The 56,628-nt window shown below is 70.7% G+C and carries 54 protein-coding genes (2 of these 54 running past the window's edge); 21 read left to right on the top strand and 33 right to left on the bottom strand.

The window, feature by feature from the left end:
* The 4 genes from NQ152_RS13900 to NQ152_RS13885 all read right to left on the bottom strand — a co-directional run.
* Window positions 1–1,129, bottom strand: the 5' portion of a protein-coding gene (locus NQ152_RS13900; RefSeq protein WP_257503492.1) for an FAD-dependent oxidoreductase. It extends 245 nt beyond the left edge of the window; 1,129 of the gene's 1,374 nt are visible here — the first part of the coding sequence; it begins with the start codon at window positions 1,127–1,129; the stop codon falls past the left edge of the window.
* Between the two features lie 59 nt (window positions 1,130–1,188).
* Window positions 1,189–2,244 carry a polyprenyl synthetase family protein gene (locus tag NQ152_RS13895; protein ID WP_257503493.1) on the bottom strand — a complete coding sequence of 352 codons (1,056 nt, stop codon included), beginning with the start codon at window positions 2,242–2,244 and terminating at the stop codon, window positions 1,189–1,191.
* A 9-nt stretch (window positions 2,245–2,253) separates the two neighbouring features.
* Window positions 2,254–2,967 carry a class I SAM-dependent methyltransferase gene (locus NQ152_RS13890; RefSeq protein WP_374113596.1) on the bottom strand — a complete coding sequence of 238 codons (714 nt, stop codon included), beginning with the start codon at window positions 2,965–2,967 and terminating at the stop codon, window positions 2,254–2,256.
* Between the two features lie 126 nt (window positions 2,968–3,093).
* The gene (locus NQ152_RS13885) at window positions 3,094–3,678 is read right to left on the bottom strand and encodes a hypothetical protein (protein ID WP_257524430.1); all 585 of its coding nucleotides are present in this window, start codon (window positions 3,676–3,678) and stop codon (window positions 3,094–3,096) included.
* A 105-nt stretch (window positions 3,679–3,783) separates the two neighbouring features.
* Here NQ152_RS13885 and NQ152_RS13880 point away from each other — a divergent pair, with 105 nt between their 5' ends.
* The 4 genes from NQ152_RS13880 to NQ152_RS13865 are packed head-to-tail and all read left to right on the top strand — an operon-like array spanning window position 3,784 to window position 7,647.
* A complete protein-coding gene (locus NQ152_RS13880) occupies window positions 3,784–5,070 on the top strand; it encodes an isochorismate synthase (protein ID WP_257524429.1) in 1,287 nt (428 codons plus the stop codon).
* The gene (locus tag NQ152_RS13875; protein WP_257524428.1) at window positions 5,067–6,302 is read left to right on the top strand and encodes an amidohydrolase family protein; all 1,236 of its coding nucleotides are present in this window, start codon (window positions 5,067–5,069) and stop codon (window positions 6,300–6,302) included. The genes NQ152_RS13880 and NQ152_RS13875 overlap by 4 nt, the downstream gene beginning before the upstream one ends.
* A complete protein-coding gene (locus tag NQ152_RS13870) occupies window positions 6,299–6,640 on the top strand; it encodes a TIGR04076 family protein (RefSeq protein ID WP_257524427.1) in 342 nt (113 codons plus the stop codon). The genes NQ152_RS13875 and NQ152_RS13870 overlap by 4 nt, the downstream gene beginning before the upstream one ends.
* Complete coding sequence (locus NQ152_RS13865; protein WP_257524426.1) at window positions 6,637–7,647, top strand: LLM class flavin-dependent oxidoreductase; 1,011 nt, start codon at window positions 6,637–6,639, stop codon at window positions 7,645–7,647. The genes NQ152_RS13870 and NQ152_RS13865 overlap by 4 nt, the downstream gene beginning before the upstream one ends.
* A gap of 33 nt (window positions 7,648–7,680) precedes the next feature.
* Here the strand turns inward: NQ152_RS13865 and NQ152_RS13860 are convergent, their stop codons facing one another.
* The 3 genes from NQ152_RS13860 to NQ152_RS13850 form a co-directional block, all read right to left on the bottom strand.
* Entirely contained in the window at window positions 7,681–9,354 is a 1,674-nt protein-coding gene (locus NQ152_RS13860; protein WP_257524425.1) for a DUF885 domain-containing protein, read from the bottom strand.
* A gap of 113 nt (window positions 9,355–9,467) precedes the next feature.
* Window positions 9,468–11,246, bottom strand: coding sequence for a 2-succinyl-5-enolpyruvyl-6-hydroxy-3-cyclohexene-1-carboxylic-acid synthase (menD, locus tag NQ152_RS13855; RefSeq protein ID WP_257524443.1), 1,779 nt, complete (start codon window positions 11,244–11,246; stop codon window positions 9,468–9,470).
* Between the two features lie 101 nt (window positions 11,247–11,347).
* Window positions 11,348–11,851: a PLDc N-terminal domain-containing protein gene (locus NQ152_RS13850; RefSeq protein ID WP_257524424.1), complete on the bottom strand. Its 504-nt coding sequence runs from the start codon at window positions 11,849–11,851 to the stop codon at window positions 11,348–11,350.
* Between the two features lie 103 nt (window positions 11,852–11,954).
* Between NQ152_RS13850 and NQ152_RS13845 the strand changes: the two genes are divergently transcribed.
* Window positions 11,955–12,275 carry a DUF4229 domain-containing protein gene (locus NQ152_RS13845; protein WP_257503502.1) on the top strand — a complete coding sequence of 107 codons (321 nt, stop codon included), beginning with the start codon at window positions 11,955–11,957 and terminating at the stop codon, window positions 12,273–12,275.
* On the opposite strand, the gene NQ152_RS13840 is transcribed toward NQ152_RS13845, so the two are convergent.
* The 7 genes from NQ152_RS13840 to NQ152_RS13810 all read right to left on the bottom strand — a co-directional run bounded on the left by NQ152_RS13840 (window position 12,231) and on the right by NQ152_RS13810 (window position 18,532).
* Window positions 12,231–13,211 carry a 1,4-dihydroxy-2-naphthoate polyprenyltransferase gene (locus NQ152_RS13840; RefSeq protein ID WP_257503503.1) on the bottom strand — a complete coding sequence of 327 codons (981 nt, stop codon included), beginning with the start codon at window positions 13,209–13,211 and terminating at the stop codon, window positions 12,231–12,233. The genes NQ152_RS13845 and NQ152_RS13840 overlap by 45 nt on opposite strands.
* A gap of 11 nt (window positions 13,212–13,222) precedes the next feature.
* Window positions 13,223–14,383: an AMP-binding protein gene (locus NQ152_RS13835; RefSeq protein ID WP_257524423.1), complete on the bottom strand. Its 1,161-nt coding sequence runs from the start codon at window positions 14,381–14,383 to the stop codon at window positions 13,223–13,225.
* Window positions 14,384–14,479: 96 nt separating this feature from the next.
* A complete protein-coding gene (locus tag NQ152_RS13830) occupies window positions 14,480–15,379 on the bottom strand; it encodes a 1,4-dihydroxy-2-naphthoyl-CoA synthase (RefSeq protein WP_257524422.1) in 900 nt (299 codons plus the stop codon).
* Window positions 15,376–16,182 (bottom strand): LLM class F420-dependent oxidoreductase, encoded by an 807-nt coding sequence (locus tag NQ152_RS13825; RefSeq protein ID WP_257524421.1) that lies wholly within the window; start codon window positions 16,180–16,182, stop codon window positions 15,376–15,378. The genes NQ152_RS13830 and NQ152_RS13825 overlap by 4 nt, the downstream gene beginning before the upstream one ends.
* A 68-nt stretch (window positions 16,183–16,250) precedes the next feature.
* On the bottom strand, window positions 16,251–17,198 hold the full coding sequence (locus NQ152_RS13820; protein WP_257503507.1) for a permease prefix domain 1-containing protein: 948 nt from the start codon (window positions 17,196–17,198) through the stop codon (window positions 16,251–16,253).
* A gap of 30 nt (window positions 17,199–17,228) precedes the next feature.
* Window positions 17,229–18,197, bottom strand: a complete 969-nt coding sequence (locus NQ152_RS13815; RefSeq protein WP_257524420.1) for a permease prefix domain 1-containing protein — start codon at window positions 18,195–18,197, stop codon at window positions 17,229–17,231.
* The gene (locus tag NQ152_RS13810; RefSeq protein WP_257524419.1) at window positions 18,194–18,532 is read right to left on the bottom strand and encodes a PadR family transcriptional regulator; all 339 of its coding nucleotides are present in this window, start codon (window positions 18,530–18,532) and stop codon (window positions 18,194–18,196) included. Before NQ152_RS13810 ends, NQ152_RS13815 begins: the two co-directional genes overlap by 4 nt.
* A gap of 164 nt (window positions 18,533–18,696) precedes the next feature.
* On the opposite strand from NQ152_RS13810, the gene NQ152_RS13805 reads away from it, so the two are divergent.
* Window positions 18,697–19,719 (top strand): o-succinylbenzoate synthase, encoded by a 1,023-nt coding sequence (locus NQ152_RS13805; RefSeq protein WP_257524418.1) that lies wholly within the window; start codon window positions 18,697–18,699, stop codon window positions 19,717–19,719.
* 13 nt (window positions 19,720–19,732) lie between these two features.
* On the opposite strand, the gene NQ152_RS13800 is transcribed toward NQ152_RS13805, so the two are convergent.
* A complete protein-coding gene (locus tag NQ152_RS13800; RefSeq protein WP_257503511.1) occupies window positions 19,733–20,377 on the bottom strand; it encodes a TetR/AcrR family transcriptional regulator in 645 nt (214 codons plus the stop codon).
* A gap of 145 nt (window positions 20,378–20,522) precedes the next feature.
* Between NQ152_RS13800 and NQ152_RS13795 the strand changes: the two genes are divergently transcribed.
* Both NQ152_RS13795 and NQ152_RS13790 read left to right on the top strand, forming a co-directional pair.
* Window positions 20,523–23,333: an efflux RND transporter permease subunit gene (locus tag NQ152_RS13795; RefSeq protein WP_257524417.1), complete on the top strand. Its 2,811-nt coding sequence runs from the start codon at window positions 20,523–20,525 to the stop codon at window positions 23,331–23,333.
* Window positions 23,330–25,324: a YhgE/Pip domain-containing protein gene (locus NQ152_RS13790; protein WP_257524416.1), complete on the top strand. Its 1,995-nt coding sequence runs from the start codon at window positions 23,330–23,332 to the stop codon at window positions 25,322–25,324. The genes NQ152_RS13795 and NQ152_RS13790 overlap by 4 nt, the downstream gene beginning before the upstream one ends.
* A 299-nt stretch (window positions 25,325–25,623) precedes the next feature.
* Here the strand turns inward: NQ152_RS13790 and ccsB are convergent, their stop codons facing one another.
* The 6 genes from ccsB to NQ152_RS13760 all read right to left on the bottom strand — a co-directional run bounded on the left by ccsB (window position 25,624) and on the right by NQ152_RS13760 (window position 31,218).
* Window positions 25,624–26,697: a c-type cytochrome biogenesis protein CcsB gene (gene ccsB, locus NQ152_RS13785; RefSeq protein WP_257524415.1), complete on the bottom strand. Its 1,074-nt coding sequence runs from the start codon at window positions 26,695–26,697 to the stop codon at window positions 25,624–25,626.
* 5 nt (window positions 26,698–26,702) lie between these two features.
* Window positions 26,703–28,541 (bottom strand): cytochrome c biogenesis protein ResB, encoded by a 1,839-nt coding sequence (locus NQ152_RS13780; protein WP_257524414.1) that lies wholly within the window; start codon window positions 28,539–28,541, stop codon window positions 26,703–26,705.
* The gene (locus NQ152_RS13775) at window positions 28,522–29,334 is read right to left on the bottom strand and encodes a cytochrome c biogenesis CcdA family protein (protein ID WP_285178225.1); all 813 of its coding nucleotides are present in this window, start codon (window positions 29,332–29,334) and stop codon (window positions 28,522–28,524) included. The genes NQ152_RS13780 and NQ152_RS13775 overlap by 20 nt, the downstream gene beginning before the upstream one ends.
* Window positions 29,331–29,945, bottom strand: coding sequence for a TlpA disulfide reductase family protein (locus tag NQ152_RS13770; RefSeq protein ID WP_257524413.1), 615 nt, complete (start codon window positions 29,943–29,945; stop codon window positions 29,331–29,333). Before NQ152_RS13770 ends, NQ152_RS13775 begins: the two co-directional genes overlap by 4 nt.
* Window positions 29,945–30,574 carry a histidine phosphatase family protein gene (locus NQ152_RS13765; RefSeq protein ID WP_257524412.1) on the bottom strand — a complete coding sequence of 210 codons (630 nt, stop codon included), beginning with the start codon at window positions 30,572–30,574 and terminating at the stop codon, window positions 29,945–29,947. Before NQ152_RS13765 ends, NQ152_RS13770 begins: the two co-directional genes overlap by 1 nt.
* Window positions 30,575–30,675: 101 nt before the next feature.
* Window positions 30,676–31,218, bottom strand: coding sequence for a DUF6264 family protein (locus tag NQ152_RS13760; protein WP_257524442.1), 543 nt, complete (start codon window positions 31,216–31,218; stop codon window positions 30,676–30,678).
* A gap of 36 nt (window positions 31,219–31,254) precedes the next feature.
* On the opposite strand from NQ152_RS13760, the gene aspS reads away from it, so the two are divergent.
* Complete coding sequence (aspS, locus tag NQ152_RS13755) at window positions 31,255–32,598, top strand: aspartate--tRNA(Asn) ligase (protein WP_257503518.1); 1,344 nt, start codon at window positions 31,255–31,257, stop codon at window positions 32,596–32,598.
* Window positions 32,599–32,604: 6 nt separating this feature from the next.
* On the opposite strand, the gene NQ152_RS13750 is transcribed toward aspS, so the two are convergent.
* The 5 genes from NQ152_RS13750 to NQ152_RS13730 all read right to left on the bottom strand — a co-directional run bounded on the left by NQ152_RS13750 (window position 32,605) and on the right by NQ152_RS13730 (window position 34,287).
* Complete coding sequence (locus NQ152_RS13750) at window positions 32,605–32,874, bottom strand: glutaredoxin family protein (RefSeq protein WP_257503519.1); 270 nt, start codon at window positions 32,872–32,874, stop codon at window positions 32,605–32,607.
* A gap of 52 nt (window positions 32,875–32,926) precedes the next feature.
* A complete protein-coding gene (locus NQ152_RS13745; protein WP_257524411.1) occupies window positions 32,927–33,220 on the bottom strand; it encodes a rhodanese-like domain-containing protein in 294 nt (97 codons plus the stop codon).
* A gap of 98 nt (window positions 33,221–33,318) precedes the next feature.
* Window positions 33,319–33,417, bottom strand: a complete 99-nt coding sequence (locus NQ152_RS13740; protein WP_003792170.1) for a 30S ribosomal protein bS22 — start codon at window positions 33,415–33,417, stop codon at window positions 33,319–33,321.
* 136 nt (window positions 33,418–33,553) lie between these two features.
* Complete coding sequence (locus NQ152_RS13735) at window positions 33,554–33,745, bottom strand: helix-turn-helix domain-containing protein (protein ID WP_257503521.1); 192 nt, start codon at window positions 33,743–33,745, stop codon at window positions 33,554–33,556.
* Window positions 33,746–33,873: 128 nt separating this feature from the next.
* Window positions 33,874–34,287, bottom strand: a complete 414-nt coding sequence (locus tag NQ152_RS13730) for a helix-turn-helix transcriptional regulator (RefSeq protein ID WP_257503522.1) — start codon at window positions 34,285–34,287, stop codon at window positions 33,874–33,876.
* 77 nt (window positions 34,288–34,364) lie between these two features.
* On the opposite strand from NQ152_RS13730, the gene NQ152_RS13725 reads away from it, so the two are divergent.
* Together NQ152_RS13725 and NQ152_RS13720 are read left to right on the top strand one after the other, a co-directional pair.
* Window positions 34,365–35,840: a TrkH family potassium uptake protein gene (locus NQ152_RS13725; protein ID WP_257503523.1), complete on the top strand. Its 1,476-nt coding sequence runs from the start codon at window positions 34,365–34,367 to the stop codon at window positions 35,838–35,840.
* Complete coding sequence (locus tag NQ152_RS13720; RefSeq protein ID WP_257524410.1) at window positions 35,833–36,504, top strand: TrkA family potassium uptake protein; 672 nt, start codon at window positions 35,833–35,835, stop codon at window positions 36,502–36,504. Before NQ152_RS13725 ends, NQ152_RS13720 begins: the two co-directional genes overlap by 8 nt.
* Window positions 36,505–36,586: 82 nt before the next feature.
* On the opposite strand, the gene proC is transcribed toward NQ152_RS13720, so the two are convergent.
* Window positions 36,587–37,432, bottom strand: a complete 846-nt coding sequence (gene proC, locus NQ152_RS13715) for a pyrroline-5-carboxylate reductase (protein ID WP_257524409.1) — start codon at window positions 37,430–37,432, stop codon at window positions 36,587–36,589.
* Window positions 37,433–37,502: 70 nt separating this feature from the next.
* On the opposite strand from proC, the gene NQ152_RS13710 reads away from it, so the two are divergent.
* The 5 genes from NQ152_RS13710 to NQ152_RS13690 all read left to right on the top strand — a co-directional run bounded on the left by NQ152_RS13710 (window position 37,503) and on the right by NQ152_RS13690 (window position 41,761).
* Complete coding sequence (locus tag NQ152_RS13710; protein ID WP_257503526.1) at window positions 37,503–37,910, top strand: helix-turn-helix transcriptional regulator; 408 nt, start codon at window positions 37,503–37,505, stop codon at window positions 37,908–37,910.
* Between the two features lies 1 nt (window position 37,911).
* Complete coding sequence (locus NQ152_RS13705; RefSeq protein WP_257524408.1) at window positions 37,912–38,583, top strand: SRPBCC domain-containing protein; 672 nt, start codon at window positions 37,912–37,914, stop codon at window positions 38,581–38,583.
* Window positions 38,584–38,705: 122 nt separating this feature from the next.
* Window positions 38,706–39,818, top strand: a complete 1,113-nt coding sequence (locus NQ152_RS13700) for an alpha/beta hydrolase (protein ID WP_257524407.1) — start codon at window positions 38,706–38,708, stop codon at window positions 39,816–39,818.
* Window positions 39,819–39,838: 20 nt separating this feature from the next.
* A complete protein-coding gene (locus NQ152_RS13695) occupies window positions 39,839–40,801 on the top strand; it encodes a cation diffusion facilitator family transporter (RefSeq protein ID WP_257524406.1) in 963 nt (320 codons plus the stop codon).
* A 30-nt stretch (window positions 40,802–40,831) separates the two neighbouring features.
* The gene (locus tag NQ152_RS13690; protein ID WP_257524405.1) at window positions 40,832–41,761 is read left to right on the top strand and encodes an LLM class F420-dependent oxidoreductase; all 930 of its coding nucleotides are present in this window, start codon (window positions 40,832–40,834) and stop codon (window positions 41,759–41,761) included.
* Window positions 41,762–41,776: 15 nt separating this feature from the next.
* On the opposite strand, the gene NQ152_RS13685 is transcribed toward NQ152_RS13690, so the two are convergent.
* Window positions 41,777–42,208, bottom strand: coding sequence for a nucleoside deaminase (locus NQ152_RS13685; protein WP_257524441.1), 432 nt, complete (start codon window positions 42,206–42,208; stop codon window positions 41,777–41,779).
* A gap of 111 nt (window positions 42,209–42,319) precedes the next feature.
* On the opposite strand from NQ152_RS13685, the gene upp reads away from it, so the two are divergent.
* Window positions 42,320–42,952 carry a uracil phosphoribosyltransferase gene (gene upp, locus NQ152_RS13680; RefSeq protein ID WP_257503531.1) on the top strand — a complete coding sequence of 211 codons (633 nt, stop codon included), beginning with the start codon at window positions 42,320–42,322 and terminating at the stop codon, window positions 42,950–42,952.
* Window positions 42,953–43,221: 269 nt separating this feature from the next.
* Here the strand turns inward: upp and NQ152_RS13675 are convergent, their stop codons facing one another.
* Window positions 43,222–43,536 (bottom strand): DUF3467 domain-containing protein, encoded by a 315-nt coding sequence (locus tag NQ152_RS13675; RefSeq protein ID WP_257503532.1) that lies wholly within the window; start codon window positions 43,534–43,536, stop codon window positions 43,222–43,224.
* Window positions 43,537–43,614: 78 nt separating this feature from the next.
* Window positions 43,615–47,148, bottom strand: coding sequence for a bifunctional RecB family nuclease/DEAD/DEAH box helicase (locus NQ152_RS13670; RefSeq protein ID WP_257524404.1), 3,534 nt, complete (start codon window positions 47,146–47,148; stop codon window positions 43,615–43,617).
* Between the two features lie 260 nt (window positions 47,149–47,408).
* On the opposite strand from NQ152_RS13670, the gene NQ152_RS13665 reads away from it, so the two are divergent.
* The 4 genes from NQ152_RS13665 to NQ152_RS13650 all read left to right on the top strand — a co-directional run bounded on the left by NQ152_RS13665 (window position 47,409) and on the right by NQ152_RS13650 (window position 53,252).
* A complete protein-coding gene (locus NQ152_RS13665) occupies window positions 47,409–49,490 on the top strand; it encodes an NAD(+) synthase (protein WP_257524403.1) in 2,082 nt (693 codons plus the stop codon).
* A 71-nt stretch (window positions 49,491–49,561) separates the two neighbouring features.
* Window positions 49,562–51,025 (top strand): NAD(P)/FAD-dependent oxidoreductase, encoded by a 1,464-nt coding sequence (locus NQ152_RS13660; RefSeq protein WP_257524402.1) that lies wholly within the window; start codon window positions 49,562–49,564, stop codon window positions 51,023–51,025.
* Between the two features lie 4 nt (window positions 51,026–51,029).
* Window positions 51,030–52,514: a lipase maturation factor family protein gene (locus NQ152_RS13655; protein ID WP_257524401.1), complete on the top strand. Its 1,485-nt coding sequence runs from the start codon at window positions 51,030–51,032 to the stop codon at window positions 52,512–52,514.
* Window positions 52,515–52,652: 138 nt separating this feature from the next.
* Entirely contained in the window at window positions 52,653–53,252 is a 600-nt protein-coding gene (locus tag NQ152_RS13650; protein ID WP_257524400.1) for a nucleoside phosphorylase, read from the top strand.
* A 21-nt stretch (window positions 53,253–53,273) separates the two neighbouring features.
* On the opposite strand, the gene NQ152_RS13645 is transcribed toward NQ152_RS13650, so the two are convergent.
* The 3 genes in view from NQ152_RS13645 to NQ152_RS13635 are tightly spaced (at most 48 nt apart) and all read right to left on the bottom strand, a layout consistent with a single transcriptional unit that may run on beyond the window.
* Window positions 53,274–53,456: a hypothetical protein gene (locus NQ152_RS13645; protein ID WP_257524399.1), complete on the bottom strand. Its 183-nt coding sequence runs from the start codon at window positions 53,454–53,456 to the stop codon at window positions 53,274–53,276.
* A gap of 48 nt (window positions 53,457–53,504) precedes the next feature.
* Window positions 53,505–56,534, bottom strand: coding sequence for an SMC family ATPase (locus NQ152_RS13640; protein WP_257524398.1), 3,030 nt, complete (start codon window positions 56,532–56,534; stop codon window positions 53,505–53,507).
* On the bottom strand, window positions 56,531–56,628 hold the end of the coding sequence (locus NQ152_RS13635) for an exonuclease SbcCD subunit D (RefSeq protein ID WP_257524397.1). It continues 1,057 nt past the right edge of the window; only the last 98 of its 1,155 coding nucleotides appear in the window; its start codon lies beyond the right edge, outside the window; the stop codon is at window positions 56,531–56,533. The genes NQ152_RS13640 and NQ152_RS13635 overlap by 4 nt, the downstream gene beginning before the upstream one ends.

The raw sequence follows: 56,628 nt of genomic DNA, 5'->3' as shown, positions 1-56,628 counted from the left end.
TGTGGCCGATCAGACCGACCGGTCCGCGCTTGATCCATCCGGTCGCGTAGACACCCGGTACGCGGTCGTTGGAGTCCTCCCGCAGCGCCTGCCCCTCGTGATTGGGGATGACGCCGTGACGCTTGTCGAACGGGACTCCGGGCAGGGGTGAGCCGAAGTACCCGACCGCGCGGTAGATCGCCTGGACGGGCACCTCGCGGATCTCACCGGTGCCGGCGACACCGCCCTGGCCGTCCGGTCGCGTGCGCTCCCAGCGGAAGCGGGACACGCGGCCGAATTCGTCGGTGAGCACCTCGAGCGGCTTGGCGTAGAAGTGCAGGTGAAGACGGCGGGATGCCTCTCCTCCGGCATTGTTCACCGACGGCCGTTTGCGCCAGGACTGGAGCACGCGGTCGATGACCATGACCTGCTTGTTGCTCGCGATCGCAGCCCGGGACGCGTCGTCGTAGTCGAAGTCCTCGTCGTAGACGACCAGGTCCACGTCGCGCAGCTCGCCCAGCTCGCGCAGTTCGAGCGGTGTGAACTTCACCTGCGCGGGGCCGCGGCGCCCGAACACGTGCACATCGGTGACGGCGCTCGCGCGCAGCCCCGCGAAGACGTTGTCGGGCACCTCGGTCGGGAGCAGATCCTCGGCGTGCTTGGCGAGCATGCGGGCGACATCGAGTGCGACGTTTCCGTTGCCGATGACGGCGACCGACTCGGCATCCAGGGGCCACTCCCGCGGCACATCCGGGTGGCCGTCGTACCAGCTCACGAAGTCCGCCGCGCCGTACGAGCCGATCGCGTCCATGCCGGGGACGTCGAGGTTCGCGTCGCGGATGGCCCCGGTGGCGAAGATGACCGCGTTGTAGTGACGCTTCAGGTCATCGAGGGTGATGTCCTCGCCGAAGCGCACGTTGCCGAACAGCCTGATGTCGCCGCGGTCCAGCACCTCGCGCAGCGCGGTGACGATGCCCTTGATCCGCGGATGATCGGGCGCGACGCCGTAGCGGACCAGGCCGTACGGGGCCGGAAGCTGCTCGAAGAGGTCGATGGAGACGTCGAACTTGCGCTCCGCCTTGAGCAGGATGTCTGCGGCGTAGATGCCCGCCGGTCCTGCACCGACGATGGCCAGCCTGAGCTTGGTCATGTGGTCCTTTCTGAGGCCGCGGGCTTGGCGAACTACGACACCTGCCGCGACGGGATATGTCAGCTGGAACGGTCGGCGACAGCCTGGGCGAAACGCGTCAGCGCCTCGCGCACCGCACCTGCGGGAAGGGGTTCGAGCGAGGCGATCGCCTCATTCGACCAGGAATGGGCGAGATCGAGCGTGGCCTTGGTGGCCTCGTGCTCCCGCAGTTCGGAGAGTTCGCGATCCAGGATTGCCGGGTCGCCGCCGTCGGCGATGCGCTCCACCCCGTCGTCGATGCGCGCACGGAGGGCCATCGATGCGGCATCCGTCCGCTGCCCGAGGACCAGGTACGGCATGGTGGGCACGCCGGCCCGGAGGTCCGTGCCGGGCACTTTGCCGGTCTCGTCAGGATCGTCGGAGAGGTCGATCACGTCATCCAGCAGCTGGAAGGCCACCCCGACCTTCTCGCCGAACGAGATCAGCGGCTGCTCTAACTCATCCGGGCCGTTGGCGAAGATGAGCCCGGACTGCGCCGCGGCCGCGATGAGCGAACCGGTCTTGTCGGAGAGCACCTGCAGATAGAACTCGACGCGATCATCGCCGTCCTGCGGCCCGACCGTCTCGTGCATCTGCCCGAGGACGAGCCGCTCGAAGGTGTCCGCCTGCAGCCGGATGGCGCGCTCGCCCTGCCGTGCCATGATCTGGCTGGCGCGCGAGAACAGGAGGTCCCCGGTGAGGATGGCGACGTTGTTGCCCCAGACCGAGTGTGCGCTGGGCACACCGCGACGCTTGTCCGCGGCATCCATCACGTCGTCGTGGTAGAGCGAGCCGAGGTGGGTCATCTCCAGCGCGGTGGCGCCTTCGATGACGCTCTCGATCGCCCCGTCGCCCAGCTGGGCGGTGATCAGCGCGAGCATCGGCCGGATCCGCTTGCCGCCGGCTTCGTAGAGGTAGCGGCTCGCTGCGTCGGCGATGCGGTCGGTGACACGCAGCTCCTGCTCGAGGGCGCGGTCGACACGCACGAGGCCGGCCTTCACAGTGGACGCGAGTTTGCGGGAGCGCGGCCCGGCGAGTGTGCGGTCGGTGAGGCCCAGCTTGCCCGCAACCCGCGAGCCGGAAGCTGAGGGAGTCACACCCTCAGCCTATCGGGGTCTGGAGGGGTCGCTCGTGCCGGGGGCCATGCGCTGACTCGCCGGCCGTTCCGGCTTGGTCGCGCGGTGCAGGGCGACGATCCCCAGGGACAGGTTCCGGTAGGCCACATCGGTCCAGCCCGCGTCCCGGATCCATCCGGACAGTGCCCGTTGGTCGGGCCATTCGCGGATCGACTCGTTCAGGTAGTCGTAGGCGTCCGCGTTGGAGCTGACGGTCTTGGCGACCACCGGGAGGATCCTGGCGTTGTAGAAGCGGTACAGCCCCTGAAACGCGCGTGACGGCGGGTGCGAGAACTCGCAGACCACCAGGCGGCCGCCCGGTTTGGTCACCCGCAGCAACTCGCGCAGCGCGCGCTGCGGGTCGTTCACGTTGCGCAGTCCGAACGACATCGTGACGGTGTCGAACTCGTCCGCACCGAAGGGCAGGGAGGTCGCGTCGGCCTGGATGAAGGTCAGATTCGGGATGCCGCCGTGGCGGCGCTCGCCCTCCGCGATCATGCCGGGCGAGAAGTCGGCCGCCACGACGGAAGCTCCGCTCCTGGCCAGGGCCACCGAGCTGGCGCCGGTGCCGGCGGCCAGATCGAGGATCCGCTGTCCGGGCCGCGGGGCGACCGCCCGGGTCGTCGCGGCCCGCCACATGCGGTCGTTGCCCATGCTCAGCACCGTGTTCGTGCGGTCGTAGTTCTTCGCGACCTGATCGAACATGCCGCTGACGCGGGCCGGATCCTTGTGGAGGTCGGCGCGATTGAGCCGGGCGTCGCCCGGGGGCGGGTCGTGCGGACGAGGAGTCACCGGACGAGTCTATTCGCGCAGCCGGTGCCCTCCGCGGCTCTACTCTGCCCGCGCAGACAGGTGCAGGGCGGCGAGCCGGGCCAGCCAGGCATCCGGGGTCGCGTCATCGAACGGGGCGACTTCGGCCCGCACGTACGCCTCCAGGTCGACGGCGAGCGACTCGAGGCGGTCCACGATGTCGAGCGGATAGCCGTACGCCACGCGGTGCTCCTCCCACTCGTCGCGGTCATCGATCCAGATCCCGCGGCCGTCGACGGACTTGACGACATCCAGATCCATATCGATGCCGGTCGGCTCGAGAACACCCTCGACCTCCTGCCAGCGGATGTCCCAGCCCAGGTCGATGTAGATCCGGTAGGTGGCCGGGGGTACGACGTTCACCGTCATGGCATACAGACCGCTCGGCGGCAGCAGCGTCACGCTCGCAGTGTTGACCAGGAAGTCACGCTCCGGGCGGCTGCTGCGCCATCCCGCGGGCTGTCCGAACCAGTCCCCCCACTGGTCCGAGCCGAGGTAGACGCATTCGTGCACCCAGTGCGGGGAACCGTCCCACTTGCGCCAGCGGAACAGGGTTTGCGTTCCCGGCTCAGGACGGCCGGGCGTCGCGGGGTGCGGGGCGCTCATGACGGCACAGCTTAGCCGCGCCACCGGTGACGCTGCCCAGAGGCGATCTGTGCCGTCGGGACGGACGTGGCCCGCGCCGAGGCGGCTCGACTCTAGTCTGGAACGGTGACCGACCCGATCGAACTGCCGACCCCGCGGCTGCGGGTGGTGACCCGCGAGGTCGCGGCGGTCGATGACGTGCTGGCGTATGCGGAGCTGTCCAATCCCACCTATTGGAGCCGCCGCGGCGATGCGATGGCCGCGTACGGCGAGACGACGGCGTTCACCCGGATCGGCCCGGCGACCGGATTCGACTTCGGCCGGCAGTGGCGGGCGCTGGCGGCCGCGGCGGACGTCGATGACGCGGTGGGCCTGCCGGGCACCGGGTTGGTCGCCTTCGGCGCATTCGCGTTCGACCCGCTCTCCCCGACCCCGAGCAGGCTCAGCGTGCCCGCGGTCGTGGTCGGCCGACGCGGTGACCGCTCCTGGGTGACGCGGATCAGCCATGCCGGCGCGATCGAGTCAGAACCCGGCGTCGCACTGCCGGAGAGCACCGGGTACGGCCCGTACTGGGCGGCGACCCTCGGCCCGGGGGCTCTGGACCCGAGCGGTTACCAGGCTGCTGTGCGCAGGGGACTCGATGCCATCGCGGACGGCGAGGTCAGCAAGGTCGTCCTGGCTCGCGACCTGGCGGGTTCGGTCCCGCCGGGCTCGGACCTGCGCCGGCTCGTCCGAGCACTGGCATCCGGTTACCCGGACTGCTGGGCCTACGCCGTCGACGGCCTCATGGGCGCGAGCCCGGAAACGCTGGTGACCGTGTCGGGCGGGACCGTCACCGCCCGCGTCCTGGCCGGCACCGCTCCCCGCGGGGCCGACGCGGATGCCGACACCGCGGCATCCCTGGCCCTGGCGACGAGCACGAAAGACCAGGACGAGCATCTTTACGCCGTGCAGAGCGTGCTGGCCTCGCTGCGTCCGCATACGAGTGTGCTCGCCGCGAGCGAGCAGCCGTTCGCCCTGAAGCTGCCCAACGTCTTCCACCTGGCCACCGACGTGGAAGGCGAGCTGAGCGGCGGCGCGTCCGCCCTCGACCTCGTCGCCGCGCTGCATCCGACCGCTGCCGTGGCCGGAACGCCGACGGATGCCGCCCTCGAGGTGATCCGCCGACTCGAGCCCTTCGACCGTGGCCGGTACGCCGGACCGGTCGGCTGGGTGGACGCACACGGCGACGGGGAATGGGCGATCGCGCTGCGCTGCGCGCAGTTCGATCTGAGCACCGTTTCGCCCGGCGGCACGGGCGATATCCCGCTGCGTGCGCACGCCGGCGCGGGGATCGTGGCCGGCAGCGACCCCGAGGCCGAACTGCTCGAGACGCGGGTCAAGTTCCGACCGATCGTGGACGCGCTGGCATGAGCGGGCCGGTACCCGCACTGCCGACCCGGGGCGACGCGGTGCTCACGAACCTGAGGCTGGTCGACGGCATCGACCCCGTGCCGCGCCACGGTGTCTGCCTTGTGGTGGAGAACGGCCGCATCGCCGCGATCGTGCCCGAACACGACGCACCGGAACCCACGATCGACCTCGGCGGCTCCTACGTCATGCCGGGCCTGATCAACATGCACACCCACTTCTCGCTGTCGCTGCCCGGCCCGGGTGGCGATGCGGTCAGCGCGCTCTCCGCACACGACCTCGCGCTGCACATGGCCGACGGTGCACGGCGCACACTGCTGTCCGGGGTGACGACGGTCCGCTGCGTCGCCGAGAAGGACGGTGCGGACTTCGCGCTGCGCCGGGCCATCCAGCAGGGGCAGGTGGCCGGTCCGCGCATCTTCACCGCGGGCCGAGGCCTGTGCTGCACCGGCGGCCACGGGCATGACACCGGGGACACCGTGGAGTGCGATGGGCCGGATGCGTTCACGCGCGGCGTCCGCAGTCAGCTCCGATCCGGCGCGGATCTGATAAAAATCATGATCTCCGGCGGCATCGCCGGCGAGCACGAGCAGATCACCACCCCGCAGCTGACCCGGGACGAGATGGCAGCCGCGATCTCGACGGCCCATGCCTGGGGCCGCAAGGTGACCGCGCACGCCGGACCGGCGGCGATCATCGCCGAGGCTGTGCAGCTGGGGCTGGACTGCGTGGAGCACGGCTACGAGCTCACGCCGGAGGTCGCGCGGCTGATGGCCGCACGCGGCGTGGCACTGGTGCCGACGCTCGTGGTCACCCGGGCGGGCGCCTTCTTCGACGACCTCGGCGTGCCGCCGTGGATGCAGGAGCGCTCGCTGAACGCCGGTCCGCGCCACCTGCAGTCCTACCGGTACGCGCTGGAGGCCGGGGTGACGGTGCTCCTGGGCAGCGACATGCCGCCCTTCTGGGACTTCGAGGGGACCAGCGCCGTGGTCCGGGAACTCGAACACATGCAGGCCGGCGGCCTGTCCGCGCCGGATGTGATCCGGGCGGCGACGTCCGCGCCCGCGGAATGGCTGGATGCCCGGGACAGCATCGGAACCCTGACGCCGGGACGCTTCGCCGATCTGATCGCCCTGCCCGAGGACCCGACCGTGACGGCCGGCGCGCTGCGCGGTATCGACTTCGTCATGAAGGGCGGCGTCGTGGTCCGCGACGATGAGGGGCGGTCGCGATGACCGAGCCGCAGGAGCCTGACCAGAGTCCACGCACGCAGCTGTACGACCTGAGCGTGGTGGTCGAACGCATCGAGGGCCGCTCGGTGTGCGGGATGAAGGTGGGCGACCGCATCGACCTCGTCCAGAGCAGCCGCCTGTGCCTGCCGGAGGGCGGACATTTCTGCATGTACGCGCTGCAGGCCGTGATGCCCCTGCTGCCGGCGAAGCAGCGACAGCTGCCGCCGGGTGACTGGCTGGAACGGGACGACCTCGTCGCGTGCCCCGATCCCGACGAACGGCTGATCATGCGGATCGTGCGCACCGGCATCCGCTCGATGAAGACCGAGGAACTGACGTGACCTCCTCTCGGCCCGTCCAGATCTCACTGGGACTGCAGACCGACAAGGCTCCCGGCGCGTACGCGGCGCTGGCAGCGCTCGCGGAGGAGGCCGGGTTCGACGGTGTCAGCGTGTTCTCCGACCTGCTCTACCAGCCGCCCGTCGCAGCGCTGCTGGAGATGGCCGGTGCCACCTCGCGGATCCGGCTCGGCTGCGCCTGCTGGAATCCGTACACGCTGCATCCGTACGAGATCGCGGGCCAGTTCGCTGCGGTGGATGCCGCGTCCGCCGGTCGCGCCTACCTGGGCCTCGCGAAGGGATCCTGGCTCGATGCGGTCGGCGTCCAAGTGCGCAGACCGATCAGCCATCTGCGGGACGCGGTCGGGGTCATTCAGGCACTCCTCGGCGGGGACGGTCTCGGCTACGAGGGTGCGGCGTTCCGGGTGGAGCCGGGAGTGCGGCTGCGATATCCCGTGCTGCGGAACCGTGCGCCGATCCTGCTGGGTTCCTGGGGTCCGCTCGGCATGGCCCTGGCCGGCGAGCTCGCCGACGAGGTGAAGGTGGGCGGCAGCGCCAACCCGGCGATGGTCGAGGTCGTCCGGGCGCGGCTGCAGCGCGGGCTGGACCGGGCGGACCGCACCGCGGATGCGGTCGGGGTCGTGCTCGGCGCCGTGACCGTCGTCGACCGGGACGGGGCGGCTGCGCGCCGCCACGCTCGACGCCAGGTCGCGATGTACCTCGACGTGGTGGCCGCCCTGGATCCGACCGTGTCGCTGCCCGATGACCTGCTGCCCGGAATCCGGGCCCGCCTGGCCGACGGCGACGACGACGGCGCCGGGCGGCTCGTTCCGAAGGACGTGCTGGAGCTGTTCGCGTTCTCCGGCACTCCGGATGACATCGCCGCGCAGGCGTGGCGGCTCATCGACGCGGGCGTGGACCGTATCGAGTTCGGCACCCCGCATGGGATCGACGAGGCCGCGGGCGTCGCGCTGCTGGGTCGCGAGGTGCTGCCGCAGCTGGAGGCCTGAGACTCCCCCGGCACGTCACCTGCTCCACAGGCGTCACCCGGCGAGCAGCTGCGCGCGGAGGGGCTCCAGTCCCATCGGGCCCAGTGCCAGTGCGTCCCGGTGGAAGGCGCGCAGCGAGAATGCGTCGCCCTCCGCGGCCGCCTTTTCGGCACGAGCGTCATGCCACAGCCGCGCCCCGATCTTGAAGGCGAGCGCCTGTCCGGGCCAGCCCAGATAGCGGTCCACCTCGAAGCCGGCCAGATGCGGCTCGACGAGGGCGAGCTCGACCAGCATCCGCTGCGCGAGCTGAGGGGACCATTCCGTTTCGGCGACCAGCGAGTTCGCCGGGATTGCCCACCCGGTGTGCAGGCCGATGTCGGCCACGATGCGAACCGAGCGCCAGATCTGCCCGAGCAGCAGCCCCAGCCGTTCGGCGGGATCGCGGACGAGGCCGAGCTCGTCGGCGAGCTGCTCGGCGTAGTGCGCCCAGCCCTCGGCATAGCCGTGGATATGGCACAGGTGCCGCTGCCAGGGGTGCAGGTCCGAGGAGGAGGCGGTGACGGCGAACTGGAGGTGATGACCGGGAAGCCCCTCGTGATGCACACTGGTCACCTCCTGCCAGGTCGCCGCGACCGGCACGCCGCTGGGGATGGTCCAGACGATCCGGCTCGGCACGGACCCGTCCGGCGGAGCCGGCGTGTAGTAGACGACGCCGGTGGAGGCCTCCGCGACGACGCATTCGACGTTCCGGATGCCGGACGGCAGGTCGAAGGCCGGTTGCAGAGCCCCGATGGTCTGGTCCACGCGACGTTCCAGCCACGACCGGATCGCGTCCACACCCTCGAGCCGGTAGCCCGGATCGGCGTCGAGGAGCTTTGCCGCGCCGCGCACCGGGTCGGCCCCGGTGCCGCCGAGCGATGCGGCCAGCGCACGCGCTTCGGCCACGAGGCGCGTCAGCTCGGCCCAGCCGTACGCGTACGTGTCGGCGAGGTCGATGCGTGCGCCGAGCATGGCCGCGGCGAGGTCGGCGTACACCTGGACGCCGACGCCATCGACCGTCGGCGCGAGCGGCCGCAGCTCCTCGCGCAGCACCGCGAGCAGCTGTCCGAGAGCGGCGTTGGCCGCATCCGCCGCGGCGCGGACGCGGCCACGGGTCGCGGCGTCCACCGGGTCGTCGATCGGAAGGGAGCCGAACCAGTCCGCGCTCAGCCACAGCTCGATCTGCGCAGTGAGCGTGTCCAGCTGCCGCACGGGGGCGATGCCGGTCCCGGTGAACCGCTCGGCGTTCGAGGCGGCCCAGCGCAGGGACGCGATGTACTGGGCGATGCCGTCCGGCACGGCCTCGAGCCGCGCGACCAGGTCTGCGCCGGCCGCATCCGCGGTGACGGTCAGCCCCTCGATCGCGTACCGGATCAGGTGGACGGGGCTGGCCAGGCCGGCGACCAGGCGCGGGGTGAAGCCCGTGTCGAACAGCAGCCGCTCCCGCTCGAGCCGTTCCGCCAGCGCGGCCCGCAGCGGGTCCTCACCGGCCGTACCCGGCAGGGCGTCCAGGGCGGCGAGCACCTCGCCCTGCAGCGCGTACTTGCGCTGCAGCCATTCAGGGCCGATGTCGGCCAGCGGTCCCGGCGACGCAAGACCGGCGGCCTGGGCGGCGTCCGGCTCGTGCGCGGCGAGCTCCGCGACGTACTGGTCGGCGATACGGCGGACGGAGTCGGCGGCGCGGTTCACCGACCCAGCCTACGCACGTGCGGTCGCGGCGATGCCGCGGGGAGGGAGACCCGCGGATCGGCGGGCGCGTCTGGCCCCCTGCGCCACTGCGGCGATCATGGCCGGGCGCGCGCTCAGCGCGTCAGCGGAACCTCGATCAGCTGACGTCCGCCGACCGGCGCGGTGAGCGCCTGATCCAGCGCGGCCCGCGTCGTCACCCGCTGGTACTCCCAGCCGTAAGCGCGAGCAAGGTGCTCGAACCGGGTGGTGTGGGGCGTGTACAGCACGCGGTCCATGACCTCCGCCGAGGCGATTGCGGCCACCTCGAGGTCATCGAAGATGGTGCCGCCCCCGTCGTTGCCGACGACCACCTGGATACGCGGCTCGTCCTCGGCGGGCGGCAGCAGCAGCGCACCGGCATCGTGCAGCAGGGCGAGATCGCCCAGCAGCACCCGGGTGACGCCGGGGCGCCCGCCGGTCTGGGACCCGATCGCGATGCCGGTCGCGGTGGCGACGGTGCCGTCGATCCCGGCGAGGCCCCGGTTGGCGTGGACGGGCACCTTCTTGCCCCCGAGCAGGTCATCGGCGACCCGGACGAGGCGGGATGAGCCGAACACGAGCCGGTCGTGCGGCCAGGTGGCGCGCCACACCGCGTCGACCATGGCTGCCCGATCCAACGGCGCACGCACGGCCGCCAGCTCCGCTTTGATCGCCCCGAGCCGCTCCGCCGGCACCGCGGAGGACAGCCCGTCGGCATCCGGCGCAGGGGGGCTGAGGTCCACGGAGGCATCCCGCGAAGCCCGCAGCCACTGTCCGAGCCACTCCCGATCCGGCTCGCCGGCGGCGACCGCGACCGCGTCGACGGCGATGGTGGCTCCGTTGAGGTTGAGCGGCTCCCCGGGGCCGCGGACGGCCAGCACCTCGACGCCCGGATCGGACAGCAGTGCGGCGCTCTGTCTGCTCAGGGTGGGATGCCCCAGGACGACGACCCGCTCGATCCGTCCGCCCAGCTGCGGATCGGACAGCAGCCGGCGGTAGCGGTGCACGAGGTTGCGGCCATACCGGGACCCGCTGACGATCTCTGCGATCAGCGGCCACCCGCCGGCGTGGGCGAGAGCCTCGGCGTCCGTTCCGGCATCTGCTCCCGCGAGCACGACCGTGCGCGGGCCGCGATCGAGAAGGTGCGGCAGATCGTCGGGTTCGGCCGGCTGGTCCGCTTCGCCGATCCCTCCGCCGCCCTGGTAGAGGGCGCCGGAGGCCTCGTCCTCCGGCGGCTCGTCCGCGATCGGGGCGGCATCCTGATCCGCCGCCGCGGTCGTGGTCAGCTCGGCGGTGGGCGCCCCCAGCCAGCGCGGCGCCTGGCCGCCCAGGGGCTCGCGGAACGGGACGTTCACGTGCACCGGGCCGGGCGCGCGCGTCCCGGCACCCAGCGCCGCCTCGACCGCGTCCGCCGCGACCTGGCGCAGCATGACACTCTGCTCGCCGTCGCCATCCGAGTCGGTCTCCTCGGGCACCGGAAGGTCGGCTTCCAGACGCGCGCTGGAAGAGAACAGGCCCAGCTGCCGGGTGGTCTGATTAGCGCCGACGCCGCGCAGCTCCGGTGGTCGGTCCGCGGTCAGAAGCAGCAGCGGCACGCCCGCATGGTGGGCTTCCAGGGCGGCCGGCACCAGGTTGGCCGCCGCCGTTCCAGAGGTGCACACCACCGCTGCGGGCATGCGCGTCTCGCGTCCGATGCCGAGCGCGGTGAACCCGGCGACCCGCTCATCGATGCGCACGTGCAGCCTCACCCTGCCCTGCAGCTCCAGTTCCGCGGCGACCAGCGCGAGGGCCTGGGAGCGCGACCCCGGGCTCAGCACGATGTGGCGGACGCCCAGATCCACGAGTGCGCCCAGGAATGCCGCCGCGGCATCCATCGCGGGTGAGAGGACGGTGCGCTCCTCCTCGGCGGGCACCGAACTCGCCGGAGCAGGATCGTCCCCGAGCGCGCCGAACTCGGCTGCCCCGTCGTGGACCACTAGCCGACGGCGCCGCGCTGGCCGCGCGGGTCTTCGTCGCCGTCGGCGGGACGATCCGTTGCGCGTTTCGGCGCGTCGGAAGCGGGAGAACCCGATCCGGGAGTTCCGGCGGCCGGTGAACCGGCGGCCGTGGCCGGTGAACCGGCGGCCGTGGCCGGTCCGTCCGGCGTCCGCCAGCGCGGGTCGTCATCTTCCGCGTCCAGAAGCGCAAGCTCTTCTTCGAGTCGTCGGATCCGCTCGTCCTGATCGCTCAGCGTCCCGATCTTCTCGAGGAACTCCGGGTCATCATCCGGAGCACGCCGGGCCGCGACAGAGGAGCGTCGGACGCGACCGACCGTCAGCCAGAGGAGCCCGCCCAGGACGGGCAGCAGGACGACGATGAGGATCCAGATCGGCTTGCTCACCCCGCGGTGCCGGGTGGCGGGCTGCACACTGCAGTCGACGATGGTGTAAACCCAGAACGCTGTGGCCACCAGCGCCAGAATAAGCAGTACTCTCGGCACACCCCCATCCTAGGCGCGTGGGAGGCTCCGCGGTCCGCCGTGACCGGACCGAGACTCCTCCCAGCTGGGAATGCCCTCAACACGCTCGATCTAGGATGGACGGATGAAAGCCCGCTCCGCCCTCGTCTACACGGCGCTGAGGCTGCTCGCATTCCTGGTGCCCTTCGGCATCCTGATGATCTTCCCCGTCTTCCGCGAGCTGTACTGGCTCGCGGCCGTCTTCGCGGCGCTGATCGGACTGAGCCTCTCGCTGCTGTTCCTGCGCCGCCCCCTCACCGAGGTGACGACCGAACTGGCGCAGCGACGCGCGAAGGCGAAGGCCGCGGCGAGCGACGAGGACGTCGAGGATGCGATGGACCGGGACGCTCCGTCGCGACTGTCAGCCGACGAAGGCCCACAGCAGGAACGCGCCGTAGGCGACTGACGTCAACGAGGTCAAGGTCAGTGCGACCACCAGCTCTCGTGGCAGCCGGTAGGTCCACACGATCAGGATCGCCGGCAGCGCCGCCAGGAGGCCGAGCATCGCAAGCCACGCGATCGGGTAGAACAGGGCCAGGAAGCCGGCGATGACGAACGGTGCCAGCACGAACACCGTGAACAGGATGCGCGTCCACCGACGACCGATCAGCACCGTGAGAGTGCGCTTCTTGGCCGCACGGTCCTGGTCGATGTCGCGCAGGTTGTTGGCCAGCAGGACGGCGCACGCGAGAAGTCCCGCGCCGACGCCGCCGAACCACGCCTCCTGCGGCACAGTCAGCACCTGCACGTAGGTCGTTCCGACGGTCGCGACGAGCCCGAAGAACACGAACACGAACAGTTCGCCCAGACCGTAGTACCCGTACGGGCGCTTGCCCCCGGTGTAGAACCACGCGGCGATGATGCACACCGCGCCGATCAGCAGCAGCCACCACTGCTGGCTGCGGATCACCAGCGCGAGCCCGGCGACGGCCGCGACGGCGAAGAACACCATCGCGGCGATCAGGACCGCTCTGGGCGATGCCTTGCCGGATGCCGTCAGGCGAGCGGGGCCGACCCGGTGCTCATCGGTGCCGCGGATGCCGTCGCTGTAGTCGTTCGCGAAGTTCACCGCGATCTGCAGGCTCACCGAGACGGCCAGGCACAGCAGCGCCAGCACCCAATGGAACAGTCCGTCCACGAGGATGGCGGCGCCCGTTCCGATCAGGACCGGACTGATCGCCAGCGGCAGCGTGCGCAGGCGGGCGCCTCCGATCCAGTCGCCGAGGCTCGCCTTCTGGACCCGGCGCGGGTCGCCCTCCTGGTGCACCTTCTGCGGATTGCCGCGCGAGGGATGCGTGCGAGTGCGGGGACGCTTGCGCTTCTTACTGGGGGTGCCTGCCACGAGGTGCCATCCTACGGCCTGTGCAGTGCCACAACCGCGGCCCGGATCGCCTCACGGTCGGGCTTGCCGCTCGGGAGCGTCGCGATCTCGTCGACCAGCACAAGGCGATTCGGGCGGGCGTGCGCTCCGATCTCCTCCGTGACGGCCGCGCGCGCCTCCTCGAGCTGCACCGACTCGCTGCGCCGAAGCGCCTCACCGCGCGGAACCACCGCGACCGAGGCTTCGCCCCACCGCGCGTCGGGGACGCCGACCACCACCGCGGATTCCAGTCCGGGGATCGATCGCACCACCCGCTCGACCCGGTCCAGCGACACATTGATCCCGCCGGTCACGATGACGTTGTCGATACGTCCCCGTACGCGAAGCAGATCGTCCTCGAGGATCCCGGCATCCCCGGTGCGGTACCACCGCGTTCCGTCCGGGTCGCGCGGAAAGGCGAGGTCCGTGGCTCCCGGGTCGCCCAGATACCCGTCGGCCAGAGTCGGCCCGGCGACCTGGATCTCGCCCTCGACGATCCGCACCGAGACGCCGCGCAGCGGACGGCCGTCGTAGACGCAGCCTCCGCTGGTCTCGGTCGCGCCGTACGTGCGCACCACCCGCACGCCGGCATCCAGTGCCCGCTCGAGCGTCGCAGGGGCGACCGCCTGGCCGCCCACCAGGATCTGCTCGAACGAGCGCAGCCCGCGCAGGACGGACTCGTCGGATGCCGCGGCATCCAGCAGCGTGGTCAGCTGCGCCGGCACCAGCGACGTGTACGTCGGTATGCGGGTTCCTCGGTCGGTCGAGAGCATCATCAGCGCGGCCGCGGTGAACGCCCGCGGGGTGAAGCCGCCGGTGAGCCAGGCCGGCTCGCGGTCGGCGACGATCGAGCGGACGAGCACCTGCAGCCCCGCCACGTAGCTCGGGGGCAGCGCAAGCAGCCAGGCGCCGTCACCGATCCGATCCGCCGTGGCCAGCGCGCCCGCCGTCAACGCGTCGCGCGTCAGCACCACGCTCTTGGGCACCCCCGTGGAGCCGGAGGTCGTCACCACCACGGCGGTGCCGGCCGGCACCTCCGTCGGCGCATCCCGCACCATGCCCAGGCCGAGCGCGGGTCCTGCGCCATGCAGTGCGGATCGAAGGCTGCGCAGAATCTCGCGCGGGTCGTCGCCCACGACTGGTTCGAGTCTCACGTCGTCACCACATCTCCACTCGCCGTGCGGCCCACGGCAACCATCCGTGCCGACCTCGGGCGGTCGGCGCCGCTGTGCGACGGGGACCGCTGCGGGTCAGTAGTGCCAGGGGTACGGCGACCAGTCGGGGTCGCGCTTCTCGAGGAACGAGTCGCGGCCCTCGACGGCCTCGTCGGTGCCGTAGGCCAGACGTGTGGCCTCGCCCGCGAACACCTGCTGCCCGACCATACCGTCATCGACCGCGTTGAACGCGAACTTCAGCATGCGGATGGCGGTGGGCGATTTGGTCAGGATCGTCCGGGCCATTCCGATCGCCTCGCGCTCGAGGTCGGCGTGCGGGACGACGCGGTTCACGGCGCCCATCTCGTACGCGCGCTGCGCGGAGTACTCCTCGGCGAGGAAGAACACCTCGCGCGCGAGTTTCTGGCCGATCTGACGTGCGAAGTACGCCGAGCCGTAGCCGGCGTCGAAGGACCCGACATCCGCATCCGTCTGCTTGAACCGGCCGTGCTCGGCGCTGGCGATCGTGAGGTCGCAGACCACGTGCAGGGAGTGCCCGCCACCGGCCGCCCAGCCCGGGACCACGGCGATGACCACCTTCGGCATGAAGCGGATCAGCCGCTGCACCTCGAGGATGTGGAGGCGGCCGGTGGATGCGGCACTCTGGCCCGTGGTGTCGCCGGCGTACTCATAGCCCGCGCGCCCGCGGATGCGCTGGTCTCCGCCCGAGCAGAACGCCCACCCGCCGTCCTTCGGGCTCGGGCCGTTGCCGGTGAGCAGGACCACGCCGATGCGGGAATCCTGGCGCGCGGTGTCCAGCGCCCGGTACAGCTCGTCGACCGTGTGCGGGCGGAAGGCGTTGCGCACGTCGGGACGGTCGAACGCGATCCGCGCGATACGGCCATCCGGCGACACGTGTGCGGTGATGTCCGTGTACGCATCCGCGCCCGGGGCAGGGACCCACAGGGCAGGGTCGAACAGCTCCGAGACGGTCACGGGCGACCGCCGTTCTTGGCGTCGCGCCAGTCCAGCCAGCGCTGCACCAGCGCGAAGTCCCAGTCCGGTCCCTGGAACCCGAGCGTGAACAGGCGGGTGCCCGCGGCGAACAGCTGATCGGCGACATCCTCGTCGCGAGCATGCAGTTCGTTGGAGACGATCAGTCCGGAGGTGTCGTGACCGTCGCGCTCGCCCCAGTTCTCGATGACGCGGACTTTGTGGGCGATCTCCTCCGGGGCGACGAAGCTGTGCCAGATATCGGCGTGCTTGGCCACGATGCGCAGCGTCTTCTGCTCGCCCTTGCCGCCGACCATGACGGGGATCTGCCGCGTGGGCGGCGGGTTCAGCCGCGGCCAGCGCGCGGCGATCCGGTCCAGACCGTTCGCGAGGTCGTTCAGCCGCGTGCCGGGGGTGCCGAACTCGTGGCCGTATTCGTCGTAGTCGCGCTCGAACCAGCCGGCCCCGGTGCCGAGGATGAACCGGCCCGTCCCGCCCTTGGCACTGATGTGGTCGATCGTGCGGGCCATATCGGCCTGCAGATCGGCGTTGCGATAGCTGTTGCAGTTGACCAGGGCGCCGAACTCGACACGCTCGGTCTGCTCCGCCCAGGCCGCCAGCATGGTCCACGACTCGAAGTGCATGCCGTCGGGCTCCCCGGTCAGCGGGAAGAAGTGATCCCAGTTGAACAGGATGTCCACGCCCATGTCCTCGAGGCGGCTGGCCGCGTCGCGGAAGGCGCCGTACGGGGAATGCTGGGGCTTGAGCTGCACGCCGAAGCGGACGGGAGTGTCGAGGTTGGGCATGCGGATAGCCTAAAGCGGCACGGAGACCGACGGCTCCGCGAGGGCGTCGTCGACGCCCTCGCGGGCGCTCAGCGTCGCAGCACCCGACGAAAGGCGTCGAACGTGCTCCATGCGGCGATCGCGACAGTTGCAGCCAGGATGCACACCACGATCACGACTCGGGCGTCGCGGTCGATATCGAGGTACTCGACGAACGCGGGGTCGAAGAGAAGCCCGGTCACCGCCAGCCAGACGATGGGCACGGCCCAGCCGAGAGCGATCAGGGCTGTCGCGATCGCGCTGCCCATCCCCCACCGACCGGTCGCTCTCGCCCGGATCACGACGAAGGCTCCAGCCAGGATCAGCACCACCCCGACGATCAGACTCCACGGCCACAGCGCCGGATTCAGCACGGACATCGGCCCGGCCTCCGGGACCGCCCAGGACGCCGTGACGAACACGAGGCCCGCGATCGCGAACAGGACGGAGACCCCCAGAACGATCTTCTCTACACGGCCCGCGGGCATGCCCTCGTTCGGGTCCCGGGACGGCAGGTGGTCAACCGTCCACGCGCCCACCGGCTCGCCGGCACGGTCGAGCGCCGCATAGACGATGGTCATGCCGGTGAAGATCACCGCCCCGGCCGCGATCGTGACGCCGATCGTCGGACCGACGATCCCCCACAGCGGTCGGTCTTCCAGGATCATGGCGAGCGCAACGCCGAAGGCGACGAACGGCAGCGTCCACCAGAGCACGATCCGCAGGACCCGCCGCCAGGTGGGATACCAGCGGGGGCCGATGAGGTGAAGCGGCCGGTCGGCGTACCCGGCCGCCAGCACAGCCGGATCGCCCATCCCGCTCAGTACGGCGAGCTCCGCCGCGGCCGGTGTGTCGCCGCTTCCGACGCGGCCATCGATCTGGTCCTGGATCGAACCGCGCAGCTCCGCCGCGTGGTCGGCGCGTTCCCGCGGAGGCAGCGATCTCGTCGCTGCCTCGACGTAGCGGCCGATGTAGTCCTGCCGGGTGATCGGTTCCATTTTCCCTGTCCTTCGTGTCTGCCGGCGCGCTCAGCGCGCGCGGCGCGCCTTGAGGAAGGCGTCGATGGTGTCCCACACCGCGATCAGGACGATCCCGAATCCGATCAGCGCGGTCACGACCGTCTCGGCGGTCTGCGCCGCGTCGGACGGCATGAGCTGTGCGAAGAACTCGGGGTTGACCAGCTCCCCGAGCAGCAGCAGCCACAGGGCGGGGATCGCGATCGCGACGTTGAGTGCGGCGTTGACGGTGGCGGTCGCCCTCGTCCACCTGCCCCGCGCGTAGACGAAGATCGCCAGCAGAGCCTCGAGCACGATGAGCGCGAACAGTGCGGTGATCCACCAGGGCCACAGGCTGGGCGCGAGGAACGGCATCCATTCGCCCGCCGCAGCGAAGTACGCGAAACCGACGAAGTGATCCCACACCACCGCACCGGCGGCAAGAGCGAGGAACACCAGCGACCCGATCAGGTCGCCGAGCTTGGCGCCGTTCTCCTTCAGCTCGGGGAGGTCATCGACGGACCACGTGCCGACGAGTCCGGCGCCCCGGTCAGGGGTGCTCCGTTCGACGATGAAGAAGATCAGCGTCGTCCAGAAGCCGATGTGCACGATGACGGACAGCGCGACCGAGACGACCGCGCCGATCCCCTCACCCACCTGCGCCCCGGAGAAGACCTGGCCGAGGCCGACGCCGAAGGCGGCGCACGCCGGGACGATCGCCCAGAGCAGTTTGGTCAGGCGCCACCACGTCAGGTAGTAGCGCGGTCCGATCAGCCACAGCGGGCGGTCGGTGTAACCGGCGGCGAGCGTGTCGGGGTCGCCGAGCTCGGTGAGCACGGCGCGCTCGGCGGCGTCCAGCGCCGCGCCGTCGGCGACGCGCGCCTCGATCTGGTCGTCGATGGATGCCCGCAGCTCGGCGGCCAGGTCGGCGCGCTGACTCTCAGGCACGGTGCGCATCGCGGTCGCGACGTACCGATCGGCGAGGGTGGCGGTGATGGTCATGTCAGTCCTCCTGGAAGGGTGTCGATCGCTGCCGCGATCGCACGGAACTCGTCGGTCAGAGCGTCGGCCAGGCGAGTGCCCGCGGCGCTGGTGCGGTAGAACTTGCGGGGCCGGGCCTCGTCGGTGTTCCACTCGCTCGTGAGGTGGCCCTGCTTCTCCAGCCGGCGCAGCAGGGGATACAGCGTGTTGGCGTCCGTCTCGAACCCGCGAGCGCTGAGCTCCTCCAGCAACCCGTATCCGTAGCCGGGCGTCTGCAGGAGCCGCAGGCACGCCAGGACCGCAGTGCCGCGCCGCAGCTCCTGCAGGTGGGTGTCAAGTGCTTCCGTCTCGCTCATGAATCACACTGTACTGTGTGACACACACTGTAGTCAATGGCACATCGCAGTGTCCGGAATTGCTTATTCGGGGAGTCGGACGGCGCGGGCGTGACCGGCACCCGCACCGACGCCCCGCCGACGCACAGCGGAGGCAGGCATGTGCGAGGGAGCATGATGGAGTCGTGAGCACCGACGCCGCCGCATCCTTCCCCTCCCTTGCCGATCTGCTCGACTCGATGCGCGTGGTCGCCCTCCCCCTGGCCACGCGGTTCCGGGGCATCGACATCCGTGAGGCGGCGCTGATCCACGGCCCCGCGGGATGGACCGAGTTCTCGCCCTTCCTCGAGTACGACGACGCGGAGGCGTCCGTCTGGCTCGCCGGCGCCATCGACTTCGGCTGGTCGGCCCTGCCGGCACAGCATCGGGATGTCGTGCCGGTCAACGCCACCGTTCCCGCAGTCGATGCGGCATCCGTGGCCGCGGTGCTGGCGCGGTTCGACGGATGCCGCACCGCGAAGGTCAAGGTCGCCGAAGCCGGCCAGCGGCTCGCAGATGACGTCGCGCGGGTGCGGGCCGTCCGCGCCGTGATGGGTCCGGAAGGCCGCATTCGCGTGGATGCCAACGGCGCCTGGAACCTCGACGAAGCCGAGCACGCCTTCCACGCGCTCACCGAGTTCGACCTGGAGTACGTCGAGCAGCCGTGCGCGACGATCGACGACCTCGCCGAACTGCGCCGGCGGGTGAAGTATCTCGGCATCCCGATCGCCGCCGACGAGAGCGTCCGCAAGGCCGCCGATCCGATCGCCGTTGCCCGCGCCGGGGCGGCCGACATCATCGTGGTGAAGGCGCAGCCCCTCGGGGGTGTGCGCCGCGCCCTGGAGATCGTGGCCGAGGCGGGGCTGCCCGCCGTCGTCTCCAGCGCCCTGGAGACCTCCGTCGGACTGGCGATGGGAGTCGCGCTGGCCGCCGCCCTTCCCCAGCTGGACTACGACTGCGGCCTGGGCACGGCCGCACTGCTGACGGCGGATTCCGCCTCGCCGGCGCTCCTCCCGCGCGACGGCGCACTGCCGGTGGGTCGGGTCGCCGCCGATGCGGCGCAGCTGGACCGGTACGCGGCATCCGAAGATCGCCTGGAGTGGTGGCGTGCGCGCATCGCGCGGTGCCATTCGGAACTGGTCCGCGCGAGCGACCGCGCGAACGCCTGACCGGCGATCCGGCTCAGTCGGTCGGCGGCTCGATGACCAGCTGAGCCACCCGCGCGATCTCTTCGCTGGTGCGCCGGCACACCGCGGCGTAATCGAGACCGGCCATCGTGGCGCGCACGGACTCGCTCTCCCACACCGTGAGCATGAGCCGCGCGACCTGGTCGGCGGGCATGCGGAAGCTGAGCGTCTTGGCCTGGGCGATGTCGGTGATGATCTGCGCGACGCTCGCGCGCATCTCGGCCTCCTGCGCCAGATAGGCGGCACCCAGCTGCGGGTCGCGCAGCGCGTGGATGCGGATCTCGCTCATGAGCAGGATGGCGAGGCGGTCATCGCCGGAGACATCGAGCACCTGCTGCACCAGCGACAGTGCGTCGGTGGCGACGTCGTGCAGCTGTCCGCCGCGCTCGAGCTGGGCCACCCGGTCCCGGACACCGGCGACACGGGCCAGCGCGACGCGGCTTGTCAGTTCCAGGAACAGCTCATCCTTGGACTCGAAGTTCGAGTAGAAGGCGCCGCGCGTGAAGCCGGCGCGCTCGCAGATGGCCTCGACGGATGCCGCGTCCAGACCCTCTTCGGCGAACACCTGGGCGGCCGCATCCAGCAGCTTCTGCACGGTGGTTTCGCGTCGGCGCGACGTCACGGTGACGGTGTCGGTCATCCACTCTCCTCGGGCTCGCTGGTCACCACTCAAAATACACACGCAGCACTCAGGTTGAGGGCGGCTGCGGGACTTACGATACACTCATGTATCCGATACAGCGCTGTATCCAACCTGTCTGATTCCTGGTAGCCCCGGAGGCGCTGTGTCCACTCTTCTGTATGCCCTCGGCCGTTGGTCATACCGGCACCCGTGGCGGGTGCTGGTCGGCTGGATACTGCTGCTGGCCATCGCCGGGGCCGGTGCGCTGACGCTCGGTCAGGGCACCAGCAACACCTTCTCCATCCCGGGCACCGAGTCCCAGGCCGGCATCGAGCAGCTGAACCGGACCTTCCCCCAGGCCAGCGGCACCAGCGCCCAGATGATCGTCGTGGCCGCGGACGAAGCGCAGATCGGGGACGAGCCCTACGCCACCGCGATCACCGACACCGTGGCCGGACTGGAGGATCTGGACGGCATCCTCGCGGCGACCGATCCCTTCGACGAGATGGTCAACGGACTGGTCTCGGAGGACGGCGACGCCGCCATCGTGCGACTGCAGTTCGACGGGCAGGCCACCGACGTTCCCGCTGAGACCAAGACGGCGCTGCAGGATGTCGCGACCGAACTGCGGGAGGAGCTTCCCGCCGGGTCCGAGGTCGCCCTCGGTGGCGACCTGTTCGCGATCTCCGTACCCGGGGTCACGATCACCGAGGCGGTCGGCCTGCTGATCGCCCTCCTCGTTCTCATCGTCACTTTCCGCTCCTTCGTGGTCGCCGGGCTTCCGCTGCTGACCGCGATCATCGGGGTCGGCCTGTCTCTCGCCCTCCTCTTCCTCTCCACCGCGTTCGCAAGCATCACCTCGACCACCCCGTTGCTGGCGCTGATGCTCGGACTGGCGGTCGGCATCGACTACGCCCTGTTCATCGTCGCCCGGCATCAGGACCAGGTGCGTGACGGAATGGAACCGGAGGAGTCCGTGGCGCGCGCGACCGGCACCGCCGGATCTGCCGTCGTCTTCGCCGGCATCACCGTGCTGATCGCGCTGATCGGACTGTCCTTCGCCGGCATCCCGTTCCTGACCACGATGGGCATCGCCGCCGCCGTCGCCGTGGCGATCGCGGTGCTGGTTGCGCTCACCTTGACCCCGGCGATGCTGGCGTTCCTCAAGGGCCGCGTCGCCGGGCGAGCGAAGCGCCCGCGCACGAAGGCCGCGAAGGCGCCGCGACGCGGATTCGCGGAGCGCTGGGTGGGACTTGTGACCAAGCATCCGATCGTCACGACCGTCGCCGTCGTGCTCACTCTCGGAGTCATGGCGATCCCGGCGGCCAGCCTGGCGCTGGCCCTGCCCAACGCCGGGATGCTGCCGCAGCAGAACGAGGCGCGCCAGAGCTACGACATGGTGGCGGAGGAGTTCGGCCCGGGCTTCAACGGGCCCATCGTGCTGACCGGCACCATCGTGACCTCCACCGACCCCGTCGGGCTGATGAACGACCTCGGCGACGATGTCGCGAGCCTCCCCGGCGTCGAGGCGGTCGCACTGGCGACTCCGAACGAGAGCGCCGACACCGGCATCGTGCAGCTGATCCCCACCACCGCCCCCGACGACCCGGCCACGGCCGACCTGGTGCGGGAGCTGCGCGACCAGCACGACCGGTGGCTGGACGAGTTCGGCATCGACGTCACCGTGACCGGATTCACCGCTGTCGCCATCGACATCTCCGATCAGCTGGGCGCCGCGCTGATCCCCTTCGGCGTCTTCGTCGTGGGTCTCTCGCTCGTGCTGCTGACGATCGTGTTCCGTTCCATCGCCGTGCCGATCAAGGCGGCGCTGGGCTACCTGCTCTCGGTGGCGGCGGCGTTCGGCGTCGTGGCCGCGGTGTTCGAATGGGGCTGGCTGGCGGACGTGCTGCACGTGACCCGCACCGGGCCGATCATCAGCTTCATGCCGATCGTCCTGATGGGCGTGCTGTTCGGCCTCGCGATGGACTACGAGGTGTTCCTGGTCTCGCGGATGCGGGAGGACTACGTCCACGCGCGGCGCGCGGGTGCAACCCGAGCGGAGGCACGCGCCGTCGCGGTCGGAGCCGTCAGATCCGGCTTCACCTCGTCCGCACGCGTCGTCACCGCCGCCGCCCTGATCATGTTCGCGGTCTTCGTCGCGTTCGTCCCAGAAGGGGATGCCTCGCTCAAGCCGATCGCACTCGGGCTGGCCGCCGGCATCGTCATCGATGCGTTCCTGGTCCGCATGACGCTGACTCCGGCGGTGATGGCCCTGCTCGGCGATCGCGCATGGTGGCTGCCGAAGTGGCTCGAACGCGTGCTGCCCCACTTCGACATCGAAGGCGAGGCGGTCCAGCGCGAGCTCGAGCTGGCCGACTGGCCCGAGCCGGACTCGACGGCCGCAGTCGTCGCGGCGGACGTCTCGGTCAGTGCCGGCGATCTCCACCTCATCGACGGCGCCGGTCTCCGCGTCGAGAGGGGCGAGGCGCTCGTCGTGACCGCGAAGGACGCGCGGGGACCGCGCGCCCTGCTGCTCGCCCTGGCCGGCCGCGCCGGGCTCGAGGGACGCGCCCGCGTCGGCGGGCACCTGCTCCCGGGACGAGAGGCCTGGGTGCGGGCGCACGTGGGCGTCGCGCTCCTGGACGGTTCCGCGCAGCCGGTCCGCGACCTCCGCCGTGCCCTCGCCGGCGCACCGCGCATCGTGGTGATCGACGGCGTCGACGCCCTCACCCCGGCCGGCGTGCGCGATCAGGCCGCCGCGGTGCTGAGGGATGCCGCATCCGCCGCTCCGGAGATGGCCCTGATCGTCGCCTCCGCCTCCCCGGAGGCCGCCCGTGGGCTCCTCGCCGACGCCGGCTGGCCGGACGCACCGGTCCTCGACGTCACGGTGACCAGGCGCACCCACTCGGTGCACCCCACCGAATCGACTTCCACACGGCCGACGGCCGTTCCCACGACAGAGGTACACGCATGACCCTCCACATCGAACGGGCGCGCTCGCGCCGCCCCATCACCTGGCTGACGCTCATCGGTGTCCTGCTGCTGCCCGTGCTGATCGGCGGCATCCTCGTCGCGGCGCTGTACAACCCCGCCGAGCGGCTGGACAGCATGAGCGCAGCGATCGTGAACGAAGACGAACCCGTCACGATCGACGACCAGTACATTCCGCTCGGCCGCCAGCTGACCGCGGGCCTGGTCGAGGGATCCGACGAGATCGCGAGCAACCTGGACTGGACCATCTCCAACGCCGAGGATGCCGCCGCCGGTCTGGCCGACGGAACGTACCAGGCGGTTGTCACGATCCCGGAGAACTTCTCCGCCGCAGCCACCTCCACCGCCCCCGGCGGCACACCCGAGCAGGCGACCATCGAGGTCACCACGCCACCGGATTCCAAGGTCGTCGACGACGCCATCACCGCGCAGGTGACCTCGGCCGCGGCGTCCATCATGGGGCAGGAGCTCTCCCAGGTGTACCTGGAGAACGTGTTCCTGGGGTTCACCACGCTGGGCGATCAGCTCGGCGAAGCCGCCGACGGCGCCGCACAGCTGGCGGACGGTGCAGCGCAGGCGGCCTCCGGGGCAGCGCAGCTGCCCGCCGGGATCGGCCAGCTCGGCGACGGCGCATCGCAGCTGTCCTCCGGCGCGGGGACGCTGGCCGGCGGGCTGGACACCATCGGGTCGGGCACGGCGGCGTCGGCGAACGGGGCGAACCAGCTCGCGGCCGGCCTCGATGCCGCCGCCGCCCAGGTGAACAACCAGGAGCTGGTCCAAGCCGCCCAGGACGCCGCGACCTACGCCGGTACGGCCGCGTCGCAGACGGTCTCGGTCGCGCAGGGCGCCGGTGGGCTGGCACTCACGCTTCAGGGACTGGCCGACGAGTGCCTCGCCTCGGGTGCGTCGCAAGCGTTCTGCGACAGCCTCGGCGCCGCCGCCGGAACGGCCGGAGCCGTCGCGGGCGACGCCGGAGCGGCGGCCACCAGTGCCGGATACGCGAGCGGCTACGCGACCCCGACCGCCTCGGGAATCCAGCAGCTGACCTCGCAGACCAGCGCCGGGTTGAGCGAAGCCGCGGCTCAGACGCGCACTCTGGCTTCGGGCCTGGCCCAGCTCGCCGACGGCACCGTCCAGTCCGCCGAGGGCGCGCGCGGACTCCAGTCCGGCGCGACCCAGCTCGCCGGCGGCGCCACCCAGGCCGCCGACGGCGCGACCTCGCTCGCCGACGGCGTCGGCGAGCTCGCGACCGGGACGGCGACCCTCGCGGATGGCCTGGATCAGGCATCCGCCGCCGTTCCCTCCTACACCGATGCGGACGCCACCAGCCTGGCCACCGTGGTGTCCGATCCGGTGACCACCGACGGCGTCGGCTCGTCGCTGTTCGGCGCGTCGGCGGTGCCCCTGCTGTCCACGCTCGCGCTGTGGTTCGGCGGCCTCGGCACGTTCGTCGCCCTGCAGGCGGCCTCGCGCCGGGCGCTCACCTCGCGCGCCCCGTCGGCGCTCCTCGCCCTGCGCGGGCTGGTGCCGGCCGCCGTGCTCGGCGCTGTGCAGGGACTGCTCGTGGCCGGCGTCGTCCAGCTCGCGGCATCCTACGACTGGGCCCAGTGGTCGATGTTCGCCGCGCTGTGCGTGGTCGCAGGAATCGCCTTCGCGGCCGTCAACCAGGCCCTCGTGGCCGTGTTCGGCGGCGCGGGACGATGGCTTGCCGCCCTGGTCGGCGTACTGGCCGTCGCGACCGGCGTGGTCTCGACCGTGCCCGGTGTGCTGTCCGAAATCGCGGCGCTGCTGCCCACCGCGCCCGCGTACAACGGGATGCTGTCCGCACTGACGGAGACCGCCGGCCTCGGCGCCGGCGTCGCGGGCCTCCTGATCTGGTCGCTGCTCGCGTTCATCGCGACGACCCTCGCTGTGGCGCGGCGACGCGTGGCCAACGCGCGGGACCTGCTCGCGGCATCCCCCGCCCCGGCGTAGCCGTCCTGTCGGCGGTGCTTCGCCCCGGGCGCCTTGCCGTCGCCTGCCACCGCTCCCCTGCCGCTCCCCTGTCACGATCTGCAGCGTCCCGCGGCGTGTCGTGACAGGCGAGCACGGTGGACCGCGCGCCCGGAACGGCCGGGCCTCCGGCAGCCGCTCGCCCGCCGCTCCCCTGTCACGATCTGCAGCGCCCCGCGGCGTGTCGTGACAGGCGAGGGCGCTGGACGGGGGCGCGGCGGGGACCGCGGATCGGAACGCAGGGATGCCGCGACCGCAGCCGCGGAAATGCCCGCGCGGGCTCAGCTCAGGCCGGAGTAGGCGTGCAGACCCTTGAAGAACATGTTCACGATGGTGAAGTTGAACATCACGGCGGCGAAGCCGATGATCGACAGCCACGCCGAGCGCGATCCGCGCCAGCCGCGCGTGGCACGGGCGTGGATGTATCCGGCATAGAGCACCCAGATCACGAAGGTCCATACTTCCTTCGTGTCGAAGCCCCAGTACCGGCCCCACGCATCGTTGGCCCAGATGGAGCCGGCGATGAGCGTGAACGTCCAGAAGATGAAGCCGAGGATCGCGAAGCGGTACGCGATCGACTCGAGGGCGTCGCTGCCCGGCAGCGTGCCCAGGAACCGCGGTCCGGTCTTGGGCGCGGGGGCGCCGTCGGCCGCGGCATCCGCGATGGCGATCTTCCGCTCCCGGCGGGCCTGCATCAGCTGCAGCACCGAGAGCCCAAAAGCGAGCGCGAACAGAGCGGTCGCGAGCGAGGCGACGAACACGTGGATCACGAGCCAGACGCTCTTGAGCGGGTCCATGAGCGGCGAGATCTCGACGTAGAACGCCAGCGCCGCGCCGCCCAGCAGCAGCGCGACCATGCCGGTGATGAACGACCCGAGGAAGCGCAGGTCGTAGCGCAGCAGCGAGACGAGGTAGACCGCCACGATGAGCATGGTTCCGGTGAGGGCGAACTCGTACATGTTCGACCACGGAACTCGTCCGGCTGCGATGCCTCGCGTCACGTCGCCGGCGACGTGGAAGACCAGCCCGAGGACGGTCAGCGACGTGCCGATGCGGGCCCAGATCAGGCGCGGGCGCTGGCCGGGCCGCGCCGTGAACGCCCGCTCGGCGGCACGCTCCTGATCCCGCCTCCGGGCGCCGGCGTCCCTGCGCCGGGATTCGCCGACGGATGCCGCATCCGCTCCCACGGTGACAAGCTCTCGTTCACGCGTCGACGCGTCCTGCGCGTCGACCGCGCGCGCCCCGCGACTGGCCAGGTCGACCGCGTAGGCGATGAACGCGAACGCGTAGATCGCGATGGCGGTCCACACGAGCAGCACGGAGACCGTGTCGAGTGAGAGGGGGGTGCCAGGCATGGGGTTCAGTCTACGCGGGGAGAATCCGCGGATCCCCGGTCGCCCTCGTCCTCCGCAGCGCTGGTCTCGCGCTCGTCCGCCGCGCCGGCGGGCCGCCCGCGGACGGACCCCGGCTCCGTCACCGGAGCCGACACCTGTTCGCGCAGCAACGGGTCCAGCGAGGTGGTGTGCTTGAGGACGATCTGGTCCAGCGCGGTGGCGATGGTCGGGTCCTCGCCGCGCGCGAGCCCGGCGTACTCCAGGCGCAGCGTGTTCCCATCTGCGGTCGCCTTCACCCACACGCGGCGACGCGGGAGGAACAGGGCGGCAAGCAGCCCGAGCACGGCCAGCACGGCGAATCCGAGCACCCAGGCTGCCGCGGCATCCCGGTGGACCGACAGCGACACGAACCGCTTGACGGACTGGTCGTAGCCCTCAGCGCCGGCGGGAGATTCGTTCTCGAAGGTGATCGTGCCCAGGCCGTCCGGCAGCTCGGCGGTCTGTCCGGGCGCGAGTTCGATCGAGTCGACGTCCACGGCCCGCCCGGTGAGCTGCGTCATGCCGGTCGGATCGAGCGTGTACACCGATCGGGGCGTGCCGTCGTCGATGCCCAGATCTCCGGCGTAGACGTCCAGGGTGACGACCGGGTTGATCAGCGCCGGGTATGCAGAGGTGAACGCCCCGGTGGTCAGCGGCGCCTGCGTCGGGTAGAAGAACCCGACCAGCCCGAGCTGCTCCGGCATGCCGTCGGGCACCTTGATCACCCCGAGGGAGGTCATGTTCGTGTCCTGGGGAAGGAACGGCACCGACTCGGAGAACACCGTCGTGCCGGCAGAATCGCGGATCGTGATCGTCGGCGCGTATCCGTTGCCCATCAGGTACACGCGGTCGCCTTCGATCTCGAGCGGATGGTTCACACGCACCTCCGCCTGGACGGGCTCCTGTCCGGCGACCTGGGTCGTCAGATGCGCGATGAAATCGCCCGCCTGGCCGGCTGCCTGGGTGCCGGAGGGCTGGTAGGTGACGCTGAACTCGTCCAGTGCCATCGAGTACGGGGCGAGCTGCTCCTCGTCGACGAAGCGGCCGGGATTGAACGACGTGTAATCGAGCAGGGTGTTGACGAAGGTGCCGCCTTCCACGATGACGCCCTGCCCGGTGTAGGTGTAACCGCCGCCCACGCCGACGGCGATCAGGACGCCGATCAGCGCGGTGTGGAAGACCAGGTTCCCGGTCTCGCGCGCATACCCGCGCTCGGCCGATACCGACAGCGTCCCACCCGCGTCGTACCGTTCCACGCGGTATCCGCCGCTGCGCAGCTGCGCGGCCGCGACGTCCACAGCGGTCGCAGCGGCGGCCGACGTGTCGGCCCCGGGCGCGAGTTCCACCACGCGCGAGCGGTGGTCCGCCAGCCGCTCGAGGCGGGCGGGGGTCCGGGGCGGTCGCGCCCGCAGTGCCTTCCAGTGATGCCGCGTCCGCGGGATCACGCATCCGATCAGCGAGATGAACAGCAGGATGTAGATCGCCGAGAACCAGATCGACGAATACACGTCGAACAGCTGGAGGTTGTCCAGGATCGGCGCGAGATCCGGGTTGTCGGTGAAGTACTGCGTGACCCCGTTCGGATCCGCGCTGCGCTGCGGCACGATCGAGCCCGGCACGGCCGCGATCGCGAGCAGCAGCAGCAGGACCAAGGCGGTGCGCATGCTCGTCAGCTGACGCCATCCCCAGCGCAGCCAGCCGACCACGCCCAGGGCAGGCTGGGCGATATCGGTGGATGCCGCGACCGAGTCGGCGTGATCCGCGGGTCTCAGCGTGCCTTCGATCGGCGCGGACGCGCCGTCGGGCTCAGAGCGGGAGGGGGACATTGAGGAACACTCCCTGCAGTTGCGCCATGAGGGCCGTCCAGACGCCGGAGACCATCAGGATGCCGAGGACGACGAGCAGCACGCCGCCGACGAGATTCACGGTGCGGATGTGCCGGCGCAGGAAGCCGACCGAGCGCGTCGCCCACCCGAAGCCCAGCGTGAGGAGGATGAACGGGATGCCGAGGCCGAGCGAGTACGCCAGCCCGAGCAGCCCGGCCCGGACGGGGTCGCCGAAGTTCCAGGACATGGCCAGGATCGCACCGAGGGTGGGTCCGATGCAGGGCGCCCAGCCGATGCCGAGCGCGAGGCCCAGCAGCGGCGCCCCGATCAGGCCGACGTTGCCGCGCACCTGCGGCTTGAACGTGCGCTGGGCGAACCCGAAGAGGCCGATGAACACGAGGCCGAGAAGGACGATGATGACGCCCATGACGCGCGTGATCGGGTCGGCGTACTCGAGGAAGAAGCGCCCGACCGTTCCGCCCAGGATGTTGACGGCCATGAACACGACGGTGAACCCGGCGACGAACAGGAGCACCCCGACCAGCAGGCGCCCACGGCTGGGGGTCTCTGCCAGGGGCGCAGCATCGACAGGTGCGGCGCCCCTGCGCGGCGCAGCGGCGGCTGCTGCCGCCACCGGTTCCGGCCGCGGCGAGACGGCGCCGCCGATGAAGCCGAGGTAGCCGGGAACGAGTGGCAGCACGCAGGGCGAGAGGAAGGAGACGAGCCCGGCGAGCAGAGCGATCGGCAGAGCGATCCACAGTGCGCCGTCGGTGATGACGGCGCCGGGGTTCACGAGGACTCCGCGAGAGTGTCGCGCACGAGTGCGGTCAGGATAGAGGCGTCCGGAAGCTGGCCGATGATCCGCGCGGCGACGCGGCCGTCGGCGTCCAGGACCAGCGTCGTCGGTGTCGCCTGAATCGGCGTCTTCTCGGCGAACGCCAGCTTGATCGAGGGCGTCTGCGACGCGATCGCGCTCGGATAGGTCACGCCGTAGGTCTCGGCGAACGCGGCGGCCTGTTCCGCCGAGTCGATGGTGTTGATCCCCAGGAACTCGACGTCCTGATCCTGGAACTTCTCGTACGCCTCCTCCAGGTCGCCGGCCTCGGCGCGGCACGGACCGCATGCGGCGTACCAGAAGTTCACCACCAGCACCCCGCCGAGATAGTCCGCGCTGGTCACGGAGCCTCCGGTGTCGGTGGTCGCCTCGAACACCACCGGTTCGGTGCGCTCGTCGGCCGCGATCTCCACGACGCGGAAATCACCCGCGATGTAGCCCTTGTTATCGCCTGCCCGATACTGCTCGGCCAGGGGGTCGTTCGCGCACGCCGCAAGCGAGAGGGCCAGTGTCGCGGTGACCAGCGCGGCGGTGGCGCGACGGACGGCGAGGGTGCGACGGCGCCTCATCACACCGCCCCCACGTCGACGGCGCCGGCGGTCGATGCCGGCTCGGCGTAGTCGACTTCACGCCAGACGTCACCCACGAGTTCGAAGCTGGTCACGCTGGAGAGCGCGCACCGCCGCCGGCGGGGGTCGTGCCGGGTCGGCAGTCCCGCCACGGCGAGGTGGGTCACCCAGATCGGAAGCTGGTGACTGACGATGACGACATCGCCGGACTCGATGTCGTGCCAGGCATCCTTCATGGCCTCCTGCACGCGCGCCACGACCTGTACGTACGGTTCGCCCCAGCTGGGGATCTCGGGCCGGGCGAGGTAGCGCCAGCTCGCCGGGTTGGCCAGTGCCCTGCTCATCCGCTTGCCCTCGAACACGTTGGTCGGCTCGATGACGCGCTCGTCGATCAGGGGGTCGATTCCGAGCAGCTCGGTGAACGGCTCCGCGGATTCGCGCGTGCGCTGCAGCGGCGACGCGATCAGGGCGCGGATGGGGCGCTCCAGCGCCTGAACGTATTCGGCCGCCTGGCGTGCCATCCTCCGCCCGTCAGCGCTCAGCCCGAAGCCGGGAAGCCGCCCGTACAGCACGCGGCGAGGGTTGTGGACCTCTCCGTGGCGGACGAGATGAAGACGGTCGGCGGGCACGGATCCAGTCTACGTGGACGCCGTTGTGTGCTCGCTGAGGCGACCTTTTCCGCGCGCACGCGGGCGCGTTTCGGGCGCTTCCGCGCGCACGCGGGCGCGTTTCAGGGAACGCCGGCGGACGCCATCGCCGCGCCGACGAACCACGATGCGATCGTCAACGGCGCCGCCAGCAACGGCACCCAGAAGGCGAGGCGTCGCTTCACGAGCAGAACGATCGCGACCACAGCTGCGATGAGAAGGACGATCCAGGGCAGGCCGACCGCGGCCAGGACCCCGAGCCCGATCAGGTCGGTGTCGCACTGCGCCGTGCCGCCGCAGGGGTCCGAGGCCATGGCCAGGAACAGCCCGAAGTAGGAGGTGATCAGCGTCAGTATCCCGAGACACACGAGCAGGATGAGCGTGACGACGATGTCCCATACGATCGCGGGTCGCCGCGGTGCCGACGCGACCCCGGACATCTGCGCACCGGGGGATGCACCGGCGGGAGGCTGACCAGAGGACGCTGCGACGGGCGGCGGAGGTGGAGGCGTGGTCACGCGCTCAGCATAGGAGCCGACGCGGCCGGGACGCGCTGAGCGATCTGAATCATCCGCTTGCGACGCCTGATGGGCCTCGAGCGCGCCCGGCCGGACGCGGCGGCGCAGTATGACCGGTAACGGCTCAACGTAGACTGTCCCCCCGTGAGTGAACGCGTTCTCGTCAAGCAGCTGCAGGCCCGATCCGATGGACCCGTCTCGGTGTCCGGATGGGTCGAAACCGTCCGCGATCAGAAGAAGGTGCAGTTCGTCATCCTTCGCGACGAGACCGGCGCCGTGCAGCTGGTCAACCCGGCGACCCGGTTCGACCCGGACGCGGCCGAACCGCAGAACCCCGAGGCGCTCGCGCTGACGGAGACCATCTCTGCCTTGACCACCGGCACCTTCCTCACCGCGCACGGCGAGCTCAAGCACGACGAGCGCGTCAAGCTCGGCGGCGTCGAGATCAAGCTCAGCGGACTGGAGGTCGCCGCCGCGGCTCTCCCGGAGACCCCCATCGCCGCCGACAGCGCACAGGACAAGCGCATGGACTGGCGCTTCCTGGACCTGCGTCAGCGGCGCAACAACCTCATCTTCCGCGTGCAGACCACCCTCGAGCACGCGATGCGCACGTGGTGGATCGAACGCGACTTCATCGAGATCCACTCCCCCAAGCTGATGGCCTCCGCCTCGGAGTCCAACGCCGAGCTGTTCGCCCTGGAGTACTTCGGCGAGCAGACGGCCTACCTGGCGCAGAGCCCGCAGTTCTTCAAGCAGATGGCGCAGTCGGCCGGGTTCGGCAAGATCTTCGAGATCGGCGACGTCTACCGCGCGGATCCCTCCTTCACCTCGCGTCACGCGACGGAGTTCACCAGCATCGACGCCGAGATCTCGTGGATCGACTCGCACGAGGACGTCGCCCGCATGCAGGAGGAGCTCCTCGCCTTCGCGATCGGCGCGGTCCTGGACAAGCATGGCGCCGAGATCGAGGAGCTGTTCGGCGTCACGCCGACCGCCCCGACCCTCCCGTTCCCCCGGATTCCGCTCGCCGAGGCCCGCGAGATCGTGGCGGCCCGCGGGTACGACATCCCGCGCACCGACGGCGACCTGGACCCCGAGGGTGAGCGCCAGATCTCCGCGCACGTCAAGGAGACCTACGGGCATGACTTCGTGTTCATCACGGACTACCCGCACGAGATCCGCGCGTTCTACCACATGCGCGATGCCGAGACCGGTCTGACCAAGAGCTACGACCTGCTCTACAACGGCGTGGAGATCACCACCGGCGCCCAGCGCGAGCACCGCGTGGACATCCTCATCGAACAGGCCAAGCAGAAGGGCCTGGACCCCGAGCACCTCGAGTTCTACTTCGACTTCTTCCGCTACGGCGTACCGCCGCACGGAGGCTTCGGCATGGGCCTCGCGCGCGTGCTGATGCTGCTGCTGGGCGAGTCGTCGATCCGCGAGGTCACGTACCTGTTCCGCGGTCCCACGCGCCTCTCGCCGTAGCGGGGACTACGCGCCCACCGGGCGGCCGTACGGGACGTTCAGTGCTGTCCGCAGGCGGTCCGCTGACACGCGCCAGTGGGCATGGACTGCACCGTCGATGAGCACCACGGGGATCTTCTCCCACCAGAGCTCGTACAGGGCCGGATCGTCGGCGATGGAGAGCTCTTCGACGACGATCCGGTCCTCGGGCGCCTCGGAGACCACGACATCGACGATCTCGCGCGCCACAGCGCAGAGGTGGCACCCGGGTTTGCCGATCACGGTGACGGTGGTCATCGTCTCATCCTAAACAGCGGATGAGGGGTGCGGGCGCGTTCGCGCGGGGGCCTCAGCGCTCGAGCGGAAAGCCCGAGGCGACCCACTCGGCGGTGCCCCCGTCGACGTTCGTGGCGTCGTAGCCGCGGCCGGAGAGCGCCTCGACGACCCGTCCCGAACGCCCGCCGACCTGGCAGATCACGTGGAACGGCTCGGCAGGCAGCTGGTCCAGGTGCTCGCCCAGCGTCGACATCGGCAGGTTGACCGCCCCGGGCACATGACCGGCGGCGTACTCATCGGGCTCGCGCACGTCGATGAGCGGTGTGTCCGGCTGCTCGTGCAGCTCAGCGATGGTGATCGATTTCATGTCGGACCTCTCTGCACTCCGTTGCGTGCGGCTGAGAGGACCGCGCGCCGGATGCACGAAGCGCCCGTCCACCGGACAGGCGCTTGGTGTGGATGCCGCTACTTCTTGTTGCGGCGCTGGTGGCGAGTCTTGCGAAGCAGCTTGCGGTGCTTCTTCTTCGCCATGCGCTTGCGGCGCTTCTTGATGACTGAACCCACGGAGAACCTCACTAGATCAGGGTCTGGACGACCGACGCAGGCATGCGACAACCGCCCGGGAACGGGCAAGAATCTGAAAGCCTGTCGTCAGTCTATCAGGCGCTGCCCGCGCCCTTGAACTGCGGCCGGCTCCGGCTCAGCCGACGTCGGCGATCGGGCGCTGCAGCGCGTCGGTGACAGCCGACTCGGGGACACGGTAGCTGCGGCCGAAGCGCACCGCGGGAAGCTCGCCGGCATGGACCAGCCGATAGACGGTCATCTTCGACACCCGCATGATGTCGGCGACCTCCGCCACGGTCAGGAAGCGCACATCAGGCAACTCGGCCATGTTCTCCCCTTCCGATGGTCGTTCCCTCACTCTATGGGGTCGCTGCGACACGTGTAAACCCGTGTGACTGCTGGGAACGCCCGTCCCGGCTGCGGTGTCTTCCGGACCTCGACACGCACGGGTCTCGGTCAGCGGCCGGGAAGCTTCTTGAACGCGCTGGCGACGGCGTGCTTGGCGGATGCTGCGGCGCGGCCCACCACGTCGGCGGCGTGCGCCGCCGAGTCGGTGAGGGTCGACCCGCCGGCGAGTTCGGCCTCGGCATCCGCCGCTTCGTCCAGGAACGGGACCAGCCAGTCATCGATCTCATCCAGCGGCGCGGACGACAGGCTGTAGTAGCGGTGCTGTCCCTCCTCGCGGACGGATACCAGATGCGCTTCACGTAGGACCTTCAGGTGCTTGGACACCGTCGGCTGACTCACGCCGAGCTGCTGCACGATATGAGACACACTCGTCCCGCGCTCGCCGGCGGACGAACGATCGAGGAGGAGCTGCAGGATGTCGCGGCGGGTGCCGTCCGCGATCACGTCGAAGATGTCCGCCATGTGGATAGGTTAGTCGCGCACCCGCCGGAGTACCATGATGGACGTTCCGCCAGAGTGCCGCAGCAGGGAGGACGTGCATGTCCCAGGGCAGGCGCGTCAGCGGTCGCCGTCGGCGTCATCCGGCAGAAGAGGACCGCTCGCCCTTCGTCACGCGCAGCGGCCCGCGGCGGGTGTTCGACTACGTCCGCACGCGCACCACCTCTTCGCCCGCGCGTTTCGCGGTCATGGTGTTCGCGGCACTCATCCTGCTGTTCACCGCGCTGCTGTCTCTGCCCGCCGCCGCGGCGAACGGGCGGCGCACGCAGCTGGTCGATGCCCTGTTCACCGCCGTGTCGACGATCTGCGTCACCGGGCTGTCCACCGTCGACGTCGCGACGCACTACTCGGCGTTCGGAAAGGTCCTGATCTTCATCGGGGTCAACATCGGCGGCATGGGTGTGCTGACGCTGGCCTCCATCCTGGGACTGGTGATCTCCAAGCGGCTGGGGCTGCGCGCGAAGCTGATCGCGGCGAGCGACACCAACCCACTCCGTTCCCACGGCGGGCCGGTCAACGAAGGACAAACGGTCCGTCTGGGCGATGTCGGGCAGCTGCTGCGTACCGTCGCGCTGTCCACCCTCCTCATCGAGGCCGCACTGGCGGTGATGCTCTACCCGTCCCTGCTGCTGTCCGGCGTCGACCCGGTGGACGCGCTGTGGGAGGCGCCCTTCTACTCGGCCATGGCGTTCACCAACACGGGCTTCACCCCGAATCCCGGTGGACTGCAGCCGTTCGCGGACAACTACCTGATGCTGACCGTCCTGATGGTGGGCGTCTTCCTCGGCTCCATCGGCTTCCCGGTGATCTATACGCTGTGGCGGCACGTGTGGCACGTGCGCCGCTGGTCGCTGCACGCGAAGCTCACCCTCATCACGACGACGGTGCTGTTCTTCGCCGGCGCGGCAGCGTTCCTGATCCTCGAATACGGCAATCCCAAGACGTTCGGCGCCCTGGATGCCTGGGACACCACCTTCCAGGCGTTCTTCCTGTCCGCCATGACCCGATCCGGCGGGTTCGCGGTCGTGCCGATCGGTGATCTGCACGGGTCATCGCTGGTGGTCGGATCGATGCTGATGTTCGTCGGGGGCGGCTCGGCATCCACCGCGGGGGGCATCAAGGTCACCACCTTGGCCGTCCTGGCCCTGGCGGTCATCTCCGAGGCGAAGGGGCGCCAGTCCGTCGAGTCGTTCGGGCGCCGCATCCCCAGCGACGTCCAGCGCGTCGCGCTCTCCGTCGTCGCGTGGGGGGCGACCATCTGCGCGATCGCGACCATCACCATCGCGCAGATCAGTCAGGCGGACGTTGCGGACGTGCTCTTCGACGTGATCTCCGCCTTCGGCACCGTCGGCCTCTCGACCGGGCTCACCGCGGAGCTGTCCGACCCGGCCGTGTATGTGATGGCGGCGACGATCTTCATGGGCCGCATTGGTACAGTGACACTCGCCGCGGCCGTGGCCGCGACATCCCGTTCGCAGCTCTACTCGCTGCCAGTGGAAAGGCCGATCGTTGGTTGAGCGCATCAGGGGCGATGCCCCTGTCCTGGTGATCGGACTCGGGCGGTTCGGCGCGGCCTGCGCCGGCGAGCTGGACAGACTCGAGCGCGAGGTGCTCGCGATCGACGAGAGCCTCGACCTGGTGCAGAAGTGGTCCGAGCGGGTGACCCATACCGTCCAGGCAGATGCGCGCAACATCGACGCCCTGAAACAGGTGGGCGCGCAGGACTTCCAGGTGGCCGTGGTCGCGGTCGGCTCCTCGATCGAGGCATCCGTGCTGATCACGGCCAACCTCGTCGACCTGAAGGTCCCGCAGATCTGGGCCAAGGCGGTCACCCAGTCGCACGGGAAGATCCTGGCGCGCGTCGGCGCGAACCACGTCATCTACCCCGAGCGCGAGGCGGGCGAACGCGTCGCCCATCTCGTGAGCGGACGGATGCTGGATTTCATCCGCTTCGATGACGACTTCGCGATCGCCAAGATGTATCCCCCGAAGTTCATCCGCGGTGTCGGCCTGAATGAGTCCGGCGTGCGGACCAAGTACAACGTGACGGTGGTCGGCGTCAAGAGCCCGGGCAAGCCTTTCCGCTACGCGGAGGCGAACACGGTCGTCACCAACCACGACCTGATCATCGTGTCCGGCACCAACAGCGACATCGAGCGGTTCGCCTCCCTGGACCGCTGACTCCCGGCGAAGCGGCGCCTGGCCGCTTCGCCGACTCAGGCCTGCGCGGACCCAGCCGCGCACCCGCAACCCGGTGCTCCTCCTACGCGCCGGTCGCCAGCTCCCGTGCGCGGACGAGCGCGGCATCCGTCGCCGCGGCGAAGACCTCGTCCAGCCGCGCATCCTGCAGGACGGCGATCGCGCGTTCGGTGGTGCCCTTCGGGCTCGTCACGCGCCGTCGCAGCTCGGCCGGGTCCGCATCGGATGACTGCAGGAGTGCGGCGGCGCCGATGAAGGTCTGCTCAGCCATGAGTCGCGCATCCGCCGGCGGGAAGCCCTTGCCGATCGCCGCCTTCGTGAACTCCTCGACCAGCAGGAAGAAGTAGGCGGGACCGGATCCGGAGATCGTCGAGAGCGCGTCGATCTGCGACTCAGGCACCTCGATGACGGTCCCGACCGTCTCGAAAAGGGCACGAGTCACGGCGATGTCAGCAGCCGACGCAGTGGCTCCGGCGGCCAGGCCGGTCACGGCCTGGCGAACCAGCGCGGGCGTGTTGGGCATCGACCGCAGGACCGCGACCTCGCCTCCGAGGATCGATTCGAAGGTTGCGATCGGCACGCCCGCCGCGAGACTGACCACGATCGTGCCGCCCGCGAGATGTGGGGCGATCTCGCGCAGCAGATCCGGCACCATCGCGGGCTTGACCCCCACCAGGACGACACGGGCGGATGCCGCGGCCTCGGCGTTGGCCTGGGGTCGGTCCTCGAGGGCGACGCTGGTCACTGAGCCGATGGAGGCCAGCGCGTCGGCTTTCGCCCTCGTGCGATTGGTCACGGTCACGCCGCCGCCCGCCCGCCCGGAGGCCACCAGCCCCTGCAGGATCGCCCCGCCCATCGAGCCCGCGCCCAGGATCGCGATGGACGGGAGCACGGGAGCGTCGGAAGGCATGGCGAACATCCTACGACCGTCGCCTTTCATATCAATTGACTTATATAAGAATCGGCGCAATGATGTTCGCGTGCACGCACTCGACGTCCTGAGCGACCCGGTCCGCCGGCGGATCCTCGAACTCCTCGCCGACGGGGAGTTGAGCGCCGGCGAGGTCGGCGACGTCATCCAGCGCGACTTCGGCATCTCGCAGCCCGCCGTGTCGCAGCATCTGCGCGTACTCCGCGAAGCGGGGTTCACGACCGTGCGCGCGCACGGCACTCGCCGCCTCTATGCCGTCGATCCCGCCCCGCTGCAGGAAGCGGACGCGTGGTTCGGGCAGTTCCGGCGCTTCTGGCAGCCGCACCTGGATGCGCTCGGAACCGAACTCGCCCGGGAACGCCGGCGGCGACGCCGCTCCCGGCCGCAGGGCGAAGAGGCCACCACGGCTGACGGTGAATCGTCCCAGCAACCGACCCACGAGCCAGAGGAGAACTGACATGGTCGATGTGAACGCCCAGATCGATGCGGTGACGCGGACGGTCGCGGCCACGGAGGAGGACGGCGCGCCCACGCGCGTGCAGACCCTCGCGCAGGTGTACGCGTCCCCGATCGAGGACGTGTGGGACGCGGTCACGACCGACCGCATCGCGCGCTGGTTCCTTCCCGTCTCGGGCGAGCTGCGGGTGGGCGGGAGGTACCAGCTGCAGGGCAACGCCGGCGGTACCGTGCTCGACTGCTCGCCGCCGTCCGACGGCGCAGCCGGCTACCGGGTCACGTGGGAGTCCGGCGGCGGAACCTCCTGGGTGACGGTGGGCCTGCGGGCACTCGACGGCGGGTCGACGCGCCTCGAGCTGACCCACACTGCGCGCACCGACGATCTTCCCCCCGGCTTCTGGGACACATACGGACCGGGTGCGACCGGTGTCGGCTGGGACCACGGGCTGCTCGGGCTCGCGCTTTATCTCGGCGGAGGTCCCCGCATCGCCCCGGACGCGGCCGAGGAATGGATGCTCAGTGACGAGGGCACCCGCTTCGCGCGGGCGGCCGCGGATGCCTGGGCACGCGCGCAGGCGGAGGCGGGCGACGACGCCGACGCGGCGCAGCGCGCAGCCGATGCGACCTACCGGTTCTATACCGGCCAGACGCCCGAGGACGCGGCGGCGCACTGATCCATCGGGGACGGAGGTCCTCCACCCGAGGCAACCTGAGAGTGGATTCATATTGGCGGATGCCGGTCTATAGTCGAGGAATCGGGGCTCCGGCGCCCCGCATCGACAGCGAAGGACCCGACATGACCCTCTTGGACGGCATCACGGCTCGCATCATCGAGACGCCGCGGTTGAACGTCAACATCCTGGAGCGCTCGGGAGACGATCCCGCCACGCCGCCCGAGCGAACGGTGGTGTTCATCCACGGCAACGTGTCATCCGCCCTGTTCTGGCAGGAGACGATGCTCGACCTGCCCCTTGACCTGCGCGTGCTGGCGATCGACCTGCGTGGGTTCGGCGGAACCGAGCACGCGCCCGTGGACGCCACTCGCGGCGTACGCGATTTCAGCGACGACGTGGCGGCCACGCTCGAGGAACTGAGCATCCCGGCCGCGCATCTGGTGGGCTGGTCGATGGGCGGCGGGGTGGTGATGCAGTACGCGCTCGATCATCCGGCCCTCAGCCTGACGCTGCTCTCGCCGGTGTCGCCGTACGGCTTCGGCGGCACACGGCGCGACGGATCACGGCTGACCGAGGATGATGCCGGAACGGGCGGCGGGGCCGCGAACCCGGACTTCGTGCAGCGGCTGATCGATCGCGATCTGATCGCTGACGCGCCGACCTCACCGCGCAGCGTCTTCCGCTCGAGCTACGTGGCGTCGGGGTACGCCGGTGAGCACGAGGACCTGTGGGTCGAATCGATGCTCACGACATCGACGGCGACCGGCAACTACCCCGGTGATGGCGTGCCCAGCCCGAACTGGCCCGGCTTCGCGGCCGGCACCACGGGTGTGCTGAACACGATGGTGCCGAAATACTTCAACGTGTCCGCAATCGTGGAGCTCTCCGACAAACCGCCGGTGATGTGGGTCCGCGGCACGCTGGACCCGATCGTTTCGGACACCTCCTTCTACGACATGAACCATCTGGGCCAGCTGGGCGTGGTGCCCGGCTGGCCCGGCGCCGAGGTGGCCCCGCCGCAGGAGATGGTGTCGCAGACCCGCGACGTCCTGGACGCGTACGCGGCGGCCGGCGGCGAGGTCACCGAGCTCAGCCTGGAAGGGGTCGGGCACTCCGCTCACCTGGAGGCGCCCGCCGAGTTCCGACGCGCACTGCTCTCGGTGATCGGATATGTCGGGACTCCGGTCGACCCGGCGCCGCCGACGGAGACGATCATCCTCAAGTCCGAGGACTGAGTGGACTTACACTCGAACGCATGAGCGCGAGCGGCGGCGGCAAGGCGATCATTGCGGCATTCCTGGCGAACCTGGGCATCGCGCTCGCGAAGTTCGCGGCGTGGCTGATCTCGGGATCCGCGTCGATGCTGGCCGAGGCCATCCACTCCGTCGCGGACTCCGGCAATCAGCTGCTGCTGCTGCTGGGCGGCAGGCGCGCGCGACGCGCCGCCGACTCGGAGCACCCGTTCGGCTACGGTCGCGAGCGGTACGTCTACGCGTTCGTCGTCTCGATCATCCTGTTCTCGGTGGGCGGCCTGTTCTCCATCTACGAGGGCGTGGACAAGCTGACCCACCCGCACGAGATCACCAACTTCTGGATCCCGCTCAGCGTCCTGGCGATCGCCATCGTGCTGGAGTCCTTCTCACTGCGCACCGCGGTGCGGGAGAGCAACCTCGTGCGCGCGAAGGGACAGTCCTGGGTGGCGTTCATCCGGCATTCGAAGGCCCCCGAGCTGCCGGTGGTCCTGCTCGAGGACGTCGCCGCGCTGGCCGGACTGGTCTTCGCCATGTTCGGGGTCGGCATGTCGGCGATCACCGGCAACCCGCTCTTCGACGCGATCGGCACGCTCATGATCGGAACGCTGCTGATCCTCGTGGCGATCACGCTCGGGATCGAGACGAAGAGCCTGCTCGTGGGCGAGGGCGCGACCGACGCGGATCACGAGAAGATCGTCGCGGCCATCACCGCCGGGCCCGAAGTCGAGCGCCTCATCCACATCAAGACGCTCTACCTGGGTCCGGATGAACTTCTCGTGGCCGCCAAGCTCGCCTTCGCCGGCGACCGGCCGCTCGCCGATGTGGCGGCGGACATCGACCTCATCGAGACGCGGGTGCGGCAGGCGGTGCCGATCGCGCGGGCCATCTACCTCGAGCCGGACATCGTCCATGGCGGCGCGACCTCACCCCCCACCGAAGACGTCGTGATCCGGTCCGCGGACTGAGTCGACCTCCGTCGCTGCAAGACTGGACCGATGGAGTACTGCACCTTCAGCGAACCGCAGCAGGGATTCAGCTACGACGAACAGCTCGCGTTCGCCCTGGCCACCGAGCGGGCCGGCTTCGACGGCTTCTTCCGCTCCGATCACTACATGCGCATGGGACCCGGCGATCCGCTGCCCGGACCCACGGATGCCTGGACCACCCTGGCCGGCCTGGCGCGGGAGACCCGCCGGATCCGCCTCGGAACCCTGGTCTCCTCGGCCACCCACCGGGCGCCGGCGGTCCTGGCCATCCAGGTCGCGCAGGTCGACGACATGTCGGGCGGGCGCATCGAACTCGGCCTCGGCACCGGCTGGTTCGAGGCGGAGCATCGGGCGTACGGCATCCCTTTCCCGGCGAAGCGGTTCGGCATCCTGGAGGAACAGCTGGCGGTCGTGACGGGCCTGTGGTCCACCCCCGTCGGCGAGACGTTCGACTTCACCGGCGAGCACTACACGCTGAGCGGCGCACCGGCGTTGCCCAAGCCGCGGCAGCAGCGGGTGCCGATCATCATCGGCGGCGGCGGACCGCGCCGCACCCCTCAGCTCGCGGCGCGCTTCGCGACCGAGTTCAACATCGGCTTCCGGCCGGAGCCGGAGATCGCCGAGGCCTTCGCCCGCGTGCGTGCGGCGTGCGAGCGGATCGGCCGCGACCCCGGCACCCTGAAGCTCTCCGTCGCACTGTCCACGATCGCCGCACCCGACGAGCGGACCCTCAGCCGCCGGGCCGAAGCGACCGGGCGCAGCCTCGAGCAGTTCCGCGACGGCACGAACATCTGCGGCGACGCGGACGAGATCATCGCCAAGGTGGACCGGCTCGTTGCCCTCGGGGCTGAGCGGATCTACTTCCAGACCGTGGACATGCGCGACCTCGAGCAGACCGCCTACCTCGGCGAGGCGGTCCTGCCCGGCCTGCCGCGCTGACCCGCCCTGCGCGGGTCAGCGGCGCGCTGCGAAGAATCGACGCATCAGCTCCGACGCCTCCTCCTCGCGAACCCCGCCGATCACCTCTGCCCGATACGGCAGCCGACGGTCGCGCACCACGTCGTACTGGGAACCGGCGGCCCCGGCCTTCTCGTCCCACGCGCCGAACACGACCCGGGACACGCGCGCCTGAAGGAGCGCCCCCGCGCACATCAGACACGGCTCGAGGGTGACCACCAGGGTGCATCCCTCGAGGTTCCACGAGCCGATCGCCGCGGCCGCCTGACGCAACGCCACTACTTCGGCATGGGCCGTGGGGTCATGGGTCAACTCCCGCAGGTTGCGTCCCTGCCCGATCACCGCGCCCGCGGCATCCGAGACCAGCGCACCGACCGGGACGTCTCCCGCCTCGCCGGCCGCGACCGCCAGGACCAGCGCCTGCGCCATCAGCGCCGCGTCGCCGTCAGATGCCGAAAGTGCCACGCGCCCAGCGTAGGCCCGGCGCGGAGCGGGTGCGCGCGGCCCGCGGCGCCGACGCGAGTGCCATAGCCTTTCCGTATGCGCCTGCACGTCGCGGATCACCCGCTCATCACCCACAAGCTCACGGTCCTGCGGGACCAGGCCACTCCCTCGCCGGTGTTCCGCCAGCTCACCGAAGAACTCGTGACGCTCCTGGCCTACGAGGCGACTCGTCATGTCCGGGTGAGCCCGCACGAGATCCGCACGCCCGTCACCACGACGATGGGCGTCAAGATCAGTGAACCCCGCCCGCTCGTGGTTCCGATCCTGCGCGCCGGGCTGGGGATGCTGGACGGCATGGTGAAGCTGCTGCCCAGCGCCGAGGTCGGATTCCTCGGCATGGCGCGCAACGAGGAGACGCTGGAGCCGGCCACGTACGCCGAGCGTCTGCCCATGGATCTGAGCGACCGGCAGTGCTTCGTCCTGGACCCGATGCTCGCGACCGGTGGATCTCTCGGCGCCGCGATGCAGTTCCTGTTCCGGCGGGGCGCGCACGATATCACCGCGATCTGCCTGCTCGGCGCGCCGGAGGGCGTCGCCGCGATCGAGAAGCAGGTGGCAGGCCGGGATGTCACGCTCGTCCTCGGCGCCCTCGACGAGCGGCTCAACGAGAAGGGCTACATCGTCCCCGGGCTCGGAGACGCTGGAGACCGCCTCTACGGGACGGTCTGAGCCGTTCACGGCGACCGGGGACCGGGGACGCTCCCGCCGTCTCCGACGTCTGACGCGCGCCCGCGGAGGGTGGGACACAGCCGCTGCTGATTCTGCGAGCCGGCCGGGGTCGCCGGGATGGGGACGGCCGCGGCATCCACCCCTCGCCGAACGGATGCCGCGGCCCGCGCCTATGGTGGGACGCTCCGTCAGCGTACGGGGCGCATACAGCAGACCGTACGGGGTTGACACGGCGGTGCGCGCGGTCTACCGGGCTCCCGCGAGTGGGACTATTCGTCCATCATCGGATCGGCCGGCGGGCGGCGCCCGGTCTCCTGCTCCCAGAACTCCAGCTGCTGGGTCAGCGCCTTGGCCAATTCGAAGACCTGCTCGGGAGGGATGCGCACGCGGCTGACCACCCGCGCCGGCACGATCGTGCGGCGCTCGCCCGTCTCGTCGTCCACGATCTCGATCGGCGGCTTGGCGAGCGTGAGGAAGTCCATGATGAACACCGTGGAGGTGTGCCACACGTTCGCGAAGTCCGCATACGCCCCCGCGACGAGCTCGGGAGGCAGGTCGATCTCGAACTGGCGCTCGTCGGACATGGCCCTCTCCTCCGTCGTTTCGGCGAGTCTACGCGGGCGGCGTCTCCACGTCGGGCGAGCCTGATCGGGGCGCCCGGCTCACTCCGCGCCGACCAGCCGCGCGAATCCGCTCAGTCGCGCCACCCCGTCCGGGGTGTACGGCAGGTCGTCCAGAAGACCCGGCGAGGAGATGACGTACGCGGTGTGCATCGCGCGGGAGACGGCCACGTTGAGCCGGTTCCGCAGCAGCAGGAACTCCAGCCCGCGCGGAGCGTCACGGCCCGAGGAGGCTGCCAGCGACACGATGGCGACCGCGGCCTCCTGACCCTGGAAGCGGTCGACGGTGCCGACGGGGACGCGTGGGTAACCGGCATCCGCCAGCGCCTCTTCGACGGCGACCTGCTGCGCGTTGTATGGAGTCACCACGATGATGTCGCTCTCCTGCAGCGGACGCGGCTCCAGCACGGTGGACTCGCCCGCCTCGCCGATGAGGATGCCGGTCCACGCGCGCCCGACGAGGTCGCGGACGATCTCCACCACCGCCGCCGCCTCCTCGGGGGACTGCGTCGCGTTGCCGTGATGGCGCACCGACACGGGAATCACGCCGGCCTGGACTCCGGCCAGCTCTCGCATCGCGGTGGCGGGGTGCGCCGCCAGCTCGCCGCTGTACGACAGCCGCGAGACTGGTGCAGCCACCCGCGGGTGCATGCGCCAGGTGCGCGCGAGGAAGTATCCGTACTCCGCCGGGATGACGTCGGCGCCGTCGATGACCCACCCCAGCGCGGAGGTGTCGACCGGCTCGGGGTGGGTGCCCTGGCTGACCTGCGGCAGCTGCTGCGGGTCGCCGAGCAGCAGCAGTCGCGACGCGGCCAGCGAGACGGCGATCGTGGAGGCGAGGGAGAACTGACCAGCCTCGTCGATGACGAGGAGATCGAGGCTGCCGCGCGGGATGCGGCCTTCGTGGCTGAAGTCCCACGCCGTGCCGCCGATCACGAACCCGGTAGCGGCGTGCTCGGCCGCGAACGCGCCCCCGCCGTTCTTGGCGATCGGCGTGAAGGCCAGATCTGCCGCCGTCGGGTCCTTCGGCGCCTTGGCGACCAGCTCGCGCGGAACACCCGCGGCGACGACCCGGTCGAGCATGTTCTCGATGACGGCGTGGGACTGCGCCACGACCCCCACCTTGAACCCCCGTTCGCGCACCAGCCGCTCGATGACGTGCGATCCGACGAAGGTCTTCCCCGTGCCTGGGGGGCCCTGCACGGCCAGGTAGCTGTGGTCCAGGTCCACGAGGGTCCGCACGATCGCCTCGACGTCGTCGCCCGTGGAGACGGCCAGTGCGCCGCTCCTCGTCCGCGGCGGGAGGCGGCGCAGGATGTCGGTGGCGGGGTCGGCGGGCAGGTGCGGCGCAGCGGAAAGGACCGCATCCGCCCAGGCGTCGATCGCGACCTGCTGGTTGAGGGCGCGTGGCGGCGGGGACGGCGTGAGGGCGATCGGCAGCTCGGACCACGTGAGGCCGTCGACGGCGTTCTCCTCGACGATGGCGCCGTCGTCGAGGACCTCGATCACGGTGACGCGATGGTCGGCGTGGATCCAGCGCGGCGACGGCTCGAAGGCGAATGGCGCGGGAAGGTCGTACAGCGCGAACGGATTGGACCCTTGGCTGAGGCGCGTACCCGGGGCGAGCTCGCCGCGAAGCTCCAGAACCCGTCGATCCGTGCGCGCGCCCTCGGGACGGTGCCAGTCCTCGACGAGCCGGCAGCGGGTGGAATCGAGCACCACGACATCGCGGGTGTCCTCCCACAGCGACACCGGTTCGCGCAGGCGCAGGAAATGCGTCGCCCAGAACGTCTTCGCCTCGCGAGCGTAGTAGTCGATGCCGGCCGCACCCAGACGCAGAGCCATCGCCTCCGCGGAGGCCTCGGGGTGGTCGCGCGCGAGATCCACGAGGGCCAGCGCCCGCGGCGAGGGCTCGTACACGTTCTCGCCCGGCTCGGGGTTCGGTGACGGCCGCAGCCCCGCGGCGCGCGCGTGATCCACGAGCCAGTCCCGCAGGCGCCGCGTCGATACGCAGTCGTAGCGGTTGTAATCGGCGAGGTCGGCCAGGATCTGCTCCGCCTGGGCCTGCGCGCCGTCGTCGACCAGCGCGCGGGCTTCGACGTACTTGACGATCGAGTCGTCGCCCTTCTGCACATCGCTGGTGCGCACCTCGTCGCCCATGTACAGCGGTTCGAGCTTCTTGATCGAATAGGACCGCGAGCCGACGCGCAGCGCGCGCCGCACGATCGGGTACAGATCCACGAAGACGCCGTCCCGGAGCAACCGGTCCACATCCGCCTCGCGGACCCCGTGTCGCGCGGCCATGGTCAGCAGATGCGTCGGCTCGTAGGGGGCGTAGTGATAGATGTGCATGTCCGGATGCACGGCGCGGTGCAGGTTGACGATGTCCAGGAACCGCTCCAGGGCGGCGCGCTCTTCATCGAACGAGTGCGCCCACAGCGCGCTGTACTGCTCGCGGACGTCCACCCAGCCGAACAGGTAGTCGATCCCCCACACGGTGGCATCGCCCTCCGTGTACAGCGGGTCGCCCTCGAAGTCGAAGAAGAGGTCGCCCATGTCGGGGCGCGGCAGGGCGCCGAGGGCTTTCGGCGCGACCACCTCGTAGGGCGGCACCGCCGGCGCCTCATCGGGGGCGAGCGTCACGGCTTGGCCGGTTCCGGCCGGCGCACTCAGCTGCAGGCGGGCTTGGGTGCGGAGCATCGCGAACGTGTCGGGGTTCATGCGACTGGGTGGCGCCGTGGCCTCGACCAGCGCGTCGATGGTCGTGATGCCGCCCGTGCGCAGCCGGTCACGCTGCACCGGCCGCATGCCGGCGACCAGAAGCAGGTCGCGGGATGCGACGACCTCCGAGTCGCAGGTCGCGCACCGGCCGCACGCCACGACGCCCAGCTCGCCGCGCGGATCGCCCCACGCGATCGCCGGCCACTCCAGTCCGAGGTCCAGACGGCGGTCGGCGATCAGCGCCCGCAGCCGGGCACGGCGCAACGCGAATACCGGGAGCAGCTCGTCGGCGGCGTGCACGCTGGTGGTGCCGTCGCCGAGCAGCAGCTCCACACGGTCCGCCCGGGCCACGCCGAGCCGATCGAGCTGGTCGACGTATGCGGACAGCTGCATGAGAGCGGTGACCCGCGCGCGGCGGGCGAGCTTGCTGTCCTGGACGACCCACGCTCCGGGCCGGTTCGAATCCGACGCGCAGTCGCGCACCAGGAAGTCGGCGAAGCCGACGAACTCCTCGGTCGCGAACGCCGCCTGATAGATCACGTCGGCATCCGAGGCGAGCGCCGCCTCCGTCAGCGCGACCGCCTCCTGCAGCCCGGCCGAGTCGGACGAGAAGGTATCGGGGATCTCGATGACCCCCGCCCCGAACTGCGCACGGTACGCCGCCAGGACGCGCTGCTCGTGCTCGCCGCCGAGTCGGCCGGCCCGTTGCAGCGTGGCATCCTCCGGCTCTTCGACCGCGGCGATCCGGCCGATCCGGGAATCGATCCCGCGCAGCCACGCGAACTCGCATTCGGCAGCCGCCTTGAGGTCGCTGGCACTCCAGATCACGCGCGCCTCGGCCGGGATGTATCGCAATGGTTCCCCTTCGTCTCACCGATCGTACGGGCGGCCGCGGACAGTCGGCCCCGCCACCCCCGGCCACCCCGCCCCGGCCCCGGCCCCGGCCCCGGCATCCTCCCCGCCCTCTCGCCCGTGTCCCACTTCTGCAGCCACCGGCCGGCGTGTCGCATGCAGAAGTGGGACACGGATGCTGGGGGACAGGGGCTGGGGTGACCCGGGCGCGAGGGTGGGACCTGTCGCACGCGCCGCGAGGGGCTTGCTGACAGACTGGTGGGATGAGCCTCCCGTTCGAGAGCGCGTACCGTCACGGATTCGCCCGCATCGCGGCCTGCACCATTCCCGTCTCGATCGCCGACCCCGCCGCCAATGCGGACGCCGTCCTCGCCGGCGCACGCGAGTGCCACGCCGATGCGGTCGCCGTGGCCGTGTTCCCCGAGCTGTGCCTGAGCGGCTACGCCATCGACGACCTCGTCATGCAGGATGCCGTCCTCGACGCGGTCGAGACCGCGATCGCCCGGCTGGTGGACGAGTCCGAGGACCTCTTCCCGATGCTGGTCGTAGGCGCGCCGCTGCGCCATCGCAACCGGCTGTACAACTGCGCGGTCGTCATCCATCGCGGTGAGCTGCTCGGGGTCGCTCCCAAGTCGTACCTGCCGACCTACCGCGAGTTCTACGAGCGTCGGTGGTACGCCCCCGGCGACGACCAGCCGGGCCAGGACATCCGGGTCGGCGACCTGGAGGCCCCGTTCGGACCCGACCTGCTGTTCGAGGCGCTGGACGTGCCCGGTCTGGTGGTGCACGCAGAGGTGTGCGAAGACGTGTGGGTGCCGGTTCCGCCGTCCTCGTCGGCGGCCCTCGCGGGCGCCACCGTGCTGCTGAACCTCTCCAGCAGCCCGATCACGATCGCGCGCGCGGAGGACCGGAAGATCCTGTGCCAGTCGCAGTCACTGCGGTGCCTCGCCGCCTACGCCTACGCCGCGGCCGGCGCCGGCGAATCCACGAACGACCTGTCGTGGGACGGCCAGACCATGATCTACGAAGTGGGCACGCTGCTGTCCGAGACCGAGCGGTTCCCGGAGGGTCCGCGCCGTGCGGTCGCCGACGTGGATCTGGACCGTCTGCGTCAGGACCGGCTGCGGCAGGGGACCTTCGACGACAATCGCCGGGCAGAGCATGCGGATGCGATGTTCCGGACCGTGCACTTCCAGGTCGACCCCCCCGCCCGCGATATCGGGCTGCGGCGCGCGCTGGACCGATTCCCGTTCGTCCCGGACGACCCCGCACGTCTGGCCCAGGACTGCTACGAGGCCTTCAACATCCAGGTCTCGGGCCTGGTGCAGCGCATGCAGGCGATCGGCGGACCCAAGCCGGTCTTGGGCGTCAGCGGCGGTCTGGACTCGACGCACGCTCTGCTGGTCATCGCTCGGGCGATGGACCGCATGGGCAGACCGCGCAGCGACATCCTCACCTACACGATGCCGGGGTTCGCGACCTCCGAGCACACGAAGGCCAACGCGATCGCGCTGGCCGAATCGGTCGGCGCCTCGATCGAGACCATCGACATCCGCCAAGCCGCGACGGAGATGCTCCAGAAGATCGGCCACCCGTTCGCGCAGGGCGAGCCGGTGCACGACATCACCTTCGAGAACGTGCAGGCCGGACTGCGCACCGACTACCTGTTCCGGCTGGCGAACCAGAACGGCGGGATGGTCATCGGCACGTCCGACATGTCCGAACTCGCGCTGGGCTGGTCGACCTACGGCGTGGGAGACCAGATGAGCCACTACGCGGTCAACTCCGGGCTGCCCAAGACGCTGATCCAGCACGTCATCCGCTGGGTGATCTCGGACGACTCGACACCGCTGCACGCCGGGGCGACCGCGCTCAGCAGCCACGCCAAAGACGTGCTGCAGGCGGTTCTGGACACCGAGATCAGCCCCGAGCTCGTACCGGTCGGCCAGGACGGCAAGATGCAGTCCACGCAGGACCGCATCGGACCGTACGCTCTGCATGACTTCACGCTGTTCCACATCCTCCGCTTCGGCATGCGGCCCTCCAAGATCGCGTTCCTCGCCGAGCGCGCGTGGGCCGATCCGGCGAAGGGGGCATGGCCGCCGGGATTCCCGGACGAGGACCGCTACGCCTACGACCTCCCGGCCGTCACGGACTGGCTCCGAGTGTTCCTGCGGCGCTTCTTCGCGTTCGCGCAGTTCAAGCGCTCCGCCATCCCGAACGGCCCGAAAGTCTCGCCCGCAGGATCGCTGTCCCCCCGCGGGGACTGGCGTGCACCGTCGGACGGCAACGCCACCGCGTGGCTGGCGGAATTGGATGCCGCCCTCCCGCAGACCGCGCCCTAGCAGCGCCGTGACGGGGTCGGCGTCCGGGTCAACCCCCTGTGCCGCCCCTCCCGCGATGGGAGGATGACCGCATGGCCAGGCGCGCGACCGTCGTCGGCAGCGGTCCCAACGGGCTCTCCGCCGCCGTCGCCCTCGCCCGCGCCGGCTACCAGGTGCAGGTGCTGGAGGCGTCGGCCACGGCCGGCGGCGGCGTGCGCACCGCGGAACTGACGCTCCCCGGATTCCGCCACGATGTCGGCTCGGCGGTGCACCCCGCCGCGCTGACCTCGTCCTTCTTCCGCGCCTTCGGGCTGCGCGACAAGATCGCCTGGATCTCCCCCGATATCTCGTACGCGCACCCCCTCGGCGACGGCCGTGCAGCGATCGCGTGGCGCGACATCGAGCGCACCGCCGATGCTCTCGGCAGCGACGCGCAGCGGTGGCTGGCGGTTGTGCGTCCGCTCAGCTCCCACGTGTCCGACGTGGTGGATTTCACCGGTTCACAGCTGCTGCGGATGCCGCGGCATCCGGTCGTGACGGTGCGCTACGGGCTCCGCGCTCTCCAACTCAGCTCGCGGCTCGGGCGACGGACGTTCGCGACGCCGGAGGCCCAGGCGCTGATGTCCGGAGTGCTCGCGCACGCGAACACCCGCCTGCCGTCGTTCGGCTCGGCTGCATCGGGGCTGCTGCTGGCCGCGCACGCCCACGCCGGCGACGGCTGGGCGTATCCGCGCGGCGGTGCCCAGCAGATCGCCGATGCGCTGATCGCGGATCTGCGGCTGCACGGCGGCGAGATCGCCACCGGGGTGCACATCGCGTCCCTCGCCGACCTGGACTGGGGAGACCCTGCGGCCGGTGACCTGCTGCTGCTGGACACGTCGCCCCGGTTGCTGTTGACGCACCCCGATCTGCCGGCCGGCTATGCGCGTGCCGTCGCCCGCTACCGCTACGGCCCGGGCGCGGCCAAGGTCGACTTCGCGCTGGACGGACCCGTGCCGTGGCGGCATCCCGATGTCGCCCGCTCGCCCACCGTGCATGTCGGCGGCACCCGGGCGGAGGTCGAGGCGAGCGAGAACGCCGTCGCGCGCGGAAGGATCAGCGCGAGACCCTACGTCCTCGCGGTGCAGCCCTCGGTGCTCGACCCGACCCGCGCGCCGCTGGGCAAGCGGGTGCTGTGGGCGTACATCCACGTCCCGGCCGGGTCGGTGCAGGACCCGACCGATCTGGTGATCCGGCAGGTGGAGCGGTTCGCGCCGGGCTTCCGCGACCGTGTCCTGGCCTCGCATGCGATGACCGCAGCCGAACGTGCGACGTTCAATCCGGCCGACGTGGGCGGCGACATCCTGGGCGGCGCCTTCACCTTCGCCCAGGCGATCCGCCGGCCGGTCGTCTCGCCCACGCCGTGGCGGACGCCGCTGCGCGGCGTGTACCTGGCGTCGGCGGCGACGCCGCCCGGTCCGGGTGTCACCGGGATGCCCGGGTGGTATGCCGCCCGTCAGGCGCTGCGTGACACGCTCGGCCTGCGCCTGCACCCCTCGGACCTGCTCGGGCGGTGAGGCGGTGGACGGGTTCGCGGCAGTCGACTTCGAGTTCGCCCGTCAGGTGCTGCAGCGCGGCATCGCCGCGCTCTACCTGATCGCGTTCGTCTCCACCCTCAACCAGTTCCGGCCCCTGCTCGGCGAACGCGGTCTGCTGCCGGCGACCGCGCTGCTGGAGTGGGCGGCCTCGTCCGCGCGGGCACGGCGGCTGCTCGGCCCGACCGTGTTCCGGTGGGTGCGGTACACCGATCGCCGCCTGGTCGCCCTGTGCACCGGGGGCATCGTGCTCGCCGCGACGCTGGTCTGCGGCATCCCGCAGCTCGGCCCGCCCTGGGTGCCGATGCTGGCCTTCCTGCTGCTGTGGTTCGCGTACATGTCCATCACGAGCATCGGTCAGACGTTCTACTCCTTCGGCTGGGAGATGCTGCTTCTGGAGGCGGGCTTCCTCGCCGCGTTCCTCGGGTCCGACTCGCAGCCGCCCCCGACCGTCGTGGTGGTGCTGTTCTGGTGGCTTCTGTTCCGGCTCGAGTTCGGTGCCGGCATGATCAAGATCCGAGGCGGGCGGGAATGGCGCGATCTGACGGCGCTGACCTACCACCACGAGACCCAGCCGATGCCGGGACCGCTCAGCCGGCAGGCGCACCTCCTGCCGCGGTGGTTCCACGAGGTCGAGGTGGTCGGCAACCACTTCGCGCAGCTCGTCGTGCCGTGGTTCCTGTTCGCACCTGTCCTGGGACTCTGGGTCCCCGGCCCCGGCCCCGCTCTGGTCGGGGCCACGGCAGCGGGCATCGTGCTGGCGACCCAGCTGTGGCTGGTCGGGACGGGCAACTTCGCGTGGCTGAACTGGGCGGCGATCGTGATCGCCTTCTCGGCCGTCGGCGTCCCGGGGATCGGGGCGCCCTCCAGCCCGCCACGCGATGAGCCGCCGTGGCTGATCGACGCGCTCCCGCTCCCCTGGCTGATCGCCACGTCGCTGGTCGGCATCGCCTACGTCGTGCTGAGCTGGCCGGCGCTGCGCAACCTGTTCGCGCACCGGCAGCTGATGAACGCGAGCTTCAACCGCTGGCAGCTGGCGAACGCCTACGGCGCGTTCGGCACCGTGACGAAGGAGCGCATCGAGATCATCGTCGAGGGCACGATGGATGAGGACCCGGATGCCGCGACCTGGCGCGAGTACGCCTTCAAGGGCAAACCGGGCGATCTGCGCCGCATCCCGCGCCAGTTCGCCCCGTACCACCTGCGTCTGGACTGGCTGATGTGGTTCCTGCCTCTCGGCCGCTCGCTGGATGACTGGTTCACCGCGTTCCTGGTGCGGCTGCTGGAGGCGGACCGACCCACTCTGCGCCTGCTCGCCGCCGATCCCTTCGACGGACAGCAGCCGCGCTGGGTGCGCGCCGTGTCGTACCGGTACCGCTTCACGACTCGGGCCGAGTTCCGCGAGAGCCGCGCGCGGTGGCGGCGCGACCGCCGTCGCCCCGTGCTGGGCCCGGTCGGGCTCCGACGCTGACCCCCACCCCAACACCCAGCACCGCACGCGCTGCTCGCCTGTCACAACACGCCGGGCACCCGCGCAGAACGCGACAGGCGAGCCCCGAGGGAAGGGCCAGCGGCGGCCGAGGGGCTGCGGGCCTGGAAGGATAGACCGGTGAAACTCCTTGTCGCAGCACTCGAATCCGAACTCGTCGCCTTCCCACCCGTCCTTCCCGGATTCGACCGGCTCGTCACCGGACCCGGCAAGCTCCAGGCGACGTTCGCGCTCACCCGCGCGCTGGACGCGGCCCGGTACGAGCAGATCGTCGTCGTGGGCACCGCGGGGGCCGTCGACGAACGTCTGGACGCGGCCGTCTACGAGGTCGACGCGGCGATCCAGCACGACGTCACCGACATCGACGGGATCGTCGGTCAGCACGTCTCGCTGCCGGTGCGGGTCGAGCTCGTGCCCGTGCAGGCGGATGCGGGTGCGTCGCAGGCGGAGCACGCACGCGAGTTCGTCACCATCGCGACCGGCGACTCGTTCGTCGACGACTCCGCTGCGGTGGCCGGCATCCGGCTGCTCGGCGCCGGCCTGGTCGACATGGAGACCTACGCCTACGCGTGGGTGGCCGAACGGTTCGGGGTGCCCATCCGTGTCCTCAAGGCCGTCTCCGACCGCGCCGAGGACGACGCGCTCACCGACTGGCGCACCACGGTCGCCGCATGCAGTGCGCAGCTGCGCGAGCGGGTGCGCGCCGACTACGGCGTCTGAGGCCGCACCGGAGGACTCGGGTCAGGCGCGGTCGTCGCGGGCGAACACCGCGCGCAGCACGAAGAACACGATGACGGCCACGACGGCCACCACGACCAGCTTGATGAAGAAGGCCACCACCGAGAAGAGGACGTTGACGAGGAACCACGCGATCACGATCGCTGCGATCACGCCGACGATGGTCCAGACTGTGCCCCTGTTCACTCACCCAGCCTAAGACCACCGCGGCTGCGCGTCGCCCGGACGGGCCGGTCAGTGCAGGACGGTCGTCTCCTGGCGGATGACACTCGGTCCCTGGTGGGTGGCCTCGACCAGCAGCTGGGCGGGAAGCTGCTCCTTCATCGCCGCGACGTGGCTGATCAGCCCGACGGTGCGCCCGCCCTGGCGCAGTTCGTCCAGGGTGCGCATCGCCAGTTCGAGGGTGTCCTCGTCGAGGGATCCGAACCCCTCATCGATGAACAGGGTGTCCAGGGTGACCCCGCCGGCGCGGGCGGTGACCACTTCGGCCAGCCCCAGCGCGAGCGCCAGAGAGGCCAGGAAGGTCTCGCCGCCCGAGAGCGACTGGGCGGGGCGGTGCTGACCGGTGTGCGCATCCATGATCTGCAGGCCCAGACCGGATGCCGCGCCACGCGCTGCCCGGGCGTCGGAGTGCTGCAGCCGGTAGCGGCCGGAGGACATGTCGCCCAGCCGCAGGTTCGCCGCTTCCACGATCTCCTCCAGCTCGGCGGCGAGCACGAACGATTCCAGCGTCATGCGGTGCGTGTTCGGGGCCTTGCCCGCGACCGTGTGGGCCAGCCGAGCCACCACCGCATGCTCGTCGGACAGGTCGGCGATCTTCGCGTGCGCGGCGACCGCGCGGTCCAGGAGTTCGCGCAGCCGTGCGGCGGTCTGCGCCGCGTGCGCCGCGGCATCCACCGCAGCGCTCCACCGGTCCCTGGTCTGCGCGAGCTCGGCGGCGGTGGCATCCAGGTCGATGGGATCCTCCGGCGCACCGGCGAGCTGGAGTTCCAGATCCCGCAACCGGTCGCGTTCGGTGCGCAGCGCGGCATCGTGGTCGCGGATGCGTTCGTCCAGGACGGCGCGCGTCGCGGCGTCGCGCAGGGCTTCGGTGGCCCCATCGACGGAGGCGAACACGGATGCCGCAACCCGCGCATCGCGGTCGGCGGCGGCGTCGCGCGCCGCCGTTTCCCGCACGAGGGCGTCGGCGTGCGCGTCCGCGAGCGACTGCGCGAGCCGGCGACGAGACGTGGCATGGGCGATCCGCTCCGCGACGGTGGCGAAGTTGCCGCGGGCGGCGTCGACGGCACGCCGCGCGGACTCGGTCTGCTCGCGCAGGGCGGCCAGCGACTCCCGTGCCGCGGCAAGATCGGAGGCCAGGCCGTCGCGTTCGGCGGCAGCCTCGCCATCCGTCTCCACGAGCTGCCGGCGCTGGGCGGCGAGCCGGTCGCGGTCGGACGCGGCGGCTTCGGCGGCACGCAGCGCCTGCTGCGCCGTCGCGCGGCTCTCGGCGAGGAGCGCGACATCGGCGCCCCCGGCCCGGGCAGCCGCATCCGCATACGCGGCCCGTGCCCTCCGGGCGTGCTCGGCAGCGGCGCGCTCCGCGTCGGACGCCGCGTCCTTGAGCTCTTCGGCGGCCCCGAGGTGTTCGTCGGTGACCGGCTCGTCCGTTCCCTGCGCCGGGTCCGGGTGCTCGAGGGACCCGCAGACCGCGCACGCCTCGCCGTCCACCAGCGCCGCGGCGAGCTCGGCGGCATGGCCGGCCAGTCGCCGCCGGAGCAGAACGGTCACGGCGGATGCCGCGTGCTCGAGCCCGCGGAGCGCGTCCGCGTGTGCGGCCTCTGCCTGCCGCTGCGCGGCAGCGAGACGCTCCGCCTCACGGGCTGCCTCGAGCCGGGCGGTCGCCTCGTCCATTCCGCTCCGGGCGGATTCGAGGGCTCCGGCCGCGGCGGTGCGGGCAGCAAGCTCGGCCTCCAGCGCCGCCAGCTGCTCCGGAAGACCGGCGCGGGCGGCATCGATCCGGGCCAGCAGCGCCTCGAACTCGTCGATGCGGGCACGCGTCTGCGCCAGTGCGTTCTGGCCCTCCTCGAACCGGCGCTCCTGTGCGGTGGCGGCGGTCGCGACGGCCAGGTCGCCGGTGAGCTGATCGATCCGGCGGGCCAGCTCCGCGGTGTCGGGGCGTTCGCCGGCCGCGACCCACGCCACCAGCGCGGTGTCCTCCGCATCGGCCGCGGCCGCTGCCGCCCGCCGGGAGCGCGCGGTGGACTCGATGGGCGCGCGCAGCGTCTCTGCGGCATTCGCCCGCAGGAGGGTCTCCCGGTCGGCGGCGATGGCGGCGGCACGTTCCTCGAGCGCCGCCAGCGCGGCGCGTGAGTGGGTTCGCTGCTCCTGCTTCTCACGCAGCGACGTGGCCGCGGCGTGGGCGGCTTCGGCCGCACGATGGGCGGCGTCGGCGGCGTCCCGCTCCCGCGCAAGGGTCTCCGCCCGGTACGCGGCCCGCTGGACCGCTCGCTCGCCGGCCTCGAAGCGCGCCGCGTTCACGGGCCGGTCCGCCGCGCCGGCGGGGCTGGGAGCACCCACGGCATCCGAGGTGGCATCGCCGTGGGTGGAGGGGTTCTCGTCGACGAGTCGCTCCGCCTCACCGAGCAGCATCGCGACACCGTCGCCCGCCGCGGTGAGCGCGCGCTCGGCGTCCTTGCGGCGCTGCTCGAGCGCGTTCTGGTAGTCCTCGTACGTGCGCGTGCCGAACAGCTTGCGCAGCAGCCGCTGCCGGTCGTCGTTCTTGGCGAGCAGGAACTCCGCGAAGCGACCCTGGGCCAGCAGGATGACCTGGAGGAACTGCTGCTGGTTGAGTCCCAGGATCTCGTCCAGCTCGCGTGCGACATCCACCGGGCGGGCGGCTCGGCCACGCCAGGATCCATCGACCAGCTCGTCGAGCTGGGCGCGATGGGGTTCGGTCGTCATCCCGGTGCCCCGCTGCTTGGGCCGCTCATACTCCGGCGAGCGGGTCACCCGCCAGCGCTTTCCGGCCGCACTGAACTCGACAGCCACGCTCGTGGGGTCATCCGGTGCGCAATGGTCGCTGCGCAGCCGCTTCTCGGCGCCGTCGTAGCGCGGCGCCCCGCCGTACAGCGCGAAGCACACGCCGTCCAGCACGCTCGATTTGCCCGCGCCGGTGCGGCCGGCGATCAGGAAGATGCCGTCCGCGGCGAACGCGTCGAAGTCGATCACCTGCCGTTCCCGGAACGGGCCGAACCCCTCGAGCTCGAGCCGGTGCAGCCTCACGCGGACGCCTCGACGAGCGAGCGTTCGTCGATCACGTCGCGGAGGACCGCGATCTCGTCTTCGGACGCCCCTTCGCCATCCCGCACGTGCGCCA

The organism is Microbacterium sp. zg.B48 (genome assembly GCF_024623505.1).
Taxonomy (GTDB): domain Bacteria; phylum Actinomycetota; class Actinomycetes; order Actinomycetales; family Microbacteriaceae; genus Microbacterium.
This window is presented reverse-complemented; position numbering and strand designations above follow the sequence as displayed.

Excerpts from the sequence above, each read along its gene's own strand:
- NQ152_RS13735 (WP_257503521.1), bottom strand. The coding sequence starts at position 33,745 with ATGGCCGAGTTGCCTGATGTGCGCTTCCTGACCGTGGCGGAGGTCGCC.
- ccsB (WP_257524415.1), bottom strand. The coding sequence starts at position 26,697 with ATGCCTGGCACCCCCCTCTCACTCGACACGGTCTCCGTGCTGCTCGTG.
- NQ152_RS13750 (WP_257503519.1), bottom strand. The coding sequence starts at position 32,874 with ATGACCACCGTCACCGTGATCGGCAAACCCGGGTGCCACCTCTGCGCT.
- NQ152_RS13745 (WP_257524411.1), bottom strand. The coding sequence starts at position 33,220 with ATGAAATCGATCACCATCGCTGAGCTGCACGAGCAGCCGGACACACCG.
- proC (WP_257524409.1), bottom strand. The coding sequence starts at position 37,432 with ATGCCTTCCGACGCTCCCGTGCTCCCGTCCATCGCGATCCTGGGCGCG.
- NQ152_RS13825 (WP_257524421.1), bottom strand. The coding sequence starts at position 16,182 with ATGCCCAACCTCGACACTCCCGTCCGCTTCGGCGTGCAGCTCAAGCCC.
- NQ152_RS13675 (WP_257503532.1), bottom strand. The coding sequence starts at position 43,536 with ATGTCCGACGAGCGCCAGTTCGAGATCGACCTGCCTCCCGAGCTCGTC.
- NQ152_RS13780 (WP_257524414.1), bottom strand. The coding sequence starts at position 28,541 with ATGTCCCCCTCCCGCTCTGAGCCCGACGGCGCGTCCGCGCCGATCGAA.
- NQ152_RS13890 (WP_374113596.1), bottom strand. The coding sequence starts at position 2,967 with ATGTTCGATCAGGTCGCGAAGAACTACGACCGCACGAACACGGTGCTG.
- NQ152_RS13870 (WP_257524427.1), top strand. The coding sequence starts at position 6,299 with ATGACCGAGCCGCAGGAGCCTGACCAGAGTCCACGCACGCAGCTGTAC.
- NQ152_RS13800 (WP_257503511.1), bottom strand. The coding sequence starts at position 20,377 with ATGACCGACACCGTCACCGTGACGTCGCGCCGACGCGAAACCACCGTG.
- NQ152_RS13810 (WP_257524419.1), bottom strand. The coding sequence starts at position 18,532 with ATGAGCGAGACGGAAGCACTTGACACCCACCTGCAGGAGCTGCGGCGC.
- NQ152_RS13790 (WP_257524416.1), top strand. The coding sequence starts at position 23,330 with ATGACCCTCCACATCGAACGGGCGCGCTCGCGCCGCCCCATCACCTGG.
- NQ152_RS13685 (WP_257524441.1), bottom strand. The coding sequence starts at position 42,208 with ATGGCGCAGGCGCTGGTCCTGGCGGTCGCGGCCGGCGAGGCGGGAGAC.
- menD (WP_257524443.1), bottom strand. The coding sequence starts at position 11,246 with ATGGATGCCGCGGCGGCATTCCTGGGCGCACTCGTGGATCTGGGCGTC.
- NQ152_RS13700 (WP_257524407.1), top strand. The coding sequence starts at position 38,706 with ATGACCCTCTTGGACGGCATCACGGCTCGCATCATCGAGACGCCGCGG.
- NQ152_RS13665 (WP_257524403.1), top strand. The coding sequence starts at position 47,409 with ATGAGCCTCCCGTTCGAGAGCGCGTACCGTCACGGATTCGCCCGCATC.
- NQ152_RS13885 (WP_257524430.1), bottom strand. The coding sequence starts at position 3,678 with ATGAGCGCCCCGCACCCCGCGACGCCCGGCCGTCCTGAGCCGGGAACG.
- NQ152_RS13815 (WP_257524420.1), bottom strand. The coding sequence starts at position 18,197 with ATGACCATCACCGCCACCCTCGCCGATCGGTACGTCGCGACCGCGATG.
- NQ152_RS13770 (WP_257524413.1), bottom strand. The coding sequence starts at position 29,945 with ATGAGGCGCCGTCGCACCCTCGCCGTCCGTCGCGCCACCGCCGCGCTG.
- NQ152_RS13690 (WP_257524405.1), top strand. The coding sequence starts at position 40,832 with ATGGAGTACTGCACCTTCAGCGAACCGCAGCAGGGATTCAGCTACGAC.
- NQ152_RS13820 (WP_257503507.1), bottom strand. The coding sequence starts at position 17,198 with ATGGAACCGATCACCCGGCAGGACTACATCGGCCGCTACGTCGAGGCA.
- NQ152_RS13875 (WP_257524428.1), top strand. The coding sequence starts at position 5,067 with ATGAGCGGGCCGGTACCCGCACTGCCGACCCGGGGCGACGCGGTGCTC.
- NQ152_RS13660 (WP_257524402.1), top strand. The coding sequence starts at position 49,562 with ATGGCCAGGCGCGCGACCGTCGTCGGCAGCGGTCCCAACGGGCTCTCC.
- NQ152_RS13730 (WP_257503522.1), bottom strand. The coding sequence starts at position 34,287 with ATGGCGGACATCTTCGACGTGATCGCGGACGGCACCCGCCGCGACATC.
- NQ152_RS13725 (WP_257503523.1), top strand. The coding sequence starts at position 34,365 with ATGTCCCAGGGCAGGCGCGTCAGCGGTCGCCGTCGGCGTCATCCGGCA.
- NQ152_RS13705 (WP_257524408.1), top strand. The coding sequence starts at position 37,912 with ATGGTCGATGTGAACGCCCAGATCGATGCGGTGACGCGGACGGTCGCG.
- NQ152_RS13845 (WP_257503502.1), top strand. The coding sequence starts at position 11,955 with ATGAAAGCCCGCTCCGCCCTCGTCTACACGGCGCTGAGGCTGCTCGCA.
- upp (WP_257503531.1), top strand. The coding sequence starts at position 42,320 with ATGCGCCTGCACGTCGCGGATCACCCGCTCATCACCCACAAGCTCACG.
- NQ152_RS13695 (WP_257524406.1), top strand. The coding sequence starts at position 39,839 with ATGAGCGCGAGCGGCGGCGGCAAGGCGATCATTGCGGCATTCCTGGCG.